Consider the following 54,707-nt stretch of genomic DNA (forward strand, 5'->3'; position numbering starts at 1 on the left):
GAAGGACGCGTTCAACGGGCGCTGACGCCGGCGGTCCGGCCGCTGCTGGGGGTCCGGGGGTCGGCCCCCGGGCAGGCACGGTCAGCCTGGGCAGCAGGGGCTGTTCTCTCGGCTGAAGGACGCGTTCAACGGGCGCTGACGCCGGCGGTCCGGCCGCTGCTGGGGGTCCGGGGGTCGGCCCCCGGGCAGGCACGGTCAGCCTGGGCAGCAAGGGATGTTCTCCCGGTTGAAGGACGCGTTCAACGGGCGCTGACGCCGGCTCCTCGGGGGGCCTGCGGGTGGCTTTTCCTCTGGTCTATGCCACACGGCAGGCCGGTTTCGGAGTAGTCCGGAGGACGTGACAACATGCGGTCATGTCCTCCGCGCTGACCGATCTCTTCCCCCACCCGATCGTGCAGGCCCCCATGGCGGGCGGCGTCTCCGTGCCGAAGCTCGCCGCCGCCGTGTGCGAGGCGGGCGGGCTCGGGTTCCTCGCCGCCGGGTACAAGACCGCCGACGGGATGTACGAGGAGATCAAGCAGCTGAGGAGCCTCACCGGCAGGCCCTTCGGCGTGAACCTCTTCATGCCGCAGCCGGAGTACGCCGACCCCGCCGCCATCGACGTCTACGCCCACCAGCTGGCCGGCGAGGCCTCCTGGTACGAGGCCGAGCTCGGCGACCCCGACAGCGGCCGCGACGACGGCTACGAGACCAAGCTCGCGGTCCTGCGCGACAACCCCGTGCCGGTGGTGTCGTTCCACTTCGGCGCGCCGAGCCGGGAGGTCGTCGACGCCCTGCACCGGGTCGGCACCTTCGTCCTGGTCACCGCCACCACCCCCGACGAGGCCCGGGCCGTCGAGCGGTCCGGCGCGGACGCGGTCATCGCGCAGGGCGTCGAGGCCGGCGGCCACCAGGGCACGCACCGGGACATCCCCGAGACGGACGGTTCGGGCATCGGACTGCTGTCGCTGGTCGCCCAGATCCGGGAGACCGTGAACATCCCGATCATCGCCGCCGGCGGCATCATGCGCGGCGGCCAGATCGCCGCGGTCCTCGCGGCGGGCGCGAGCGCGGCCCAGCTCGGCACCGCGTTCCTCGCCACCGCCGAGTCGGGTGCGAACGCCCTGCACAAGCAGGCGCTGACCAACCCCCTGTTCGTCCGTACGGAGTTGACCCGGGCCTTCTCCGGGCGCCCGGCGCGCGGCCTGGTCAACCGTTTCCTGCGCGAGCACGGCCCGTACGCGCCCGCCGCCTATCCCGAGATCCACCACCTCACCGCGCCGCTGCGCAAGGCCGCCGCCAAGGCGGGGGACGCGCAGGGCATGGCGCTGTGGGCCGGGCAGGGCCACCGGATGGCGCGGGAGCTGTCCGCCGGGCAGCTCGTGGAGGTGCTGGCCGGTGAACTCGCCTCGGCGCGGACAGCGTTGTCGGGCGTTGGCGGCATCCGATGACGGCTCCGGTGTTCGTGGTCGAGCACTTCGACACGGCCGGGGGCGGCCGTCACGTCCTCGACGGCCCGGAGGGACGGCACGCCGTCTCCGTGAAGCGGCTGCGGCCCGGTGAGGACGTCGTCCTCACCGACGGGGCAGGACGCTGGGCGGACGGTGTCGTGCTCGATACCGAGGGCAAGGACCGGCTGATCGTCCGGCTGGACCCGGTGACGGAGGAGCCGCCGGAGCAGCCCCGCCTCACCGTCGTCCAGGCGCTGCCCAAGGGCGACCGCGGGGAGCTGGCCGTCGAGACGATGACGGAGGTCGGCGTCGACGCGATCGTGCCGTGGGCGGCGGCGCGCTGCATCACGCAGTGGAAGGGCGACCGCGGACTGAAGGCGCTGGGCAAGTGGCGGGCGACGGCCCGGGAAGCGGGCAAGCAGTCCCGCCGGGTGCGTTTCCCGCAGGTCGCGGAGGCGGCGACGACCAAGCAGGTCGCCGCGCTGCTGGCCGCTGCCGACTTCGCCGCCGTGCTGCACGAGAGCGGGGACGAGGCACTGGCGACGGCCGAACTGCCGTCGTCCGGGGAGATCGTGCTCGTCGTGGGACCCGAAGGGGGCGTGGCGCCGGAGGAGTTGGCGCTGTTCGCGCAAGCGGGGGGCAAGGCGTATCGCCTCGGGCGCAGTGTGCTGCGCACATCGACTGCCGGGACGGCGGCCGCGGCCGTGCTCCTGGCTCGCACCGGCCGCTGGACCTGAACCCTCTCGGAGGCACCGTGGAACTCGCACAGGTACGACTGCTCGTGACCGACTTCGCCGCCTGTTACCACTTCTACGGCGAGGTCCTCGGCCTCAAGCCGCAGTCGGGGGCGGCGGACGGCCCGTACGAGAAGTTCAGCCCCGCGGTGGGCTCCGCGGGCATCGCGCTGCAGGACCGCTCGATGATGGCCGAGGTCCTGGACGAGCTGGGCGACACGGCGAACGGCCACCGCTCCCTGGTCGTCCTGCGCGTAGACGCCCTGGACGGGTACTGCGAGGAGATCACGATGCGCGGCGCCACGATCCTCCACGGCCCGACCCACCTGACCGACCGCCTGCGCGTCGCCCACCTCAAGGACCCCGAGGGCAACTTGGTCGAGCTGCAGGAGTGGTTGCTGCTGCGCGGCTGACGCCTTTGCGCCCTACCGCGCGGCCCCCGACGGTGGCAGGCTCCCCTCCATGGGGGCACTGAGGAGGATTTGGCGAGGGCCGCGCAACCGTACGGTGGCGGCCGCGGTGACCTGCGCGGTGGCTGCCGTCGGCGGCGCGGTGGCGTGTGAACCCGGTGGCGGGATCAGTTCCGCGACCGTCGCGTACACCACCGACGAAGCCGTCACCAAGGAGCTCAACCGGCAGAAGGCGGGCGTGCGTTGGCTGACGTGCACCGGCTCCTACGGGGATTCCGGCCAGGGCGGGAAGCCGTCGCCGTCGGCGAGTGAGAGGACCGTCGTCACCGTCGACTGCGAGGGGGAGACGGAGGACGGGAAGGACATCACCGTCGACGGCAAGGTCACCCACGCGGTGGACGGCGCCTGTGTGCGCGGGAACATCACCGCCAAGGTGGACGGCAAGGTGTGGTTCCAGGTCGACGGGCTCGGCGACTGCAACTCCACCAGCCCGCCGCCCGTCGGAGGCGGGCCCTCGAACGGGCAGCAGCCCGGTCCCACCGTCACCGTGACCGTCACGCAGACCATCTGGTGCGACCGGTACCCGGACTGCCGCCCTGTCGAGGGCAAGTGATCCGAACCCTGTCCGTACGACGGCCTCCCTGCATAGGGTGATCGGGTGACACAGTCCGCATCGCCTGCTTACCTCCGCTTCCCGCACGTGCACGGTGACCTGGTCGCCTTCACCGCCGAGGACGACGTGTGGCTCGCTCCCCTCGACGGCGGACGGGCCTGGCGGGTCAGCGCCGAGAACGTGCCGGTGACCCTGCCCCGTATCTCGCCCGACGGCACCACGGTCGCCTGGACCTCCACCCGCGACGGCGCCCCCGAGGTGCACATCGCCCCGGTCGACGGCGGCCCCGCCAAGCGCCTGACGTACTGGGGCAGTCTCAAGACCCAGGTGCGCGGCTGGACCCCGGACGGCGACGTGCTCGCGATCAGCTCCCAGGGCCAGGCGAGCCTGCGCCGCACCTGGGCGCGTGCCGTCCCGCTCGACGGCGGTCCGGCCACCACCCTGCCGTACGGGCCGGTCGGTGACATCGCCTACGGGCCGAGTGTCGTCCTGCTGTCCGCCCCGATGGGGCGCGAGGCCGCGTGGTGGAAGCGGTACCGGGGCGGTACGGCGGGGAAGTTGTGGATCGACCCGGACGGAGACGGCGAGTTCGTACGGCTCCATGAGGGGCTGGACGGGAACATCGAGTACCCGCTGTGGGTGGGGGACCGGATCGCCTTCCTGTCCGACCACGAGGGCACCGGCGCGCTGTACTCCTCCCTCGCCGACGGATCTGACCTGCGCCGGCACACGCCGCTCGACGGCTTCTACGCCCGGCACGCCGCGACCGACGGCACCCGTGTCGTCTACTCCAGCGCCGGTGAGCTGTGGGTGCTGGACGACCTGGACGGGGCCGAGCCGCGGCGGCTCGACGTGCGGCTCGGCGGACAGCGCGTCGACCTCCAGCCGTTCCCCGTGAACGCCTCCCGGTGGTTCGGCTCGGCGTCCCCGGACCACACCGCGCGCGGCAGCGCCGTGTCCGTACGCGGCTGCGTCCACTGGGTCACCCACCGCTCCGGCCCGGCCCGCGCCCTGGCCGCGACGCCCGGCGTCCGGGCCAGGCTGCCGCGGGCGTTCCGCGCGGACGGCGAGGAGTGGGTGGTGTGGGTCACGGACGCCGAGGGCGACGACGCCCTGGAGTTCGCGCCCGCCACCGGCCTCGCACCGGGGGCGACACCGCGCCGGCTCGCCGCCGGGCAGCTCGGCAGGGTGCTGGACCTCGCCATGGCACCGGACGGCAGCCGCGCGGCCGTTGCCTCCCACGACGGTCGTCTGCTGCTCGTCGAGAGGGAGACGGGCGAGGTGCGGGAGGTGGACCGCAGCGATGACGGTGACGTGTCCGGGCTCGTCTTCTCACCCGACTCCTCCTGGCTCGCCTGGTCCCACCCCGGCCCGCGCCCCCTGTCGCAGCTGAAGCTCGCCAACACCACCGACCTGTCGGTCACCGAGGCGACCCCGCTGCGCTTCCAGGACTACGCGCCGGCGTTCACGACGGACGGCAAGCACCTCGCGTTCCTGTCGACCCGCTCCTTCGACCCGGTCTACGACGAGCACGTCTTCGACCTGGCCTTCGTGGAGGGCGCCCGGCCGCATCTGATCACGCTCGCGGCCACCACGCCCTCCCCGTTCGGGCCGCAGCGGCACGGCCGGTCCTTCGAGACGCCCGACCGGGAGGAGACCCCCGACAGCGAGGGCACCCCCACCACCCGCATCGACCTCGAAGGCCTCGCCGACCGCATCGTGCCCTTCCCGGTCGAGGCCGCCCGCTACTCCAACCTGCGCGCCGCCAAGGACGGCGTCCTGTGGCTGCGCCACCCGGTCGCCGGTGTGCTCGGCGCGTCCCGGGCCACCCCGGACGACCCCGACCCCAAGTCCGAGCTGGAGCGCTACGACCTCGCCCAGCAGCGCGTCGAGCATCTCGCCGTCGACGCCGACCACTTCGAGGTCAGCGGCGACGGCAAACGGGTGCTGCTGTGGACCGACGGACGGCTGAAGGTCGTCCCCAGCGACCGGCGCGCCTCCGGCGACGACGACAGCGACACCAACATCACCGTCGACCTGGGCCGCGTACGCCAGTTCATCGACCCGGCCGCCGAGTGGCGGCAGATGTTCGACGAGAACGGCCGCATCATGCGCGACCACTTCTGGCGGCCCGACATGAGCGGCGTCGACTGGGCCGGCGTCCTCGACCGCTACCGGCCGGTCGTGGACCGGCTCGCCACCCACGACGACCTGGTCGACCTGCTGTGGGAGGTGCAGGGCGAACTCGGCACCTCGCACGCCTACGTCACCCCGCGCGGCGGCTTCGGCGGAGGCCCCCGCCAGGGTCTGCTCGGCGCGGACATCTCCCGCCACGAGGACGGCAGCTGGCGCGTCGACCGCATCCTGCCCTCCGAGACCTCCGACCCGGACGCGCGCAGCCCGCTGGCCGCACCCGGCGTCGCCGTACGCCCCGGGGACGCGATCCTCGCCATCGCCGGCCAGCCGGTCGACCCGGTGGCCGGACCCGGCCCGCTGCTGATCGGCACGGCGGGCAAGCCGGTGGAGCTGACCATCTCCCCGTCCGGCGGCGGCGACCCGCGGCACGCCGTCGTCGTCCCGGTCGCCGACGAGGAGCCGCTGCGCTACCACGCCTGGGTCGCCGACCGGCGCGCCTACGTCCACGAGAAGTCCGGCGGCCGCCTCGGCTACCTCCACGTCCCGGACATGCAGGCCCCCGGCTGGGCCCAGATCCACCGCGACCTGCGCGTCGAGGTCGCCCGCGAGGGCCTGGTCGTCGACGTCCGCGAGAACCGCGGCGGCCACACCTCCCAACTGGTCGTCGAGAAACTCGCCCGCCGCATCGTCGGCTGGGCCGTCCCGCGCGGCATGCGCCCCTACAGCTACCCCGAGGACGCCCCCCGCGGCCCCGTCGTGGCCGTCGCCAACGAGTTCTCCGGCTCCGACGGCGACATCGTCAACGCCGCGATCAAGGCCCTGGGCCTCGGCCCGGTGGTCGGCACCCGCACCTGGGGCGGCGTCATCGGCATCGACAGCCGCTACCGCCTGGTCGACGGCACCCTGGTCACCCAGCCCAAGTACGCCTTCTGGCTCGAGGGTTACGAGTGGGGTGTGGAGAACCACGGGGTGGACCCGGATGTGGAGGTCCTCCAGCGCCCCCAGGACTACGCGGCGGACAGGGACCCCCAACTGGACGAGGCGATCCGACTGGCACTGGAAGCATTGGAGGCAGTACCGGCAAAAACGCCTCCGAGCTTGCCAACCTAAGGGGCGCGGGGAACTGCGCGACCAGCCACAAAGCACCCGCACCCGACGACGATACGATGCCCGGCAAGACCGAAATTCGGCCAACCCCCGGAGGAAACATGGCAGGGGAGCCCCAGGAAGACTGCCTGTTCTGCAAGATCGTCGCCGGAACCATCCCGGCGACGATCGTCCGCCAGACGGACACCACCATCGCGTTCCGCGACATCAACCCCCAGGCCCCCACCCACGTCCTGATCATCCCCAAGGCGCACCACGAGAACGCCGCCGCCCTCGCCGCCGCCGACCCGGCCCTCACCGCGGACGTGATCCGCGAGGCCCAGGCCGTCGCCGACGAGGAGAAGCTGGACAGCTACCGCCTCGTCTTCAACACCGGCAGCGGCGCCGGCCAGACGGTCTGGCACGTGCACGGCCACGTGCTCGGCGGCCGCGGCCTCGAATGGCCCCCCGGCTAACGGGAAACGCCTTGTCCGTACGCGAACTCGTGGTGCTCGGCACCGCCAGCCAGGTCCCGACCCGCCACCGCAACCACAACGGCTACCTGCTCCGCTGGGACGGCGAGGGCATCCTGTTCGACCCCGGCGAGGGCACGCAGCGCCAGATGGTGCGGGCCGGGGTCGCCGCGCACGACCTGAACCGGATCTGCGTCACGCACTTCCACGGCGACCACGCACTCGGTCTGCCCGGGGTCATCCAGCGCATCAACCTCGACCAGGTGCCGCACGAGATCACCGCCCACTACCCGAAGTCCGGGCAGCGCTTCTACGAGCGGCTCCAGTACGCCACGCCCTACCGCGCGACCGTCTTCCTCACCGAGGCCCCGGCCGACGGGGACGGCGTGCTCGCGGTCACGCCGTCGTACACGCTGGACACCCGCAGGCTGTCGCACTCGATCGAGTCGTACGGCTACCGGATCACCGAGCACGACGGCCGGCGCATGCTGCCCGAGCGGCTCGCCGCGCACGGCATCAAGGGTCCGGACATCGGCCGGATCCAGCGCGAGGGCTCGCTCGGCGGGGTCTTGCTGGAGGACGTCAGCGAGGTGCGGCGCGGGCAGCGGTTCGCGTTCGTCATGGACACCCGGCTGTGCGAGGGGGTGTACGCGCTCGCCGAGGGCTGCGACATGCTCGTCATCGAGTCGACCTTCCTCGACGAGGACGAGCAACTCGCCGTGGAGCACGGCCACCTGACGGTGGGTCAGGCCGCGCGGGTGGCCCGGGACGGCGGTGTGCGGCACCTCGTGCTGACCCACTTCAGCCAGCGCTACACCGACCCGGACGAGTTCGAGCGGCAGGCGCGGGCGGCGGGGTACGAGGGGGAGCTGACCGTGGCGCACGACCTTCTGCGGGTGCCGGTTCCGAAGCGTCGGTGAAACGCCCGTACGATGAATTGATGTCCCTCCCCAAAGCCGAACTGCACCTTCATATCGAAGGCACCCTGGAACCGGAACTCGCCTTCGAGCTCGCCACGCGCAATGGCCTCACGCTGCCGTACGCGGACACGGACGAGCTGCGCGAGGCGTACCGGTTCGAGGACCTGCAGTCGTTCCTGAACCTGTACTACGAGCTCATGGCCGTCCTGCGCACCGAGCGGGACTTCGAGGACCTGGCGAACGAGTACCTCGCACGCGCCGCCGCCCAGGGCGTGCGGCACGCGGAGATCTTCTTCGACCCGCAGGCCCACACCAGCCGCGGGCTGGAGCTCGGCACGGTCGTCGAGGGGCTGTGGCGGGCGCTGGCCGACAGCGAGTCCCGGCACGGCGTCTCGACCCGGCTGATCCTGTGCTTCCTGCGCGACGAGCCCGCCGAGTCGGCCCTGGCGACCCTGGAGGCGGCCAAGCCGTACCTGGACCGGATCACCGGCGTCGGACTCGACTCGGCCGAGGTCGGGCATCCGCCGGCGAAGTTCCGCGAGGTGTACGAGGCCGCCGCCGCGCTCGGGCTGCGGCGGGTCGCGCACGCCGGTGAGGAGGGGCCGCCGGAGTACATCACCGAGGCCCTGGACGTCCTCGGCGTCGAGCGGGTCGACCACGGGCTGCGCTGCGTGGAGGACCCGGCGCTGGTGGAGCGGCTGGTGCGGGAGCGGGTGCCGCTGACGCTGTGCCCCCTGTCGAACGTCCGGCTGCGGACCGTCGACACCCTCGCCGACCATCCGCTGCCCGCCATGCTGGACGCCGGGCTGATGTGCACGGTGCACTCGGACGATCCGGCGTACTTCGGCGGGTACGCCGGTGACAACTTCGACGCCGTCCGCGACACCCTCGGTCTGAGCGAGGACCGGCTGCGCGAGCTGGCCCGCAACTCCTTCCTCGCCTCGTTCCTGGAGGACGACGAGGAGCTGCGGGCGCGGTATCTCGCCGAGGTGGAGGCCTACGAGTTCCGCTGAGGAACCACCCGTAGGCCTCAGAAGATCTCCGACCCCGCCTGGCCGTAGGCGCGCTGGGCCGGGACGGCCGGGGCGTCCACGGGGATCTCCACCACCTGCTGTTCGCGGGCGCCGATCTCGGGGACCGCGCCGGTGGGGGTGCCCGTGGTGGCGGCGACCAGGGCGGCCGGGTGGCCGCCGCGGCGGCGGATCGCCCCGGCGAGCAGCGGGCGTCCGCTCGTGTGCAGGGCGACGGCGGTCATCGGCAGGGCGATCACCAGCAGACCGGCGGCCAGGATCGCGCCCATGACCGGGAACCCGGCCTGCGCCGACAGCACGCTGCCGGCCAGCGGCCCGGCGGCCGTGCCCAGCGAGGACGCCGAGCCGACGAGCACCGCCCAGCGGCCGCGCGGGTCGAGCGAGGCGGCGAGCCCGATCAGGTACGACAGCACCACCGGATACAGGGTGTTCCAGGCGATCTCGCCGGTCGCGAAGCTCGTCAGGTCGGTCGCGGAGGCGCTGAGCACGATGCAGCCGGCGATCAGGACCGTGCCCGCACCGATCGGCACCGCGCGTCCCAGCCGCGCCCCGAGCGCGCCCGCCGCGAGGACGCCGGTCAGTCCGGCGCCCAGCGCCACGGCGAAGACGACACCGACGGTGGCCTCGCCGAGGTGGGCCTGGGTCAGCCCGATCTGTCCGCTCACGCCCCACAGGGAGTTCTGGGCGAGCGACCAGCACAGCATGGCGACGGCCAGCACCAGGCCCGAACGGGCGTGGGGCAGCCGGGCCTTGTGGTGCCGCGTGGGCGCGGCGGGCGTGCCGGCGGGCAGACGGCCGGTCAACGGCCACACGGCCAGGGCGGTGAGGGCGATCGCGGCCAGGGGCAGGCCGTGCCCCGGGCCGAGGTGCGGGACCGTCAGATACACGGCGCCCGCGAGGGCGGAGACGGTGAGCAGCCCGGCCGTGGAGGCCCGGTGCGGATCCCGCTGGGCGGCTATCAGGGTGGCGGCCACGGTGGTGGCCGTGCCGGATCCGAAGCCGCCGACCATCGCGCCGGCGACGACGGCCGGGACGGCGGTGGACAGTGCGGCGGCGCCGTAGCCGAGCAGGGCCAGGGCGAGCCCGAGCCGGGCGAGCGTGCGGGCTCCGAGGGTCTCGACCCGTGAGGCCAGGGCGAATCCGGCGGCAGCCGAACTCAGCAGCAGCGCACTGCCGACGGCGCCGGCCTGGGTGGCGGAGAGCGGAAGGCCCGAGTCGAGTCTGCCGACGGTGGTCGGCAGCAGGTACGGGGCGAGGTACCCGGCCGTGAAAAGGGCGACGAGGGGCCAGGAGGTGGTGCGGGGGGCGAGCACGGGCGTTCCCAGGGCATGCGAAAGGAGCGGTGGAGGTGGGGGATGGGCGACGACCGTCGACGGACAGGAACGCGCGGGCAATTTGTATCAAGCAAGTAGTCGTACGAGTTAACCCGCGGGGTGTGATGTGGCACACGTTGCGTTTGATGCGGTGAAGGCCGGGTAGACGAGGGCCTTTTACCAGGTGGCGTGGGCGTTTCCGTTAACGCCAGTGCACCGATCCGGCTCCCGGAACCGTCGCCTCCACTTTCGCCCGGATCTCCCGCATCACGGCGACGATCCGCTCCTCGTGCTCCGGCGTGAGCCGGGCCACCGGCACCGAGCAGCTGATCGCGTCCAGCGCCGGGATGTCGTAGCGCAGCGCGAACCCGAAGCCGACGATGCCCATCACGCCCTCCTCGCGGTCCACGGACCAGCCGCGGGCCCGGACCCGGGCGAGGTCGGCCGCCAGGGACTCCCGGCTGGTGTGCGTGTTCGGGGTCAGCGCCTCGTACGGCCCCTCGGGCAGGTCCGCGTCCGGGCGTTGTGCCAGCAGGGCCTTGCCCAGGGCCCCGGCGTGCGCGGGCAGGCGCCGTCCCACCCGGCTGATCGTGCGCAGGTACTCGTGCGACTCCCGCGTCGCCAGATACGCCACGTCCCGGCCGTCCAGCCGGCCCATGTGGATCGTCTCGCCGAGCGCCTCGGACGCCTCGTCGAGATACGGCCGTACGACCCTGACCCGCGGGTCGGAGTCGAGGTAGCTGGTGCCGGTGAGCAGGGCGTGGATGCCGATGCCGTACAGGGATCCGGTGACGTCCGTGCGGACCCAGCCGCGCGAGACCAGGGTCTGGAGCAGCGCGTACATCGAGCTGCGCGGCACGCCGAGTTCGTCGGCCAGCTCCTGGAGCCGGGCCGGGCGGTCGCCGCGCGCCGCGAGGAGTTCCAGCAACTCGACCGTGCGGGCCGCGGACTTCACTTCGCGGACGCCACCTGTGTCTGACATGTGCTGATCGTAATCGGGCCGCCCCGTGCGGTTGACGTTCGCCTACCCAACCCTCATTCTCATACATAAATGACGTCTACATAAGGAGATGGCGAGGGGATGACCGAGGAGACGACCGTGAGCGCGGGACCGGGTGCGGTCGCACACCGGCTGCGGAAGGGCATGGCCGGGGGCGTGCTGTCGTTCCCGCTGACCAGCTTCCGCGACGACGGCAGCCTCGACCCGGACGGCTTCCGCGCCTACGTCGCGGACCGGCTCGCCGCCTCGCCCGGAGCCGTCTTCCCCGCCTGCGGCACCGGCGAGTTCTTCTCGCTCGACGAGGACGAGTACCGGCAGGTCGTCACCATCACGGTCGAGGAGGCGGCGGGCCGCGTCCCCGTCGTCGCGGGCATCGGCTACGGCTGGGCGCAGGCCGTCCGGTTCGCCCGCATCGCCGAGGACGCCGGCGCCGACGCGCTCCTCGTGCTGCCGCACTACCTCGTCACCGCCCCGCAGGACGGACTCGTCGCACAGCTGGAACAGATCGCCGCCCGCACCCGGCTGCCGCTGATCGCCTACCAGCGCGGCCAGGTCACGTTCACCGCCGAGTCGCTCCGGCGCATCGCTGCCCTGCCCGGCGTCATCGGCCTCAAGGACGGCCACAGCGACCTCGACCGGCTCCAGCGCCTCACCCTCGCCGCCCCCGAGGACTTCCTGTTCTTCAACGGCGCCGCCACCGCCGAGATCCAGGCCCGCGCCTACGCCGCCGTCGGCGTCCCCGCCTACTCCTCCGCCGTCCACGCCTTCGCCCCCGAGATCGCCGGCGCCTTCTTCACCGCCCTGCGCGACGGCGACCACGGCACCGTCGACAAACTGCTGCGCGGCTTCTACGTCCCGCTCGTCGAACTGCGCGACCGCGTCCCCGGGTACGCCGTGTCCCTGGTGAAGGCGGCGGCCCGGCTGCGCGGCCACCCCGTGGGCCCCGTCCGCGCCCCGCTCACCGACCCCTCGCCCGCCGACCTGGCCGCCCTCACCGCCCTCCTCACCGCGGGACTCGACCTCGTAGGAGCCGCCCTGTGAACCTCGACATCACCGACGTACGGCTGACGCCGATCCTGGTCGCGGACCCGCCGCTGCTCAACACGCAGGGTGTGCACCAGCCCTACACGCCCCGGCTGATCGTCGAGGTCGTCACGGCGGACGGGGTCACCGGCGTGGGGGAGACCTACGGCGACACCAAGTACCTGGAACTGGCCCGGCCCTTCGCCGAGCGGCTGAAGGGGCGGCAGGTCAGCGACCTCAACGGGCTGTTCACGGTCGCGGACCAGGTCGCCGTCGACCGCTCCCGGGTCGAGAACGCCGTCGACGTCGGCGGGCTGCGCGGCGTCCAGACGGCCGACAAGCTGCGCCTTTCCGTCGTCTCCGCCTTCGAGGTCGCCTGCCTCGACGCCCTCGGCAAGGCCCTCGGGCTGCCCGTGCACGCGCTGCTCGGCGGCAAGGTGCGCGACGCCGTCGAGTACAGCGCCTACCTGTTCTACAAGTGGGCCGGCCACCCGGAGGGCGTCGCCTGCGAGAAGGACGACTGGGGGGCCGCCGTCGACCCGGCCGGGGTGGTGGCGCAGGCCCGCCGGTTCACCGAGCGGTACGGCTTCACCTCCTTCAAGCTCAAGGGCGGTGTCTTCCCGCCCGACGAGGAGATCGCGGCCGTCCGGGCGCTGGCCGAGGCGTTCCCCGGGCACCCGCTGCGGCTCGACCCCAACGGCGCATGGTCCCTTCAGACGTCGCTGAAGGTGGCGCAGGAACTCGGGGACGTCCTGGAGTACCTGGAGGACCCGACCCTCGGCACCCCCGCCATGGCCGAGGTCGCCGAGCGGACCGGCGTGCCGCTCGCGACCAACATGTGCGTGACGACCTTCGCCGAGATCAAGGAGGCGTTCACCAAGAGCGCCGTCCAGGTCGTGCTCTCCGACCACCACTACTGGGGCGGACTGCGCAACACCCAGCAGCTGGCGGCCATCTGCCGCACCTTCGGCGTCGGCGTGTCGATGCACTCCAACACCCACCTGGGCATCTCGCTCGCCGCGATGACCCACGTGGCGGCCACCGTCCCGAACCTCCACCACGCCTGCGACTCCCACTACCCCTGGCAGTCGGAGGACGTGCTCACCGAGCGGCTCACCTTCGAGGGCGGTGCGGTGACCGTGTCCGACGCGCCGGGGCTCGGCGTCGAGCTCGACCGTGAGCGGCTGGCCGTGCTGCACCGGCGGTGGCTGGATGACGACGGTGCGCTGCGCGACCGCGACGACGCGGCGGCCATGCGGATCGCCGACCCGGAGTGGGTGACGCCCTCGATGCCCCGCTGGTAACCCCCGCTCTCCGGTCGCTCAGGGGGCGCGCGGGGGGCCGGTGCGAGCTGACGGAACGGGTGGGTCCGGCGTGATCGGCGTCACGTTGTCAGTGATGTGGTGCAGACTGGCCTGATCCGCACCACGTCAGGGAGCGCATCGTGATCGCGTCCACCGCCCCGGCAGGAAAGGGCCCGGCCGGAAAGGGATCGCACCGCCAGAGCCAGGTCGATCCCCTCGCCCCGCTGCGCGCGCCGGACGACCCGCCCTGGGACGTCTACCTCACCGGCACCGTCTTCCTCGACATCATCTTCACCGGGCTCGACTCCGCCCCGGTGCGCGGGACCGAGTCCTGGGCGCGCGGGATGGGGTCGAGCCCCGGCGGCGTGGCCAACATGGCCACCGCCCTGGCCCGCCTCGGCCTGCGTACGTCCCTCGCGGCGGCCTTCGGCGACGACCACTACGGCGACTACTGCTGGGACGCCCTGGAGCACGGCGAGGGCATCGACCTCTCCCCGTCGCGCACGGTGCCCGGCTGGCACTCCCCGGTGACGGTCTCCATGGCCTACGAGGGCGAGCGCACGATGGTCTCCCACGGCCACGAGCCGCCCCCGGAGGAGCCCGCCCCCGAGTGCCCGCCCCGCGCGCGTGCCGCCGTCGCCTCCCTCGCCCCCGGCGTGAGCGCGCCCTGGATCGCCCAGGCCGCGGGCAAGGGCACCCGGGTCTTCGGTGACGTCGGCTGGGACGACACCGGTGCGTGGGACCTGGCGGCGCTGCCCGACCTGCGGCACTGCGAGGCCTTCCTGCCGAACGCCGAGGAGGCCATGCGGTACACGGGCGCGGACTGCCCCCGGGCGGCGGCGCACGCGCTGACCGACTACGTGCCGCTCGCGGTGGTCACGCTCGGGGCGGACGGGGCGTACGCGGTGGACCGGCGTACGGGGGAGACCGCGGAGGTGCCGGCGATCGAGGTCGAGGCGCTCGATCCCACGGGGGCGGGGGACGTGTTCGTCGCCGGGTTCGTGACCGGGACGCTGGCGGACTGGCCGCTGGCGGACCGGCTGGCCTTCGCCGGGCTGACGGCGGCGCTGTCCGTGCAGGAGTTCGGGGGGTCGTTGTCGGCGCCGGGGTGGTCGGAGATCGCGGCGTGGTGGCGGCGGGTGCAGTCGGTGGAGGGGCAGTCGGCGGTGGCATTGGAGAGGTACGGGTTCCTGGCCGGCCTGGTGTCCGAGGAGTTGGTCAGGCCCTGGCCGTTGCGGCGGGCTGTGCCTACGATCGGCTTTCGGCGCTCGGCGTGACCGTCCTGGCCGACCAGGGGGCTCCGCCCCCTGGACCCCCGGACCTATGCCCACCCACCGCCCGAATCGGTCGGTCAAGACGAACTCTCGCCTCGGTTTCCAACCCCACCCCCAAAACCCCTACGGCGTTGTCAGTCCCCCGTCGTACCCTGGGAATCGCGAGGCCGCCCTCAGCTACGCGGCCGTGAAGAGGAGGAACCGCAGGCCTTCAGCGCCGGCCCATGACTCAGACACCTACAGCTCACACCCCCGCGCAGGAGCAGGCGAGAGCGCAGTTCACCGTCCCCGCCCAGCACCCCATGGTGACGGTGCTGGGTTCCGGCGACGCCCTCCTGCGCGTGATCGAGAAGGCCTTCCCGGCGGCCGACATCCACGTCCGGGGCAACGAGATCAGCGCGGCCGGCGACCCTGTGGACGTCGCCCTCATCGCCCGCGTGTTCGACGAGATGATGCTGGTGCTCCGCACCGGACAGCCGATGACGGAGGACGCAGTGGAACGCTCGATCGCCATGCTCAAGGCGAGCGAGAACGGGGAGAGCGACGGCCAGGAGACCCCTGCCCAGGTGCTCACGCAGAACATCCTGTCCTCGCGAGGCCGCACGATCCGCCCCAAGACGCTCAACCAGAAGCGCTACGTGGACGCGATCGACAAGCACACGATCGTCTTCGGCATCGGCCCGGCGGGCACCGGCAAGACGTACCTGGCGATGGCCAAGGCGGTGCAGGCCCTGCAGTCCAAGCAGGTCAACCGCATCATCCTGACGCGCCCGGCGGTCGAGGCCGGAGAGCGGCTCGGATTCCTCCCGGGCACGCTCTACGAGAAGATCGACCCGTACCTGCGCCCGCTCTACGACGCGCTGCACGACATGCTCGACCCGGACTCGATCCCGCGGCTGATGGCGGCGGGCACGATCGAGGTCGCGCCGCTCGCCTACATGCGCGGCCGCACGCTCAACGACGCCTTCATCATCCTGGACGAGGCCCAGAACACGAGCCCCGAGCAGATGAAGATGTTCCTCACCCGCCTCGGCTTCGACTCGAAGATCGTGATCACGGGTGACGTGACGCAGGTCGACCTCCCGGACGGGACGAAGAGCGGTCTGCGGCAGGTGCAGGACATCCTGGACGGCGTCGAGGACGTCCACTTCTCCCGGCTGTCGTCCCACGATGTCGTCCGGCACAAGCTCGTGGGCCGTATCGTCGACGCGTACGAGCAGTACGACACCAAGCACGGCACCCAGAACGGCACGCACAAGGGCCGCGGCAAGTCCGGGCACAAGGGGAAGTAGACCGAGCACCAGCATGTCGATCGACGTCAACAACGAGTCCGGTACCGAGGTCGACGAGCAGGCGATCCTCGACATCGCCCGCTACGCGCTCGCGCGGATGCGCATCCACCCGCTCTCCGAGCTCTCGGTGATCGTCGTGGACGCCGCCGCCATGGAGCAGCTCCACATCCAGTGGATGGACCTGCCGGGCCCCACGGACGTCATGTCCTTCCCGATGGACGAGCTGCGCCCGCCGTCCAAGGACGACGACGAGCCGCCGCAGGGGCTGCTCGGCGACATCGTGCTCTGTCCCGAGGTCGCGGAGAAGCAGGGCAAGGAAGCGGACACGCAGCACTCCATGGACGAGGAGCTCCAGCTCCTCACCGTCCACGGGGTGCTGCACCTGCTGGGCTACGACCACGAGGAACCGGACGAGAAGGCCGAGATGTTCGGCCTCCAGGCGGCCATCGTGGACGGCTGGCGCGCGGAGCGGGGCCTGACCGGGCCCTCCCCGGCGCCGACGGTCTCGTAGCGCCGCCGATGAGTCCGCAACTCGCCCTGGGTGCGGTCGCCCTGGTCGTCGTGGCCTGGCTCTTCGCCTGCGCGGAGGCGGGCCTCGCGCGGGTCTCCAGCTTCCGCGCCGAGGAGGCCGTGCGCTCCGGCCGCCGGGGCAGCGCCAGGCTCTCCCAGGTCGCCGCCGACCCCACGCGCTACCTCAACGTGGCGCTGCTGGTCCGCGTCGCCTGTGAGATGGCCGCCGCCGCGCTGATCACGTACGGCTGCCTGATGGAGTTCGACAACACGACCGAGGCCCTCCTGATCGCCATCGCGGTCATGGTCCTCGTGTCGTACGTCGCCGTCGGCGTCTCCCCGCGCACCATCGGCCGCCAGCACCCGCTGAACACGGCGACGGTCTCGGCGTACGTCCTGGTGCCGCTGGCCCGGATCATGGGCCCGATCCCGTCGCTGCTCATCCTCATCGGCAACGCGCTCACCCCCGGCAAGGGCTTCCGCCGGGGCCCGTTCGCCTCCGAGGCGGAGCTGCGGGCGCTGGTCGACCTCGCCGAAAAGGAGTCGCTCATCGAGGACGAGGAGCGCCGCATGGTGCACTCGGTCTTCGAACTGGGCGACACCCTCGTCCGGGAGGTCATGGTGCCGCGCACGGACCTGGTGGTCATCGAGCGCTACAAGACCATCCGCCAGGCCCTCACCCTCGCCCTGCGCTCCGGCTTCTCCCGGATCCCGGTGACCGGCGAGAGCGAGGACGACATCGTCGGGATCGTCTATCTGAAGGACCTGGTCCGCAAGACGCACATCAGCCGCGACGCCGAGTCCGAGCAGGTGTCCACGGCGATGCGCCCGGCGTTCTTCGTGCCCGACACCAAGAACGCCGGCGACCTGCTGCGCGAGATGCAGAAGGAACGCAACCACGTCGCCGTCGCCGTCGACGAGTACGGCGGCACCGCCGGCATCGTCACCATCGAGGACATCCTCGAGGAGATCGTCGGCGAGATCACCGACGAGTACGACCGCGAACTGCCGCCGGTGGAGGACCTCGGCAAGGACCGCTACCGGGTCACCGCCCGCCTGGACATCGGAGACCTGGGCGAGCTGTACGGCCTGGAGGCGTTCGACGACGAGGACGTCGAGACGGTCGGCGGCCTGCTGGCGAAGGCGCTGGGCCGGGTTCCCATCGCCGGCGCGTCGTCCGTCGTCGCCCTCCCGGACGGCCGGGAACTGCGCCTGACCGCGGAGGCCGCGGCCGGCCGCCGGAACAAGATCGTGACGGTGCTGGTGGAGCCGGTGGACTCGACGGACCCTCCACGCGACGAGGAGGAGAAGCCGGAATGACTCCGCAGGAGCTGCGCGCGTTCTGCCTGTCGTTCAACGCCGCGGTCGAGGACTTCCCGTTCAGCCCGGAGATCTCGGTCTTCAAGGTCCAGGGCAAGCTCTTCGCCCTGTCACACCTCGACGCGCGTCCCCTGAAGGTCAACCTCAAGTGCGACCCGGACGACGCGATCCGGCTGCGCCGCGAGCACGAGGGCCTGATCGTCCCCGGCTGGCACATGAACAAGCGGCACTGGAACACGGTCACGTGCGACGGGGGACTCCCGGACCGGCTGGTCCGGGAGCTGATCGAGGACTCGTACGACCTCGTCGTCGCGGGCCTGCCGCGAGCGGACCGCCTCCGCCTCGACCGGTCCTGACGCTTCCGTATGCTCGGATCATGACCGACAGCAGCGCGCTCGACCCCGAGGACCGCAAGATCGTCACCCTGGCCCGTTCCGCGCGGGCCCGCAACGGTGTGCCCGAGGGGGCGGCCGTACGGGACGAGACCGGACGTACGTATGTCGCGGGGACCGTGGCCCTCGACTCCCTGAAGCTCAGTGCCCTCCAGGCGGCGGTGGCGATGGCGGTGGCCTCGGGTGCGCGGTCGCTGGAGGCCGCGGCCGTGGTGACCGAGGGTGGGACCGCGTCCGACCAGGACCGGGCGGCCGTGCGGGACCTCGGCAGCGCGCAGACGCCGGTGCTGGTGGCCGGGCCCGACGGGACCGTGCACACCACGATCACGGCCGGCTGAGGCCTGGCCGGACTTCGCTGTAACCGGCGGTAATTAGGCGAGATTTCAACCTTGTCGCCGTCTGCCCCGGCCGCATCAATGGAACCGACAGTTCCGACGGACCGTCAGGTCCGGCTCTCGGCAGTGTGTCCGCATCCACGTGCCGAGCGGTCCCCCCACACGGAAAGGGAACCGTAATTCCATGAGATGCAAGCGAATCGGAGCAGGCGCGGCCCTGGCGGCCGGCGTCCTCGCGGTCACCGGGCTCGCCTTCGCCCCCGCCGCACTCGCCGTCACCCCACAGGCGGCGACGATCAGCGCCGACTGCGGCACCTTCGGCAGTGGCGAGGCCACGCTCACGGCCACGCAGGACGGCACCGCCGCCACCGTCACCGTCAAGTCCTCGGCGATCACGGCGCCGATCGCCCTCGGCGAGGACTCGATCGCGTCCACCCTCACCCTGGTGAAGGCCGGCGGCGGCACCGTCGACTTCACCGGTACTGAGAACCCGGCGATGGCCGCCGGCGCCCCCGTCGAGGTCGGACCCCTAGGCGGCACCGTGGCCTCCGGCGACAGCCTGGAGGCCTTCGGCGGCTCGCTGAAGATGACCGTCTTCGGCATCACCATCACCTGCACGGCGTCCGGGCCGCAGTCGCCGGGCCCGTTCGTGTTCGACTGATCCCGGCCGGGCCGGGCGCGAGCTACAGCGCGTCCGGCCCGCGCTCGCCCGTCCGCACCCGCACGATCGTGTCCACGGGCAGCGCCCACACCTTGCCGTCGCCGATCTTGCCGGTGTGCGCGGCCTTCACGACCGCGTCGATGACGGCCTCGGCGTCCGCGTCCTCGACGACGACCTCGATGCGGATCTTCGGCACCAGGTCGACCTGGTACTCGGCGCCGCGGTACACCTCGGTGTGGCCGCGCTGCCGGCCGTAGCCGCTGGCCTCGCTCACGGTCAGGCCCTGCACGCCGAGCTCCTGCAAGGCGTTCTTGATCTCGTCGAGGCGGTACGGCTTGACGATCGCGGTGATGAGCTTCATGCCTGGGGACCTTCTGCGCGGGGGAGACGACGGAGGGGGGAGACCGGGGCGCCGTGGCCCAGGATGCCGTGATCGTAGGCCGTCTCGGAGTGCACCGTAAGGTCCGGGCCGGACTGCGGCCGGAGGCATGGGGCGGGCGGTTCGGGCGCCTGTGCGGCAGGGCTCCGTGAATCAGGGAGAATGGGCGCCATGAGCGTTCGTACCCAGTCATCCGAAGAGCCGGCCGAGGCTGTCCACAGGGCCGGCTTCGCCTGCTTCGTGGGCCGTCCCAACGCGGGCAAGTCCACCCTCACGAATGCTCTGGTCGGCCAGAAGGTGGCGATCACGGCGAACCAGCCGCAGACGACACGGCACACCGTGCGGGGCATCGTGCACCGCCCGGACGCCCAGCTGATCCTGGTCGACACCCCGGGGCTGCACAAGCCGCGCACGCTGCTGGGCGAGCGGCTGAACGACGTCGTGCGCACGACGTGGGCCGAGGTGGACGTGATCGGCTTCTGCCTGCCGGCGAACGAGAAGCTGGGCCCCGGCGACCGCTTCATCGCGAAGGAACTGGCGTCCATCAAGAAGACGCCGAAGATCGCCATCGTCACCAAGACCGACCTGGTGGACAGCAAGACGCTCGCCGAGCAGCTCATCGCGATCGACCAGCTCGGCAAGGAGCTGGGCTTCGAGTGGGCGGAGATCGTGCCGGTGTCGGCGGTCGGCGGACAGCAGGTGGAGCTGCTGGCCGACCTGCTCGTCCCGCTCCTGCCGGAGGGCCCCGCGCTCTACCCCGAGGGCGACCTCACCGACGAGCCCGAGCAGGTCATGATCGCGGAGCTGATCCGGGAGGCCGCGCTGGAGGGCGTCCGCGACGAGCTCCCGCACTCCATCGCCGTGGTCGTCGAGGAGATGCTCCCCCGCGAGGACCGCCCCGCCGACAAGCCCCTGCTCGACATCCACGCCTTCGTCTACATCGAGCGCCCCAGCCAGAAGGGCATCATCATCGGCCCCAAGGGCAAGCGCCTGAAGGAGGTCGGCATCAAGTCCCGCAAGCAGATCGAGGCGCTGCTGGGGACCCCGGTCTTCTTGGACTTGCACGTGAAGGTCGCGAAGGACTGGCAGCGGGATCCGCGGCAGTTGCGGAAGCTGGGGTTCTGAGGGTCCGGGGCCCGCTATAACGCCGTCGCCAGGCTTGCCCAGACCGCGTTGCCGCCCGTGAGGGGCGAGCGCGTGACTCCCCAGCTGGCGGCTATCTCGCGGACGAGCAGCAGGCCGCGGCCGCCCTCGTCGTCGAGGCCGGGGCAGTGGTCCGGGATGCCCCGGCCCGTGAGGTCGCCGTCGTGCACCTCCAGCCGGAAACGCCCCTCCGTCCTGCGGCCGACGCCGCACAGGACCCACGCGCCGGGCGTGTGCAGAACGGCGTTGGTCACCAGCTCGGACACCAGCAGGACCGCGTTCGCGCACACGTCGTCGGGTACCCGCCACGAGGCCAGCCGCGCCTGCGTGGCATGACGGGCGACTCGGACGCTGGTCCGGTGGGACGGCAGTTCCAGCCAGTGCGTGCGGCCCGGGCGCACCGCGTCCAGGAACCGGGGAGTGGAAGTCGTGTGGGGGGACACGGCGTTCGCCTTCCGTGGGGGGTGGGCGCAGTCAAGGAAGGGGCGAGGCGCGAATCGGACCGTCCGGAAAGAGGAGTTGGGGGTTCCGGTGCCCCGTTCGCACAAGTAACTATGCTCGCAGAGCAGTTCACGCTGCAACCATCTGCCTGATAATTTCAGGAGGAAGGTATCGCTGCTCCGGGCCGCTTGGCGGAACGATCAACTCCCTGCGAGGCTTGCGCCGGTGACGACCCCTCGGGAGGCACGGCGTGAGCGACGCGCGATCAGGCACCGGCGCCGGCGCGCCCACCGTTCTCCGCATGATCCTCGGGCGCCGTCTCCAGGAGGCCCGGCAGACCGCGGGCCTCTCCCTGGACGACGCCGCCAAGGCCCTGCGCGTCACACCGCTGACCATCCGCCGCCTGGAGAAGGCCGAGGTCGGCCTGAAGATCCTCTACGTCGAGAAGCTGCTCCAGACCTACGGGGCGGAGCAGCAGGAGATCGACGAGTTCGTCACCCTGGCCGAGCGGGCCAACGAGCCCGGCTGGTGGCACCCGTACCGCGATGTGATGCCGTCCTGGTTCACCGCCTACGTGAGTCTGGAGACCGGCGCGAGAACCCTGCGCACCTATGAGCCGCACTACGTCACGGGCCTGCTCCAGACACCCGGGTACGCGCGCGCCGTGCTGCGCGGAGGCTTCCCGAATGACAACGACGAGGACCTCCAGCGGCGCGTGGAGCTGCGGCTGCGCCGCCAGAGCCTGCTCACCAAGCCGGACGCGCCCACGCTGTGGGTGGTGATGGAGGAGGCCGTGCTGCACCGGGTGGTGGGCGGCCCCGAGGTGATGCGCGAGCAGATCGACCGGCTCCTGGAGGCCGCCGAGCTGGAGCACGTCAGCGTCGACATCGTGCCGTTCGACGCGGGCGCCCACGTCGGGGCGTGCGCGCCCTTCACCTACTTCCGGTTCGAGGAACGGGAGCTGCCCGACATCGTCTACAGCGAGATCCTCTCCGCGTCCGTCTACCTCGACCAGCGCGCCGACGTCGTGGCCCATCTGGAGGCGCACAACCGGCTGTCGCTGAAGACCTCGTCCGCGGACAGCAAGGCGCTGTTGAACCGCATGCGGAAGGAGTACTCATGACCATCGCCGAGGGCACCGTCTACAACGGCATGCCCGCGTCGGCTCTCGGGGAACAGGGCTGGGAACGTCCGTGGAGCGGCCCCAACGGGGGCCAGTGCGTGGAGACCAAGCAACTGGCCGACGGCCGCGTGGCGGTCCGGCAGTCGGCCGATCCCGCCGGTCCCGCGCTGATCTACACGCCCGAGGAGATCACCGCGTTCGTCGCGGGGGTCAAGCGGGGCCTCGCCGACCATCTCACGGCCCGCTGAAACCCACGTTCAGGGCCCACTGAAACCCCACGTTCAGGGCCCGCTGAAACCCCACCGAGCCGGACTCGCACCACCACCCCCCCACGAGAGGCACCCCCCATGAGCAACTCGCAGGCCGCGCGGGACATCGACACCAGCAGGCCGCACTCCGCCCGCATGTACGACTACTACCTCGGCGGCAAGGACCACTTCGAGGTCGACAAGCAGGCGGCCGAGCGGGTCGCCGAGGCCTACCCCGCCATCTTCGTCTGCGCCCGCGAGAACCGGGCCTTCATGCACCGCGCCACCCGCGTCCTCGCCCGCGAGCACGGCATCCGCCAGTGGCTGGACATCGGCACCGGCATCCCCACCGAGCCCAACCTGCACCAGGTGGCCCAGTCCGTGGTCCCCGACGCCCGCGTGGTCTACGCCGACAACGACCCGCTCGTCCTCAAGTACGCCGAGCGCCTGATGCGCAGCACGTCCGAGGGCCGGACGACGTACATAGAGGCGGACGTCAACGACCCCCGGACGCTGCTGACCGCACCCGAACTGGACGAGGTGCTGGACCTGAGCCGCCCGGTCGCGCTGTCCCTCAACGCCCTGATGCACTTCGTCACCGACGCCCAGGACCCGTACGGCATCGTGCGCCGCCTGCTGGACGTCCTGCCCTCCGGCAGCGCCCTGGCGCTGAGCCACTGCACGCCCGACTTCGACCCGGCCACCTGGCAGAAGGTCACCGACATCTACACCTCGGCCGGGACGCCCGTGCAGTTCCGCTCCCGGGCGGACGTCGCCCGCTTCTTCGACGGCCTGGACCTGCTCGACCCCGGCGTCACCGTCGGCCACCGCTGGCGGCCCGACGCCACCGACGGCGACGCCCCGACGGACGCCGAGGTCAGTCTGTGGACCGCGGTGGGCATCAAGCCGTAGTCCCCGCCCCTTGGGCCCGCAGCACCTCCCGGTACCAGCCGTACGACGACTTCGGGGTCCGCTGAAGGGTCTCGAAGTCGACGTGGACCAGGCCGAAGCGGCGTGCGTAGCCCTCCGCCCACTCGAAGTTGTCGAGCAGGGACCACACGAAGTAGCCGCGCACGTCGACACCCGCCTCCAGCGCCCGGTGCAGGGCCCGGAGGTGGCCGTCCAGGTAGGTGATGCGGTCCTGGTCGTCGATCTCCGGGTAGGAGCAGCCGTTCTCGGTGATGACGACGGGCGGGAGCCGGTCGCCGTAGCGGTCGCGGAAGGCGGTGAGGAGTTCGGTCAGGCCCTCGGGCACCACCGGCCAGCCGAAGTCGGTGACCGGGTGGCCCGTGATCTCCCGGACCGCGAAGGGGAGTTCGGCGGGCATGGCGACGCCGCCGAACGTGATGTCGGTGCCCTGCGGGGCGCCCACCCGCGTCGGCGCGTAGTAGTTGACGCCGTACCAGTCGAGCGGTTCGGTGATCACCTTCAGGTCGGCCTCGACGTCCCCGGGCATCAGCTCGCCGATGCCGTCCGGGTACCGGCCCAGCAGCAGTGGGTCCGCGAACAGTCGGTTCAGCAGCACGTCGTAGAACTCGGCCGCCTCCACGTCCTCCGCCTCCGTCGACGCCGCCCAGGTCGGGCCGTGCGAGTTGGCGATGCCGATGTCCGTGGCGCCCGAGGCGCGCAGGGCGCGTACGGCCAGGCCGTGGGCCAGCAGCTGGTGGTGGGCGGCCGGGAGCGCGTCGAACAGCAGCTGCCTGCCCGGCGCGTGCACGCCCAGGGCGTGGCCCAGCAGGGTGTGCTCGGCGGGCTCGTTCAGGGTGATCCACTTCGTCACCCGGTCCCCGAGGCGATCGGTGACCTGCGCGACGTACTCGGCGAAGCGCGCGGCCGTGTCCCGCTCCAGCCAGTCGAGGTCCGCCGGCAGGTCCCAGTGGAACAGGGTCGGCACCGGGCGGACGCCCGCCGCGCACAGGTCGTCCACGAGCCGGTCGTAGAAGTCCAGGCCCTTCTCGGAGCGCACCCGCGGCCAGGAGACCGAGAAGCGGTAGGCGTTCACGCCGAGGCCGGCCAGCAGGGCCACGTCCTCGCGGTGGCGGTGGTAGTGGTCGCAGGCCACCGCCGCCGTCGAGCCGTCCTTCACCCGGCCCGGCTCGGCGGTGAAGGCGTCCCACACGGACGGCTCGCGCTCGTCCGCGGCCCCCTCGATCTGGTGCGCCGAGGTCGACACGCCCCAGAGGAAGCCGGCCGGGAAGCGGGGGATCGGATTGCCTGCGTCAGTCGCCATGCGCTGGATCATCCGTACCGCCGGTAACGGAAGTCAACAGGCCGCTGCGGAAGACCTGTCAAGCACCTTCCTTCAGCACCCGCGAGATCAGCTTCCGCTGTTCGTCCGTCAGTCGCGGATCGGCCGCGTACACCGTCTCCCCGTCCACGGTGATCTGGTAGCTGAACCCGTCCGGGACCCCGATCGGCGGCGTGTGCCGGCCGGCGGCGAGCGCCTGCTCGGCCAGCGCGTGCCATTCGGGGGCATCGGGGCGGCCGGAGGTGTCCACCTCGGCATGCCGCTCGATGCCCGCGAACCCGCCCGTGCGCCTCACCTGAATACGCATGGCACCTGTCTAGTACGGAACTACAGGGTCCGCACCCCGACCTGCTCCCAGGCCTTCGACACGGCGTCCAGCTCCTCCCCGTCGCCGAACCGCTCGCGCGCGGCCTTGACGGTGAGCGTGGCGAAGTCGGCGAACATGGCCTGCTGCTTCAGCTCGCCGCCGGTCAGCACGTCGTACCAGATCAGCCCCGCGCGCTCCCAGGCGTGGCCGCCGAGGGCCGTGGCCGCCAGGTAGAAGGCGTGGTTCGGGATGCCCGAGTTGATGTGGACACCGCCGTTGTCGCGGCCGGTGCGCACGAAGTCGTCCATCGTCGCCGGCTGCGGGTCCTTGCCCAGGACGTCGTCGTCGTAGGCCGTGCCCGGCTCCTTCATGGAGCGCAGCGCCTTGCCCGTCACCCGCGGGGCGAGCAGGCCCGCGCCGATCAGCCAGTCGGCCTCGGCGGCGGTCTGGCCGAGCGTGTACTGCTTGATCAGCGAGCCGAAGACGTCCGACACGGACTCGTTCAGCGCGCCGGGCTGGCCGAAGTAGGTGAGGTTGGCGGTGTACTGCGTGACGCCGTGGACGAGTTCGTGGCCGATGACGTCGATCGGGATGGTGAAGTCGAGGAAGATCTCGCCGTCCCCATCGCCGAAGACCATCTGCTCGCCGTTCCAGAAGGCGTTGTTGTACTCGCGGTCGTAGTGCACGGTCGCGTTCAGCGGAAGGCCGTTGCCGTCGATCGAGTCGCGCTGGTACGCCTTCAGCAGCAGCTCGAAGGTGGCGCCGAGGCCGGCGTAGGCACGGTTGACCGTGGCGTCCTTGCCGGGCTTGTCGCCCTCGCCCCGCACCTTGGGTCCGGGCAGGTCCGTGCCGTGCCGGGCGTCGTGGACCGTGCGGTGCGGCTTGGCGGGCTCGGCCCCGGCGGGCGGGGCTGAGCCCGCCGGGGCCGGGGCGCCGACGACCGTGGTCAGCCGGCGGTGGGTGCGCTCCAGGGCGTCGCGCTCCAGGGTCCGGCGGGCGGGTCCGGCGAGCGCGGGGTCCTCGGCCTGGGAGAGCTTGTCGAGGACGTGGGGTGGGACGATGGTGCAGAAGACGGGCTCGAAGCCCCCGTGAGTCGTCATGCCCGGCACCCTTGCACTGCGTGACGGTACTGTCACTAGTCGCCACCATGATTGGTGAAATACCGGGACAAGAGTCTTCACTCTCCGTGGCGAAGTGGTATAGCGCACTTTTTGTCCCGTATGCGTGCCCGGTCCCGCATACTGATACGGACCCGCGCACCCCGGAGGGCCTCGGCTAGCATGCTGCGCATCATGCGTTTCGGGCTGCTTCTCCTTAGCTGCCGCGGCGAGGGCCTGTAGTCGAGGCCGACTCCCTCCCCGCGGAGCTTGGTGCTGCGTCGTCGGCCGTCCTTCCGGACACCCTCTGAGGAGCCCCCGCATCATGGCGAACCGCCAGCAGCCCAGTTCCATGCCGATCCACAAGTACGGCCGCTACGAGCAGGTCGACATCCCGGACCGCACCTGGCCGGACCAGCGCATCACCACCGCCCCCCGCTGGCTCTCCACGGACCTGCGCGACGGCAACCAGGCCCTGATCGACCCCATGTCGCCCGCCCGCAAGCGCGCGATGTTCGACCTGCTGGTCAAGATGGGCTACAAGGAGATCGAGGTCGGCTTCCCGGCCTCGGGCCAGACGGACTTCGACTTCGTACGGTCGATCATCGAGGAGCCGGGGGCCATCCCCGACGACGTCACCATCTCCGTACTGACCCAGGCCCGCGAGGACCTGATCGAGCGCACGGTGGAGTCGCTGAAGGGCGCCAAGCGCGCCACCGTCCACCTCTACAACGCCACCGCCCCCGTCTTCCGCCGGGTCGTCTTCCGGGGCTCCAAGGACGACATCAAGCAGATCGCCGTCGACGGCACGCGGCTGGTCATGGAGTACGCGGAGAAGCTGCTGGGCCCGGAGACGGAGTTCGGCTACCAGTACTCGCCGGAGATCTTCACCGACACCGAGCTGGACTTCGCGCTGGAGGTCTGCGAGGCGGTCATGGACGTCTGGCAGCCCGGCCCGGGCCGCGAGATCATCCTCAACCTGCCCGCCACGGTGGAGCGTTCGACCCCGTCGACCCACGCGGACCGCTTCGAGTGGATGGGCCGCAACCTCTCCCGCCGCGAGCACGTCTGCCTGTCGATCCACCCGCACAACGACCGCGGCACGGCCGTCGCCGCCGCCGAGCTGGCCCTGATGGCCGGCGCCGACCGCGTCGAGGGCTGCCTGTTCGGGCAGGGCGAGCGCACCGGCAACGTCGACCTGGTCACCCTGGGCATGAACCTGTTCTCCCAAGGCGTCGACCCGCAGATCGACTTCTCCGACATCGACGAGATCCGTCGCACGTGGGAGTACTGCAACCAGATGGAGGTCCACCCGCGCCACCCGTACGTGGGCGACCTGGTCTACACGTCCTTCTCCGGCTCCCACCAGGACGCCATCAAGAAGGGCTTCGACGCCATGGAGGCCGACGCGGCCGCCAAGGGCGTCACCGTCGACGACATCGAGTGGGCGGTCCCGTACCTGCCGATCGACCCCAAGGACGTCGGCCGCTCCTACGAGGCCGTCATCCGGGTCAACTCGCAGTCCGGCAAGGGCGGTATCGCGTACGTCCTGAAGAACGACCACAAGCTGGAACTGCCCCGCCGGATGCAGATCGAGTTCTCCAAGCTCATCCAGGCGAAGACCGACGCCGAGGGCGGCGAGGTCACGCCGAAGGACATCTGGGCGGCCTTCCGGGACGAGTACCTGCCCAACCCCGAGAACCCGTGGGGCCGGATCCAGGTCAAGAACAACCAGTCGACGACCGACACCGACGGCGTGGACACGCTGACGGTGGAGGCCACGGTCGACGGCCAGGACACCGTCCTGACCGGCTCGGGCAACGGCCCGATCTCGGCCTTCTTCGACGCGCTCCAGTCCGTCGGCATCGACGTACGCCTGCTGGACTACCAGGAGCACACGATGAGCGAGGGCGCCTCCGCGCAGGCCGCCTCCTACATCGAATGCGCGATCGACGACAAGGTCCTGTGGGGGATCGGAATCGACGCGAACACCACGCGGGCCTCGCTGAAGGCGGTCGTCTCGGCCGTCAACCGCGCGACGCGCTGACCAGCCCTGTAGGCGGTTTGAGGGCTCCGTCCGCTGATGTCCGGCGGTCGGAGCCCCGTCGTATACCGGCCAATCCCTGTGAGGGTCACGGAAAGGTCTCCTCCGGGGTACTGACTCCTCCTCATGGATGTGGCTAACATCACGCAAGCGCGGCGACGCTGCCGTGCGGCGTGACGGAGGTGCGACGTGCTGCCAGGACGGGTACGAAACGGCCGTGCCGCCAGGTTTTCGAGCATCCTGGGCACCCGTACCGCGTGGACGCCCGCCGGTGACGGGGAGTTCTTCTGCCCCGGCTGCGGCGGCGACCGCAACTACCAGCGGCTGACCGGACAACGCCGCTTCACCCTGCTCGGCCTGCCCGTGCTGCCGCGCGGCGAGACCGGCCCGGTCGTGGAGTGCGCCGCCTGCCGCCGCCACTTCGGCATGGACGTCCTCGACCACCCGACCACCACCCGCTTCTCCGCGATGCTCCGCGACGCCGTGCACACCGTCGCCCTCGCCGTGCTGGCCGCGGGCGGCGCCGGTTCCCGTACGGCGCTGGAGTCCGCGGTGCTCGCCGTGCGCGCGGCCGGCTTCGACGACTGCACGGAGGAGCAACTGGCCGCCCTCGTGGAGGCGCTGGAGGCGGACACCGGCCGGATCACCGGGGAGCCCTGCGGTGCCGGTCTGGCCATAGAGCTGCATGAGGCGCTCGACCCGCTCGCACCGCACCTCGCCACGGTCGGCCGCGAATCGATCCTGCTGCAGGGGGCGCGCATCGCCCTGGCGGACGGGCCCTACACACCGGCCGAGCGGGACGTGCTCGCGACGGTGGGGGCCGCGCTCACCATCTGCTCGGACGACGTGACACGGGTGATGGCGGCGGCGGCGCGTACGCCGTCGTAGGGCGGAGTCCCTTCCCCGGCCGCCCGGGGGCCGTTACTCCCCGGGGAGTAATCCGCAGCCCGTACCGCCCTGCGCAGTAACCCCCGACTCGGCCTCGAGCCCGACGAATCCGCCCCCGTGCGCCGGGAGTCTGGAGACCGTTCCAGACACCCGGACCGGAGGGAGCCCGAACAGTGGGGGACACAAGGACAGCAGGGGATACAAGGACAGCGGGGGACACAAGGAAAACCGCACGGCGGCGAGCCGTGCCCTGGGCGGTGGTCGGGCTGTGGCTCGCCGCCCTCGTACTGGTCGGGCCGCTCGCCGGGAAGTTCGCCGGCATCCAGCAGAACCGCGCGGTCGACTACCTGCCCGACAGCGCCGACTCCACGCAGGTCGCGCGGATCCAGGACCGGCTCCCGGGAGGCGAGTCCACCGACCTGGTGCTCGTGTACCACCGGGACGGCGGCCTGACCGACGCCGACCGGCGCACGGCCGCCGAGCAGGTCGCCGAGGTGCGCGGCGCCTACGACCTGACCGGCGAACCGCGGGGCGTGCCGTCCGAGGACGGCTCCACCCTGATGTACCCGGTGTCCAGCACCCAGCCGGGCCAGGACGAGGAGGCCCGGAACGCCTTCGTGGGCGGCGTGCGCGAGGTCGCCGAGGGCGGCGGCGGACTGAGCGTCGAGGTCGGCGGGCCCGGGGCGCTCAACACCGACATGGGCAAGGTGTTCGAGACGATCGACGGCACCCTGCTGCTGGCCACACTCGCCGTCGTCACGGTCCTGCTGATCCTGATCTACCGCAGCCCGTTCCTGTGGCTGGTGCCGCTCGCCGTCGCGGGTGTCGCCGCCGCCGTGTCGATGGCCGCCGGGTACGGACTCCACGAACTGTTCGACGTCACCGTCACCGGCCAGAGCGGCGGCGTGATGACCGTGCTCGTCCTCGGCGCCGGCACCGACTACGCACTGCTGCTCATCGCCCGCTACCGCGAGGAACTGCGGCGCCACGAGCGGCCGTACGACGCCATGCGCACCGCTCTGCGCGGCTGCGGGCCCGCGATCCTCGCCTCCTCCGGCACCGTCGCGGCCGGGCTGCTGTGCCTGCTCGCCGCCGACCTCAACAGCAGCAGCGGCATGGGCCCGGTCGGCATGGTCGGGGTGCTCGCGGCGCTGGTCGCCATGACGACCCTGCTGCCGGCCGTGCTGGTGCTGCTCGGGCGGCGGGTCTTCTGGCCGTTGATCCCCGCGTTCGGCAGCGAGCCGAAGGCCCGCCGGTCGCTGTTCGCCGCGATGGGGACCTCGGCGACGCGCCGGCCCGTGACCGTGCTCGTGGGTGGGGGCGTACTGCTCGGTGCGCTCGCCCTCGGCACGCTGAACCTGTCCGGCAGCATCAAGCAGGAGGACTCCTTCACGGAACGGCCCGAGTCGATCAGCGCGATGCGGACGCTGGCGCGGGAGTATCCGGAGCGCAGCAGCCGGCCCGTGACGGTCATCGCCCCCGACGCGCGGTCCGCCGTGGTTGCCGACCGGGCCCGGGCGACCGACGGAGTCGCCGAGGTGGTTCCCGGGCGCAGCGGCTCGGGGTGGACCGAGATCGCGGTCTTCACGACCGCCTCGCCCGAGACCGCGGCCGAGACCCGGACCATCGAGGCCCTGCGCGCCGGGCTCGACCCCACGGGTGCCTACGTCGGCGGGCCCAGCGCTCAGCAGATCGACCTGGTCGACAGCGAGTCCCGGGACCGGAAGGTGATCGTGCCGCTGGTGCTGGCTGCCGTGTTCGTCATCCTGGTCGGGCTGTTGCGGAGTCTCGTCGCGCCGTTGCTGCTGCTGGCGGCGGTGGTCGCGGTGTGGGGTGCGGCGCTGGGCATCGGGGGGCTGGTGTTCGAGCCGGTGTTCGGCTTCGGTGGTACGGATCCCGGGCTCGGGTTGCTGTCGTTCGTGTTCCTGGTCGCACTCGGGGTCGACTACGGCATCTTCCTGATGCACCGGATGCGGGAGGAGTCCGTGAAGGGGGTGGAGCCGGAGGCTGCGGCGCTGACCGCTCTGCGGACGACCGGTGGGGTCATCGCGTCTGCGGGTGTCGTGCTCGCGGCGACGTTCGCTGTGCTGACGACGCTGCCGATGGTGGGGCTTGTCGAGCTCGGGTTCGTCATCGCGGTCGGGGTGCTTCTGGACACCTTCCTCGTACGTACGTACCTGGTGACTACGGCAAGCGTGCTGTTGCGGCGGCGGGTTTGGTGGCCGGGGAGGCTCTCTCGGGCTCCGGAACTGCCCGCTGTTGCTGAGCCGGGGCGGGTGCGCAGCCCGGCGTAGCGGGGTGCCGCTCTCGGTGGGACGGGTGCCGCCCCAGCGGCACGAATGCCCGCAGCTGAGTGGGTCCCCTCCCGGAGGGGGCCCCTCCTGGCCGAGGATGATGCCCGTGCAGCTACCCACGACAGGTAATCGGATCATGGCGGTGATCAACCGTGATCCGCTGACCGCTCCGCACGCCGTGCGCAACGACGCGCTGCTCGCTGCCGTCGCCGCCGTACTCGCGGTCGGGCTCGCGCTGTTCGTCGACGACGGCCGCCGGCCCGACGCGCTCGGGTGGATGCTGCTGATCGCGAGTCATGTGCCGCTGGCGTGGCGGCGCCGCCGTCCGTTGCTCGTGCTGCTCGCGATCGTGGCCTGCGTCGCGCCCTACCACGCCCTCGACAACACCCACACGGCGCCGACCCCGGCCACCTACATCGCCCTCTACACCGTCGCCGTCACCGGCCGCCCGCTGCGTACCGTGCTGGTCGGTGTCGGCGTCATCGCTCTGTCGACGAGCGTGATGCTCACCGTGAGCATGCACGAGGCGCTGAAGGTGCTCCAGATCTCCGGGTGGGTCGTCGCCGTGCTGTTCCTCGGTGCCGATGTGCGCTTCTACCGCCAGTACGTCGCCGCGATCGTGGAACGCGCCGAACGTGCCGAGCGCACCCGCGAGGAGGAGGCCCGGCGGCGGGTCGCCGAGGAGCGGCTGCGGATCGCCCGGGACCTGCACGACCTGCTCGCGCACAGCATCACCCTCATCGGCGTGCAGACCTCGGTCGCCGCCCACGTGCTGTCCGCCGACCCCGAGCGGCTCGACCGGGAGACGGTGGCCAAGGCGCTGGACGACATCGCCGAGACCTGCCGCAGCGCGCCCGCGGGGAACTCCGTACGACACTGGAGGTGCTGCGCGAGCACGATTCCCCGGACGCCCGCGGCCCGCTGCCCGGCCTCGACGGTCTGACCGACCTGGCGGAGGCCGCGCGGCTCGCCGGTGCCCGGGTCGAGCAGAGCGTACGGGTATGGCAGGCACCGCCCGCCGTCGGTGCCGCCGCCTACCGCATCGTGCAGGAGGCCCTGACCAACGCCGTACGGCACGCCGGGCCCGAACCGGCCGTCCGGGTCGACCTGGTGGAGCGGGAGGGCGCCCTGCACCTGTCGGTCAGCGACGACGGCACGGGACCGGCCCCGGGCGGTACCCCGGGCTTCGGACTCGTCGGAATGCGCGAGCGGGCGCGGACCGTGGGTGGCACACTCGACGCCGGTCCGCGTGCGGAGGGCGGCTTCGCGGTGACCGCCGTACTGCCGCTGACGAAGACGAAGACGGGGACGGGGACGGGGATGGAGACGGGGACGATGGGGACGGCGACCGTGGGGGAGGGGACCGGATGACCATCAGAGTGCTGCTCGCGGACGACCAGACCCTGGTACGGGAGGCGTTCGCGATGCTCGTGGAGTCGGCCCGGGACATGGAGGTCGTCGGCCAGGCCGCCACCGGTCGGCAGGCCGTGCGGCTGGCCCGCAGCGAGCGCGCCGACCTCGTGGTGATGGACATCCGCATGCCCGACCTGGACGGCATCGAGGCGACCCGGCTCATCGCGGCCGACGAGGACCTCGCGGGCGTCCGGGTCCTGGTCCTCACCACGTACGACACCGACGAGAACATCGTGGACGCCCTGCGCGCCGGTGCCTCCGGGTTCCTGGTGAAGGACACCAGGCCGGCCGAACTCCTCGACGCCATCCGTACGGTCGCGGCCGGGGAGTCCCTGCTGTCGCCCGGGCCCACGGCACGGCTGATCGAGCGGTTCCTGCGCAGCCCCTCGGCACCGGAGACCGGCGGCCCGGAGTGCCTGTCCGGCCGTGAGCGGGAGGTGCTGGCGCTGGTCGCGCGGGGCCTCAACAACACCGAGATAGCCGAGGCGCTGGGCCTGAGCCCGCTGACCGCGAAGACCCACGTCAGCCGCATCATGGGCAAGCTGGCGGCCCGGGACCGGGCGCAACTGGTCATCGTCGCGTACGAGTCGGGGCTGGTGACTCCGAGGAGCGTCTGACGGGGCAGACAAGGAAGACAAGGCAGACAAGGCAGGCAAGGCGGACACGGGTCCGGCCGACGGCTCAGAGCAGCCCCGCCGCCGTCAGGTACGTCCCGACCCGCTCCACCTCGTCCTGCGACAACGGCACCTGCGGCTCCGCCGTGACCGGGCAGTCGATCACGCCCCGCAGGTGCAGCGCGGCCTTGAAGGCACCGATCGCCGAGGAGCCCGGGCCCATGCGGGCCGGGTCGCCGACGCCGACCAGGCCGAACAGGGCGCACAGCCGCTCCTGTTCGGTACGGGCCTCCTTCCACTCCCCGGCGCGGCACAGGCGGTCCAGGCGGGCGTAGCCGTGCGGGTCGACGTTGCCGAGGCCGGGCACGGTGCCGTCCGCGCCGACCGCGAGTGCCGCGTCGACGATCAGCTCGGAGCCGGTCAGCACGCTGAAGCCGCTGATGTCCGGGTGGGCCCTGGCCCCGGTCACGACCTGGCGGAAGGCGGCCAGGTCGCCGCTGGAGTCCTTGAGCGCGGCCAGGACACCGTCGGCGGCCAGCTCCAGGACCACCTCCGCCGGCAGTTTCGTGTGGACGGCGACGGGGATGTCGTAGGCGACCACCGGGACCGGGCTCGCGGCGGCGACCGCGCGGTAGTGGCGGGCGATCTCCGCCGGGTGGGTGCGGGCGTAGAACGGGGCGGTGACGACGACCGCGTCCGCGCCTGCCGCCGTCACCGCCGCGACATGGTCCACCACCCTGGCCGTCGTCATGTCGATCGCCCCGGCCAGCACCGGGAGTTGCCCGCCCGCGTGAGCCGTGACCGACTCGACCACCAGCCTGCGCTGCGCGTCCGTCAGATACGCCGCCTCCGAGGTCGAGCCGAGCACGAACAGGCCGTGCACCCCGCCGTCCACCAGATGGTCCACCAGCCTGAGCAGCGAGGGGACGTCCACCTCGCGGTCCGGTGTCAGGGGCGTGCAGACGGGCGGGATGACACCGGTCAGCGGGGTGAGGGTCATGAAGCCTCCATCGGGTCGCTCCGGCGGACGAGGTCGCGGGTCGACTCGTCCTCCTGGACAGGATGGTGGCAGCGGAAGCGGTGTGCGGGGGCCGACGCGGCCGAGAAGTCCGGCATCACCTCGGCGCACGTCCCGTCCGCCTTCCAGCAGCGTGTGCGGAACGGGCAGCCGCTCGGCGGGCGCGTCGCCGACGGGACCGGACCGGCCAGCGGGATCGGCTCGATGGGGTCGAGCAGGCCGGGCGTGGCGGAGAACAGGGCGCGGGTGTACGGGTGCCGGGCCCGGTCGGTGACCAGGGCGGCCGGGGACTCCTCGACGATCCGGCCCAGGTACATGGTGATCACGCGGTCGCTCATCCGCCGTACGGTCTGGATGTCGTGCGAGACGAACACCAGGGCCAGGCCCAGGCGTTCCTTCAGGTCCAGCAGCAGATTGAGGATCTGGGCGCGGACCGACACGTCCAGGGCACTGGTCGGCTCGTCCGCCACGACCAGGTCCGGGTCGAGCGCCAGCGCCCGGGCGATCGCGACGCGCTGCCGCTGCCCGCCCGACAACTGGCCGGGCAGGGCGTCGGCGAGGGCCCGGGGGAGGCCGACCAGGGACATCAACTCCCGTACGCGATCGTCGCGTTGCTGCCTCGTGCCCCGGTCGTGCACGTCCAGCGGGTCCCGCAGGATCTGCCGTACGGTCAGACGGCGGTTCAGGGCGGTCGACGGGTCCTGGAAGATCATGCCGGTGCTGCCGCCGACGGCCCGGCGGCGTTCGGCGGGCGGCATCGCCCACAGGTCGCGGCCCCGGAACGACACGGTCCCGCGTGTCGGCCGCTCCACGCCCACCAGCACCTTCGCCAGCGTCGACTTCCCGCAGCCCGACTCGCCCACCACACCGACGGTCTCGCCGGGCGCGATGACCAGGTCGGCGCCGGTCAGGGCGTACACCCGGTCGCGGGTGAACAGGCCGCCGCTGCGGGCCTTGTGCACCACATGTGCGTCGGACAGCTCCACGAGAGCGGGCTGTGCGTTCATGACACCGCCTCGGTCTCGGTGGTCGCCAGCTCTATGGCCGGGTGATGGCAGGCCGCCGTGTGCGCCGGCGTACCGGTCAGAAGGGGGGCCGTCGTCCGGCAGACCCCGCTCGCCCGCGGGCACCGGTCGGCGAACCGGCACCCGGCCGGGAAGTCGGCGGGGGAGGGCACGACCCCCTTGATCTGCGTCATCCGCTCCTGCGCCGACTCCAGCGACAGCACGCTGCCGAGCAGGCCCCGCGTGTAGTGGTGGGCCGGGGCCTCCACCAGGTCGGCGGTCACCCCGATCTCGACGATCTGCCCGCCGTACATCACCGCCACCCGGTCGGTGACGTCCGCGACCAGCGCCAGGTCGTGCGAGACGAGGATCAGCGCGAAGCCCAGCTCCTCGCGCAACCGCAGCAGCAGCTCGATGACCTGGGCCTGCACAGTCACGTCCAGGGCGGTCGTCGGCTCGTCGGCGACGATCAGTTTCGGGTCGCGGGACAGGGCCATGGCGATCAGGACGCGCTGCCGCTGCCCGCCGGACAGTTCGTGCGGATAGCTGCGCAGGGTGCGCTCGGGGTCGAGGCCGACCATCGTCAGCAACTCGGCGGGTTCGTGCCGCCCGCCGCGCCGGACGACCTGCTTGAGCTGGGCGCGGATCGTCATGGCCGGGTTCAGCGACGACAGCGCGTCCTGGTAGATCATCGCCATCTCGTGGCCGAGGAGCCTGCGGCGTACGCGCATCGGCTCGGCGAGCAGGTCGCGCCCGCCGAACCGGACCTGGCCGCCGACGCGCGCCCCCTTCGGCTGGAGGCCCATGACCGCGAGGGCCGTCAGCGACTTGCCGCAGCCCGACTCGCCGACCAGGCCCAGGACTTCACCGGGATGCACCTCGAAGCCGATGCCGTCCACGATGTCGACGCCGCCGTGCCGCTCGTCGAAACCGATGGTGAGGTTCTCCACCGCCAGCACCGGCTGTCCGTCCCGGGGCAGCTGACGGGCCCGGGCCCGCAGTCGCCGGGCCGCTTCCGTCAGGCCGGGCAGTTGGACGATCTCCCCGCTGCCGGGCTCCGGCGCCTCGAGGCGGTCGTCGTCCTCGGGGACCTCCACCTCGCGCGCCGACGGGGCCGCCCACGCGTCGGACACCCCCTCGGACAGGATGTTCAGCGACAGCACGGTGACCAGCATCAGCAGGCCGGGGAACACGGTCGCCCACCAGCCGCCGGTCAGCACCATGTTCTTGCCGTCCGCGATGACACTGCCCCAGGACGGGTCGGGCGGCCGTACGCCCGCTCCGATGAAGGACAGCGACGCCTCGAAGACGATCGCCTCGGCGACCTGCACCGTGCAGAACACCAGCACGGGCGCGGCGCAGTTGATCGCCACGTGCTTCAGCACGATGTGCGGAGTCCGGGCGCCGATCACCCGTTCCGCCGTCACGTAGTCCTCGCCGTACTGGTCAAGGACGTTCGCCCGGACGACCCGCGCCACCGGCGGTGTGAACAGGAACGCGATCGCGCAGATCAGCACCGTGATGCCACCGCCGAACACCGCCACCAGCACGGCGGCGAGCGCGATGCCCGGGAACGCCATGACGACGTCCAGGCAGCGCATCAGCGTCTCGTCCACCGCCTTGCGGGAGGTCGCGGCGATCGCCCCGAGCAGCGCGCCCGCCACCAGCGCCAGACCGGTGGCACCGAGCCCGATCGCCAGCGACCAGCGCGCCCCGTACATCAGCCGGCTGAGGATGTCCCGGCCGAGGCTGTCCTGGCCCATCCAGTGCCCGGCGGACGGATGCCCGGTGCCGGCGACGGGCGGCTGCTGGTCGAGCGGGTCGTGCGGGGCGAGCAGCGGGGCGAGCAGCGCCAGCAGGACGACGACCGCCAGGAAGCAGACGGCGGCCTTCGACAGCAACGGCAGCCGGCGCCAGCCGCGCAGCCGGAGGCCGGGCCGGGACAGCGCCTCGGTGAGGCTCTTGCGGGTCAGCATGCGGGTCATCACGTGGTCGCATCCCTCAGTCGCGGGTTGACCAGCAGGTAGAGGACGTCGATGACGAGGTTCACGACGACGAACCCGGCCGCCGTGGTCAGGACGACGCCCTGGACGACGGCCGGATCGCCGTTCTTCACCGCGTCGATCATCAGCTTCCCCATGCCGGGCAGCGAGAAGATCGTCTCGATCACTACCGCGCCGCCCAGCAGATAGCCGACGCGCAGCCCGAGCACGGTGAGCGGGTTGATGAGCGCGTTCCGCAGCACGTTCCGCCCCACGACCACGCGCGGCGGCAGCCCGCTCCCGATCGCCGTCCGCACGTAGTCCTTGTCCAGTTCCTCCACCACCGCCGTCCGCACGATCCGGGTCAGCTGTGCCGCCACCGGAAGGGAGAGGGCGAGGGCGGGGAGGGTCATGGTCTTCAGCCAGCCGGTGAAGGAGTCGGCCGGGTTGATGTAGCCGCCGGTCGGGAACCAGCCCAGGTCGACCGCCAGGTACTGGATCATCAGCAGCGCCAGCCAGAAGCCGGGCGCCGCGACACCGGTCAGCGACACGACCCGGATGATCTGGTCGGGCAGCCGGTCCCGGTAGATCGCCGCGGTCACGCCGCCCACGAGGGACAGCACGACCGCGACGCCCAGGCCCAGGAAGGTCAGCTGGAGGGTGAGCGGCAGGGCGGTGGTGACCTGGTCGATCACCGGCGCCCGGGTCAGCGCGCTGGTGCCCAGGTCGCCGTGCAGCAGGTCGGCGACGAAGTCGGCGTAGCGCACGGGCAGCGGGTCGAGCAGGCCGTGTTCCTCGCGGAAGTCGTGCAACTGCTCCGGAGTCGGGTTGGCGCCCTGGAAGAACGCGGACGCCGGGTCGACGTCCGAGAACCGCATCACCAGGAACACGAACAGCACGATGCCGAGCATCAGCGGCACGAGCAGGGCGACGCGGCGCAGCAGGATCCGCAGGACTGCCGTCATGCCGCTAGGCCCACTTGGCCTGGAGGAGGTTGATGCCGGGGTAGGGCTGTGCCCTTATGCCGCTGAGCCGCTTCGGGTCCCAGGCCGTCATCAGCTCGTTGTGGACGACCGGGTAGAGCACGGCCTGTTCGGCGACGACGTCGATGTAGTCCTGGACCATCGCCTTCTTCTTCTCGGGATCCGGCTCCCGGGTGGCCCGGTCCATGTCCCTGAAGAGCGCCTTGGCGACGGGGTTGCCCGCCCACCGCGTGTACTGCATCCACAGGTTCTCGGGCCCGTAGTTGTAGTGCATGATCAGGTCGGCGTCGAGGCCGAACTGGTTGGGGTTCGAGGCGGCGGCGACGACCTGGTAGTCCTGCTTCTGGTCCATCTTCGTGAACACGGCCGTGGTCTCCTGCGGGGACAGGGTCGTCTTCACACCGATCGCGTCCCAGGACGCCTTGATGGTGGGCAGGCAGTCGACGATCCAGCTCACGTTCACCGCGAGGATGTCGATGCTCAGCCCCTTGACGCCGGCCTGCTTCAGCAGCGCCTTCGCCTTGTCCGGGTCGTAGTCGTACACGGTCTTCGCCCGGCGGTAGGACGGGTTGCTCTCGTCGAGGAAGGAACTCGACGGCTTCCCGTGGCCCTTGAGCGCGACCTCCACCATCTTCCCGGTGTCGATGGCGTAGTGCAGGGCCTGGCGTACGCGCACGTCGTCGAAGGGCTTGTGCTTGGTGTTGAACATCAGGAACAGGTTGTTCATCCCGGCCCCGCCGGCGACGGTCAGCCCGCTGCTCTCCAACTGCGCGATGTTGGCGTACGGGATGTTGTCCGCGATCTGCGCGCCGGCGCTCGACCCCGAGATCTTCGCGACGCGGGGTGCCGCGTCCACGATCGTCAGCCAGTTCATCTTCCGGAAGGCCGGCTTGCGCGGGCCGTTGTAGCCGTCGAACGCCTCGAAGGTCGTGTTCGACTTAGGGTGGTGCGCGGTCTGCCGGTACGGCCCCGAGCCGATCGCCTTGCCCTTGATGGCCTCGTCCCAGGCGCCGGGTTTCGAGAACACGTGCTTCGGCATGACCTTGGCGAGGGTCAGCCGTGAAAGCCCGTCCGGGAACGGGAACTTGAGCACCAGCTCCACGGTCCGCCCGTCGATCTTGCGGACCTCCTTCAGCCAGCTCGCGAAGAAGCCCTTGGCGAGGGTCTGGGTGTCCGGGTCGAGGATCCGCTCGAAGACGAAGACCACGTCGTCGGCGGTGACGGGCTTGCCGTCGTGGAACTTCGCGCCCGCCCGCAGCGTGAACCTCCAGGACGTACTGCCCGGGTCCTTCGGCACCTCGGTCGCCAGGGCCGCGTACGGCTCGCGGGAGATCGGGTCGGTGTCGAGCAGGCCCTCGTAGATGTGGTTGTTGGCGGCCATGCAGAACGCGGACGCCGTCTGGGTGGGATCCCAGCTGCCGTCGTTGCCGTAGCCGATCACCGCCGTCAGCGTCCGGTTCGCCCCGCTGCCGCCGCCACCGGTGTCGTTGGTGGACTCCGGCCCCGACGAACAGGCCGACAGCGACGCGGAGACGGCGGCGGCCGCGCCCAGCGCGCCCGTGTACTTCAGGAAGGTCCGGCGGTGCGGCGCCGGCACATCAGGGGTCACGTCGCGCACGGGTCCTCCAGCGAGAGGTCTGGGGGGGAAGGGACTGGCAGAGGAGATACGACGTCCTACGTCCTGCGGTCAGCGCGACCATAGGAGGGGCCGTGGGGGCGGTCAAGGGATCGCACACGAATGGCGTATCTGCCACAGGTCGGACCAATGACACTGCGGACGGCACGAGTTGACGAGCTATCAGGACAGGTCCGTGCCGGGTACCGCCGGAAGTGGGACGTGGGATGTCCGGGGCGCGTACGATGCGGCGCATGTCCGAGGAGCCCAGGACCAGCCGGATACAACGCCAGGTCGTGCAGCTCATCCTCGACCGCAGACTCACCGCCGGTGCGCCGCTGCCCACCGAGGCCGAACTCATGGCGGGCCTCGGCGTCAGCCGCAACTCCGTCCGCGAGGCCCTCAAAGCCCTCCAGGCCCTCGACATCGTCGAGATCAGACACGGCTACGGCACCTACGTCGGCCAGGCCTCCCTCACCCCCCTCGTCGACGGGCTGACCTTCCGCACCCTGGCCCGGCACGACGACGACCCCGGCGCCCTCGCCGAGATCCTCCAGGTCCGCGAGGTACTGGAGGAGGGCCTGATCCGCCGGGTCGCCGCGACGGTCACGGAGGCCGAACTGGACCGGCTGGAGGGCGTGGTGACCCGCATGGAGCGCGCGGGCGGCACGGGGCGCTCCTTCCCGGAGCTGGACCGCGAGTTCCACGAGATCCTGTACGCCTCCCTCGGCAACGCGCTGGTGCCGCAGCTCCTCGGCGCGTTCTGGACGGTCTTCCGCCGGGTCTCCGGCGCCCGCGGCTGGACCGACGACCCGTCTCCCGAGGTCACGGTCCGCCGCCACCGCGACATCGTCACCGCCCTGCGCGCCCGCGACGCCGAGGGCGCGCAGCGGGCGATGGCGGTGCACTTCCGGGGGATCGAGGCGCGGGCGGCGCAGGAGTCGCGGGGAGTGGGCTGATTCCGCTCCCGGGCCGGCGAGTTGCGGAGCATGATGAGGGGCGTGAGCGAGCTGTGGAGTGAGCGTGGCGCCGGCATCCTGAGACTGCCTTCCGGGCGACTGGTACGGGGACGAGGTCTCCGCCACCCCATGGACCCCGGCGCGCCCCACCCCTCCTACGGTGTCTACCTGCTCGGCCGGCAGCCGCCCGAGGTTCCCTGGGAGGCGTGCTGGATCCGCTGGCCCGACTTCCGCCTCCCGTCGGACCGGGCAGCCGCCCGCGAGGTACTGGCCGCCGCCTGGGAACGGGCCGCCGGGGAGCGCGTGGAGATCGCCTGCGGCGGAGGACGCGGCCGCACGGGCACGGCCCTGGCCTGCCTCGCGGTCCTGGACGGCGTACCCGCCGAGGAGGCGGTGGCGTACGTGCGCCGGCACTACGACCGGCATGCGGTGGAAACGCCCTGGCAGCGGCGGTACGTACGCCGGTTCGGTGAGGGATGAGCCGAGGGGGGAGCCCTTCCTTCGGCGTACCGCCTCATACCTTGGTCGCGCCGCCGTAGACCGACGGCCGACAGCGGGGCCGGGTGCCTGCTCGGCACAGTGAACGGCATGGAAGAGACCAAGGGGACCAAACAGACCAAGAGGATCAGCCGGGCACAGTTCCTGGCCGGAGCGGCGGCGGTGGGGGCCGCCGGGGCACTGGGACCGGCCGGACAGGCCCGGGCGACGGAGCCCCGGCACGGCAGGGGACTGCGCCGGCGGGGCGTCGTCTACACGGTCGGGGAGGGCGAGACGCCGGGGACCGCGTGGAGCGCTCGCCGGATGCGGGCCGATGTCCGGGCCATCCGGGACGACCTGCACGCCGACACCATCGATGTCACCGGGGACGGCGTCGAGCGGCTCACCGCCACCGCCGCCGAGGCCGCCGAACGCGGGCTGCACGTCTGGTTGCAGCCGACGCTCGGAGACGCCCCGCAGCGGGACATCCTGGATCACCTGGCCGAAACCGGCCGGTTCGCGGAGCGGCTCCGCCGGCAGGGAGCGAGCGTCGACCTCAGCGTCGGCTGCGAGTTCTGGCTGTTCGTCCCCGGCATCCTGCCGGGCGAGACGGCCCTGGAACGCATCAGGCACCTGCAGAACGGCACCGTCGACTGGCCCCGGACGCTGCGCCGCCTCGCCGACTTCACGGCGAAGGCCGCGAAGACCGGCCGCTCCGTGTTCAAGGGCAACCTCAGCTACGCCGCCGCCCAGTCCATCGACGACCCGGACTGGAACCTCTTCGACATCGTCGGCATCGACTACTACTCGTACTTCCCGAAGCGGTCCGAGTACGTCCGGGAGCTGAAGCAGTACCTGCGGTGGGGAAAGCCGCTCGCCATCACCGAGTTCGGCACGTGCGCCTACGTCGGCGCGCCCGATGCCGGCGGCATGGGCTGGGACGTCGTCGACTACGACAAGGAGCCGCCGGAGATCAAGGGCGACCTGGTCCGCAGCGAGCGCGTCCAGGCCGACTACGTGGGCGACCTGCTGGACGTCTTCGAGTCGATGGGCCTGTACGCGGCGATGACCTTCGAGTTCCTCAGCGCGGACGCCCCGCACCGCCCGGACGAACCCCGCCTCGACCTCGACATCGCGGCGTACTCCATCACGAAGGCGATCAAGGACCGCCCGGACGACCCCGCCTCCGGCTGGCACTGGGAGCCGAAGGAGGCGTTCCACGCGGTGGCCCGCCGATACGGGGCGGCGGGCCACCGCGCCGGGCAGCCGGGGTAGGCACCGGCCGCCACGGTGAACGTCCGATCAGGCCCGGACGCCCGACCCGGCCCGGACGCCCGACCCGGCCCGGACACCCGACCTGGGCCGGATGCCCAGGAGGCCGTCCCCGAGACCGTCTGCACGCCGCCGCCCAGGCCCGGCCGGGCCTGGGCGGCCGCTTCACACCCCTGCGGGGCCGGAGCCCGGCAGCCGCAGCATGAAGACGTCGACCGGGTCCTGGGATGCGACCGTGAAGCCGTGGCGCTCGTAGAGACGCCGGGCCGGACTGCCCTGCAGGACGTTCAGGCGGACGAGCGCGCCGTCCGCGTCGGTCCGGGTCAGCAGCATGCGCAGGACCGCCGCTCCCAGACCCCGGCCCTGGAGAGCCGGGGCGATATAGAAGTGCTCCAGCCAGCGGCCGTTCTCGTCGGTCCCGGACGGGCGCAGGGCGACGCTGCCCGCGAAGGAGCCGTCGGCCTCGATGACCGAGGTGTGCCGGGCGGAGAAACCGTCGCGCAGGCGCTGTCTGACCCGGTGTTCGTCATAGCGGCCCAGGCGCTCCAGGTCCGGGCGCATCACCACCGCCCGCAGTTCCGCTATCGGCTCGACATCCGCCGGCCCGGCCGGGCGCATGGTCCACGTCTGTTCCATGCAGCGGGATCGTAGGCGCGAAGTAATCCGCATGCCGCTTTTCACCGATCAGCTTTTCGTCTTTGCCGAACCCCTTTGTGCTGCGCCGCAGTTGTAGGGCACAGACCCCTCCCGAGTGTAGGCGCGGAGAGTCACCGAAGGGATGCGAAGAGTGAAACTCCGAAAGGAGGGGGAGCACGGTGGAGGCACGACACTCGGCGCTCTGCGCCGAAGAAGCGGAGGATGCGGTGAAAGAATTGCGGGCAGAACTCGCCGAGGCCGGAATTGTCCTGACGTCACCGGGGCTTCACCCGGTGAATCTTGTGCGGGAAGTCCCCTGTCCGCTCGTGGAATTGGGCCGGTGTTCTGCTCGGACCGCCCGGCGGCTCGCGGCGGTGCCGCGATGAAGCCTCCGGTCGGCGCGTACGTCGTGGACACCCGCAGCGGCCGCATCGGCATCGTCATGGGGCATGAGGGGCCCTATGTACAGCTGAGGCCGTACGGCGGCGGGAAGGAGTGGGACGCCGACCCCGGTGCCGTCCGGCACGCCACCCCGGCCGAGCGGCTGCGCGCGGCGACGGCGTACGCCAACGCCCGCAGCAGGGGCGAGGTCCCTTGACGCGATGACCCTGCGAGAATGGCGCCATGAGTCTGTTCCGCGACGACGGCATCGTGCTGCGCACCCAGAAGCTGGGTGAGGCGGACCGGATCATCACGCTGCTCACCCGCGGTCACGGACGGGTACGGGCGGTGGCCAGGGGCGTGCGCCGGACGAAATCGAAGTTCGGTGCGCGCCTCGAACCCTTCTCCCACGTCGACGTGCAGTTCTTCTCCAAGGGCAGCGAGCTGGTCGGACGCGGGCTGCCGCTGTGCACGCAGAGCGAGACCATCGCCCCCTACGGCGGCGGGATCGTCACCGACTACGCGCGGTACACCGCGGGCACGGCCATGCTGGAGACCGCCGAGCGGTTCACCGACCACGAGGGCGAGCCGGCCGTACAGCAGTACCTGCTGCTCGTCGGCGGGCTGCGGACCCTCGCCCGCGGGGAGCACGCGCCGCATCTGGTGCTGGACGCGTTCCTGCTCCGCTCCCTCGCCGTCAACGGCTACGCCCCGAGCTTCACCGACTGCGCGAAATGCGGTATGCCCGGGCCCAACCGGTTCTTCTCCGTCGCCTCGGGCGGTTCTGTCTGCGTCGACTGCCGGGTGCCCGGCAGCGTCGTACCCTCGCCCCAGGCCCTGGAACTCCTCGGTGCGCTGCTTACGGGAGACTGGGAGACGGCGGACGCCTGCGAGGCGCGCTACGTCCGGGAGGGCAGCGGGCTGGTGTCCGCGTATCTGCACTGGCACATGGAGCGCGGGCTGCGCTCCCTGCGCTACGTGGAGAAGTAAGCGAAGCAAGCAAGCACGAGGAGACGAGAAACACATGGCCGTACGCGGGATCCTGGGGCGGCAGCGCCGGGAGTACAGGACGCCGGAGCCCCACCCGTCCGGCGCGCGGCCGCCGAAGCTCGGAGAGCTCGTACCACAGCATGTGGCGATCGTCATGGACGGCAACGGGCGGTGGGCGAAGGAGCGGGGCCTGCCGCGCACCGAGGGGCACAAGGTCGGCGCCGAGCGGGTGCTCGACGTGCTCCAGGGCGCCATCGAGATGGGCGTGGGCGCCATCTCCCTGTACGCCTTCTCCACCGAGAACTGGAAGCGGTCACCGGAAGAGGTGCGCTTCCTGATGAACTTCAACCGGGACTTCATCCGCAAGACCCGCGACCAGCTGGACGAGCTGGGCATCCGGGTGCGCTGGGTGGGCCGTATGCCCAAGCTGTGGCGCTCGGTCGCCAAGGAACTCCAGATCGCCCAGGAACAGACCAAGGGCAACGACAAGCTCACGCTGTACTTCTGCATGAACTACGGCGGGCGCGCCGAGATCGCCGACGCGGCGCAGGCGCTCGCGGCCGATGTGAAGGCCGGGAAGCTCGACCCGTCGAAGGTCAACGAGAAGACCTTCGCGAAGTACATGTACTACCCGGACATGCCGGACGTGGACCTGTTCCTGCGTCCGAGCGGTGAGCAGCGCACTTCCAACTACCTGATCTGGCAGAGCGCGTACGCCGAGATGGTCTTCCAGGACGTGCTGTGGCCGGACTTCGACCGCCGCGACCTGTGGCGGGCCTGCCTGGAGTTCGCCTCGCGGGACCGCCGCTTCGGCGGCGCCATCCCGAACGAGGAACTGCTGGCCATGGAGGGCAAGCAGCAGTAGAAGCATTCGGGGGCGCTGTGCGCCCCCGAACCCCTTAAGCCGTCTTTGCCGCGCAGTCCGCGCACGTCCCGAAGATCTCCACCGTGTGGGCCACGTTCACGAAGCCGTGCTCCGCGGCGATGGCCTCCGCCCACTTCTCCACGGCCGGGCCCTCCACCTCGACGGCCTTGCCGCAGCCGCGGCACACCAGGTGGTGGTGATGGTCGTCGGTGGAGCAGCGGCGGTAGACGGACTCGCCGTCGGCGGTGCGCAGGACGTCGACCTCGCCGGCGTCGGCGAGGGACTGCAGGGTGCGGTAGACCGTGGTGAGCCCGACCGAGTCGCCCTTGTGCTTGAGCATGTCGTGCAGTTCCTGCGCGCTGCGGAACTCGTCGACCTCGTCCAGGGCCGCCGCCACGGCGGCACGCTGCCTGGTGGCGCGGCCCTTCACGGACGGTCCAGCGGTCGTCACCGTTGCCTCCTCACGTCTGCCTTGCCCGGGCCATTGTGCCAGTCCGGGGTGGGGGCGGTCAGACGCCGACTTCGTCGGTCGTCTTCCGGGTGCCCGGAATCGCGCACTCGGCAGGGTCGTGGGCGGGGTCGGCGGCGCTCCGGGCGCGGGCGCGGCGGCGGGCCAGCGGGGTCGCGAGCGCCGTCAGCACGACGAAGGCGCCGATGGTGAGCAGCACGATCGTCGCGCCGGGCGGGACGTCCTGGTAGTACGAGGTGACCGTGCCGCCGATCGTCACGCTCACGCCGATGGCCACGGCGATCACGAAGGTCGCGGCGAAGCTGCGGCCGATCTGCTGGGCGGCCGCGACGGGCACCACCATCAGCGCGCTGACCAGGAGCAGGCCGACCACGCGCATCGCCACCGTCACCGTGACGGCCGCGGTGATCGCCGTCAGCAGGTTCAGGGCGCGCACCGGCAGGCCCGTCACCCGGGCGAACTCCTCGTCCTGGCTGACCGCGAACAGCTGCCGGCGCAGGCCGAGGGTGACCAGGACGACGAAGGCGGCCAGAATGCAGATCGCCGTGACGTCCGACTCGGACACCGTCGACAGGGAGCCGAAGAGGTACGACGTCAGGTTGGCGTTGGAGCCCGTCGGCGCGAGGTTGATGAACATCACACCGCCGGCCATGCCGCCGTAGAACAGCATCGCGAGGGCGATGTCGCCGCGGGTCCTGCCGTACCAGCGGATCAGCTCCATGAGGACCGCGCCGATGACGGAGACGAGGGTCGCCATCCACACCGGGGACCAGGTCAGCAGGAAGCCGAGGCCGACGCCGGTCATCGCCACGTGGCCGATGCCGTCGCCCATCAGGGCCTGGCGGCGCTGGACCAGGTAGATCCCCACCGCGGGGGCCGTGATGCCGACCAGGACGGCGGCGAGCAGCGCCCGCTGCATGAAGGCGTAGTCGAGGATCTCCATCAGCTCAGCAGTCCCGTGCGGATCGGTTCGTGGCCCGCGGGTGCGTGCGGGTGTACGTGGTCGTGGCCGGGCAGGGCGTGCTGCCCGACCGCCTTCGGGGGCGGTCCGTCGTGCACGACGCAGCCGTCGCGCAGGACGACCGCCCGGTCGATGAGGGGCTCCAGGGGGCCCAGTTCGTGCAGCACGAGCAGCACGGTCGTGCCCTGGGAGACCTGCTCGCGCAGCGTGTGCGCGAGGACCTCCTGGCTGGCCAGGTCGACGCCTGCCATCGGCTCGTCCATGATCAGCAGTTCGGGCTCGGAGGCGAGCGCGCGGGCGATCAGGACGCGCTGGTGCTGGCCGCCCGAGAGGGCGTTGACCGAGTCCTTGGCCCGGTCCGCCATGCCGACGAGCTCCAGGGTCGCGCGCACGGCCGCGTGGTCCGCCTTGCGCAGCACGCCGAAGCGGGCCCGGGACAGGCGGCCCGAGGAGACCACCTCGGTCACCGTGGCGGGCACGCCCCCGGCGGCCGTGGTGCGCTGCGGGACGTAGCCCACGCGGTGCCAGTCGCGGAACCGCCTGCGGTCCGTGCCGAACAGCTCGATCTCGCCGGCGCCGGTCTGCACCTGGCCGATGATGCTGCGCACGGCCGTGGACTTGCCGGAGCCGTTCGCGCCGAGCAGCGCGACGACCTCACCGTGGTGCACGGTGAGGTCGATGCCGCGCAGGACGGGGCGCGAGCCCAGGTCCGCGCGGACGCCGCGCAGGGATACGACGGGCTCGGTCATGCCGTCCTCCGATGGGTCGATCACTTCGCTCCCAGGGCCGCCTGAAGGGCCTTGAGGTTGGCTTCCATGACCTGGAAGTAGTCGTCGCCGCGGGACTTGTCGGTGATGCCCTCGAGCGGGTCGAGGACGTCCGTCTTGAGCTTCGCGTCCTTGGCGAGGGTCTTCGCGGTCTTGTCGGAGACCAGTGTCTCGTAGAAGACGGTGGTGACGCCGTCGGCCTTGGCCTCCTGCTGGAGCTCCCTGACCCGGGCGCCGCTGGGCTCGCTCTCGGGGTCGAGGCCGGAGATGGCCTCCTGGGTGAGGCCGTAGCGCTCGGCGAGGTAGCCGAAGGCGGCGTGGTTGGTGAAGAAGACCTTGGTCTTGGTGTTCTTCAGGCCGTTCTCGAACTCGCCGTTGAGGCCGTTCAGCTTCTTGACCAGGGCCGCGGTGTTCTTCTTGTAGTCGGCGGCGTGGTCCGGGTCGGCCTTCTCGAAGGCCTTGCCCACGCCCTCGGCGACCTCGGCGTACTTCACCGGGTCCAGCCAGATGTGCGGGTCGCGGGCGTGCTCCTCCTCCTCGGCGTGGCCCTTCTCCTCGGCGTGGCCCTCCTCGCCCGCGTGCTCGTGCTCGGTGCTGCCGTGGTCCTCGAGGGTGGTCAGCGTGGCCGCGTCGATCTTCGTCTTGATGCCGGTCTGCGAGACCGCCTCGTCGACGGCGGGCTGGAGGCCCTTGAGGAAGAGCGCCGCGTCCGCCTCTTCCAGCTGCGCCCGCTGCTTGGTGCTGATCTCCAGGTCGTGCGGCTCCTGGCCGGGCTCGGTCAGGCTGGTGACGTTCGCGTGGTCGCCGCCGATCTGCTCGGCGAGGAACGCCATCGGGTAGAACGACGCGACGACGTCGAACTTGTCCGTGTTGCCCGTCGCCGCGCTGTCGCTGGAGCAGGCGGAGAGAGCACCGAGGCCGAGAGCGGTGGCCGCGGTGACCGCGGTGGCGGATATGAGGCGTCGTCGTACGTTCATGACACTCATTTTCAACAAATATGGAAACCGTTGTCAACAAACCAGCTGAGCGGGTTCCGTGGAGGGGGTCTGGCGGTCGCGGGAGGGGGAGCGATTTGATTGAGGGGGCGCCCCCGCCGGTAACCTGAAGCATTCGCTGGAAGCAACTCGCTTCGTCGCCCGTCGTCGTAATGAAGAGAGCACCGTGGCCGCCGACAAGATCGACACCATCGTCAGCCTGAGCAAGCGCCGTGGCTTCGTATTCCCCTGTAGTGAGATCTACGGCGGTCAGCGCGCCGCTTGGGACTACGGCCCCCTGGGTGTCGAGCTCAAGGAGAACCTCAAGCGCCAGTGGTGGCGCTACATGGTGACGTCGCGCGAGGACGTCGTCGGTATCGACTCGTCCGTGATCCTGGCCCCCGAGGTCTGGGTCGCCTCCGGCCACGTCGCCACCTTCACGGACCCGCTGACCGAGTGCACCTCCTGCCACAAGCGGTTCCGCGCGGACCACCTGGAGGAGGCCTACGAGGCCAAGCACAAGCGCCTGCCGGAGAACGGCCTGGCCGACGTCAACTGCCCGAACTGCGGCAACAAGGGCCAGTTCACCGAGCCCAAGCAGTTCTCGGGCCTGCTGTCCACCCATCTCGGCCCGACCCAGGACTCCGGCTCCGTCGCCTACCTCCGGCCCGAGACCGCGCAGGGTATCTTCACCAACTTCTCCCAGGTGCAGACCACCTCGCGCCGCAAGCCGCCGTTCGGCATCGCCCAGATGGGCAAGTCCTTCCGCAACGAGATCACGCCCGGCAACTTCATCTTCCGCACCCGCGAGTTCGAGCAGATGGAGATGGAGTTCTTCGTCAAGCCGGGCGAGGACGAGAAGTGGCAGGAGTACTGGATGGAGCAGCGCTGGAACTGGTACACCGGTCTCGGCCTGCGCGAGGAGAACATGCGGTGGTACGAGCACCCGAAGGAGAAGCTCTCCCACTACTCCAAGCGCACCGCCGACATCGAGTACCGCTTCCAGTTCGGCGGCAGTGAGTGGGGTGAGCTGGAGGGCGTCGCCAACCGCACCGACTACGACCTCGGCGCCCACTCCAAGGCCTCCGGCCAGGACCTCACCTACTTCGACCAGGAGGCCGGCGAGCGCTGGACGCCGTACGTCATCGAGCCCGCGGCCGGTGTCGGCCGCGCGATGCTGGCGTTCCTCCTGGACGCCTACATCGAGGACGAGGCGCCCAACGCCAAGGGCAAGATGGAGAAGCGCACGGTGCTGCGCCTCGACCCGCGCCTGTCCCCGGTGAAGGTCGCGGTGCTGCCGCTGTCCCGGAACCCGGAGCTGTCCCCGAAGGCCAAGGGCCTCGCCCAGGCGCTGCGCCAGCACTGGAACATCGACTTCGACGACGCCGGCGCGATCGGCCGCCGCTACCGCCGCCAGGACGAGATCGGCACGCCGTTCTGCGTGACCGTCGACTTCGACACGCTGGAGGACAACGCGGTCACCGTCCGCGAGCGTGACTCGATGAAGCAGGAGCGCGTCTCCCTCGACCAGATCGAGGGCTACCTGGCGGCCCGCCTGGTCGGCTGCTGATCGCTTTTCGTCCACACACCGGTGCCGGGTTCCTCCACGGAGGGGCCCGGCACCGCTGCGTCTGCGGCGAGGTCGCGAAGGGGCTGACAAGTATCGAATGACAGATATTGAAATCTGTCAGCTGTCATGGCACAGTGGACGCCATGACGATGCGAACCCGAACCCTCGGAACCACCGGACCCCAGGTCTCCGCCCTCGGTCTCGGCTGCATGGGCATGTCCGCGCTGTACGGCGAGGCGGACCGGGCCGAGTCCGTCGCGACCATCCACGCGGCGCTCGAAGCGGGCGTCACCCTGCTGGACACCGGCGATTTCTACGGCATGGGCCACAACGAGATGCTGATCGGCGAGGCCCTGCGCGCGGCCCCCGCCGCCCGGCGCGAACAGGCCCTGGTCAGCGTGAAGTTCGGCGCCCTGCGCGACCCGGACGGCGGCTGGTCCGGCTACGACGGCCGGCCGGCCGCCGTGAAGAACTTCGCCGCGTACTCCCTCCAGCGGCTCGGCGTCGACCACATCGACGTCTACCGCATCGCCCGCCTCGACCCCGACGTGCCGATCGAGGAGACGGTCGGCGCGATCGCGGAACTGGTCGAGAAGGGGTACGTGCGGCACATCGGCCTCAGTGAGGTCGGCGCCGAGACGATCCGGCGGGCCGCCGCCACCGCGCCGGTCTCCGACCTCCAGATCGAGTACTCCCTGATCTCGCGCGGCATCGAGGAGGAGATCCTCCCCACCACGCGCGAGCTGGGCATCGGCATCACGGCGTACGGCGTGCTCTCCCGGGGCCTGATCTCCGGCCACTTCACCGCCGACCGGCAGCTCGGGGCCGGCGACTTCCGGGCGATGTCCCCGCGCTTCCAGGGGGACAACCTCCGGCACAACCTGGACCTCGTCGAGGCGCTGCGGAAGATCGCCGAGCAGAAGGGCGTCAGCGTCGCGCAGATCGCCATCGCCTGGGTGCTCTCCCGCGGCGAGGACATCGTGCCCCTTGTCGGCGCCCGCCGCCGCGACCGGCTCACGGAGGCGCTGGGCGCGCTGGAGGTGACGCTGGACGCGGCCGACCTGACCGCGATCGAGGAGGCCGTACCGCCCGGCGCCGCCGCCGGCGATCGCTACCCGGCGGCCCAGATGGCACACCTCGAGAGCTGAAGCGGGCTCCAGGTACGGTCAGGGGCATGGCACCGACCAGCGAGATCCTGACCGCCGAGCGCATCCTCGAGGCGACCGAGGAGGTGCTGCGCCGCCACGGCCCGGCCAAGGCCACCGTGGTGGACGTGGCCCGCGCGCTCGGCGTCAGCCACGGCAGCGTCTACCGTCACTTCCGCACCAAGGCGGCGCTGCGCGAGGCCGTCACCAAACGCTGGCTGGACCGCACGTCCGGGGAGCTGTCCGGGATCGCCGCCGCGGACCGCGCCCCGGAGACCCGGCTGCGGGACTGGCTCGCCACCCTGTTCGCCGCGAAGCGCCGCAAGGCGGGCGGTGACCCGGAGCTGTTCGCCACCTACACGGTCCTCACGGACGAGAACGGCACGGCGGTGGGCGAGCACATCGCCGACCTGACGTCCCAGCTGACCCGCATCATCCAGGCCGGAGTCGAGACCGGCGACTTCACCGCCACCGACCCGGAGGCCACGGCCCGCGCGGTCTTCCAGGCGACGGGGCGCTTCCACGACCCCTGCTACGCGCGGGAGTGGGAAGAGCCCGGGGCCGAGGCCGACTTCGCCTCGCTCGTCGACCTGCTGGTGCGAGGCCTGCGGCCCTAGGCGATCACCGTGGGGATGCGCTTCGCCGCCGGGCTCGGACGGATCAGCGGTCACCTGGACGATGCGACCGCCGACCGCCACCACGTGAGTGATCTGTCACTCCTCGACGGGCGTCGGCGCCTTCGCGGGCAGCGCGCGCCCCGTGGTGAACGCGAACTCGGTGAAGCCGTCGCGCCCGCACACGCCGGTGATCGTCGTCTCGACGGCGCCCGGACCGCGCACCGCCGCGAGCTCGAACTCGATGCCGGTCTCGGAGCGCGTTCCAGAACCGACGTACCGGGCCGGCCCACTCGGGTGGTGCACCGCGATGTGGAGGCCCGAGGCGCCGTCGGGGTGGCACAGCACGATCATGCTCGTGTGATACGACCCGTCGACGGGCGCCCTGCTCGCGACCAGCCCGGCGACCGCAGGACGTTCCAGCCTGGAGTACGGTGCGAAGACGTCGGCGTTCACGATCACCGCGTAGGTCCGCGCCCCGCACCGGACCGTGGTGACCGGGCTGCTGTCGAGCGGTAGCCCGTAATTGTCGGACGCCACGTCCGCCGCCACCTTCGAAGCGGTGCCGACCGGGGCGGGATCGGCCTGCCCCACCTCGGCGGGCTGCGGTGGGGCCGGCGCGGGGAGGACGTCCTCCGGGCGGACGCCCGGCAGCTCGAACCCCGTGTGGCCGAGCCGGTACGCCACGACCGACCTGGCGAAGGCGACGTGATCGTGCAGGTCCGCCGGTGCGTCGTCGAGCATGTCGGTGAGCGCGGGAACGGCCTGCTCGGCTCCGATCCGTGCCAGCCCGGCCACGATCTTGTGCCGGACGACCGCGGACGGCTCGTCCGGCAGGGCCGCCAGCAGATCGGTTTCGGCGGTGCCGTCCGTCCTGGACAGCAGTGTCGCGCCAGCGGCGCGGACGGTGTCGTCGGCGTCGCGGTCCTCCAGCGCCGCACGGAACAGCTCCCCGCCCTCCGCGGTGCCGGTGAAGCACGAAAGGGCCTTCACGCGCAGCGCGGCACGCGACTCGCCGCGCGCGATAGCGGCCAGCTGGGCGCTGTCGTCCGGCGGGAGCTGTGCGACCGAGGCCGGGTCGGGGGTGTGCTCGCCGCGCAGGATCTGAGCCACCGGTGGAGACAGTTCGCTTGACATGTCCGCTCCTACTTCATATGTGGACGACCATGCAGTGCTTCTTCATCAGGTCGCCCTGCCAGGCGAGGATCCTCGTGTTGCTGTTGGAGGAACCGTTGTTCCCGATGAAGTTGTCCGCGTCCGCGATGTGGTCCAGGCCGAGATAGTGGCCGAGTTCGTGCGCGAACGTGTTCCCGCTGTTGCCGAGATCGCCGTTGAGCGAGACCACGGTTCCGGTCATCACACTGCCACCGGCGTTCTTGTCGCACGGTCCGCCGACCGCCGACCAGCCGTCGGCGCCGTTCATCGAACGCACCACGAACACATCCAGCGCGGCGTTCGGTACGGTCCACTCGTCCGTCAACTGCTCGGCTTCCGCCGCACTGTCGATGATCTCCAGCGCGCCCGCGTCCGCCGCGGAGATGACGTAGCGGCGCACGGTGCCGACATTGAAGTCGGCCTGGCAGTAGATCTGCCCCGTGGCGGTGAGCGAGTTCAGCATCTGTTCGATGTTCGCCGCGGTGAAATTGTCCAGCCCGACCGAGATGAGGTTGACGTCGATCGTCGGGATCCGTGGCACCCACCACCGCTGCCATACGTTCGCGTCCAGTCCGCGCGCGAAGACCTGTTCACGCTGCGCGCTCGTCGACGCCAGCGCGACCTCCGCGCTGATCGCGCCGTCGGCGTGCCGGCCCCAGGGGTGCCAGCTGTTGTCGTACCAGGCGAGCTGCCACAGGCCGTCGTCGTTTCCGCGCACATAGACGTTGGCCACCTGGGGATTGCGCGAAATGGTGCTCGGACCACCGCGGAAACCCCCGGAGGGGGCACCGAGATTGAAATACCCCGACCAGCCGGGCCCCGCCTGCCAGAACTTGTGGTGCACGTTGCCGTCGGTGCCTCGGACGAAGACGTGCTCGTGGTTGGGGCCCATCGATCCGGCGGTCGGATCGGAGGCGAGCACCATACCGTCGTTGTGCCGGGCCCACGGGTGCCAAGTGCTGTTGAACCAGGGGAGCTGCCACAGCGCGTCGTCGTTTCCGCGCACGTAGACGTTGGCCACCTGGGAGTTCCGCGAGACCGTCGCCGGACTGCCCTTGAATCCCCCGGGCGGCGCGCCGAGGTCGAAGTAGGGCGACCAGCCCGAGGCGGCTTTCCAGAACTTGTGGTGCAGATGTCCGTCGGCTCCACGGACGAACACGTGCTCATGGTCGATTCCCATGGACGCGACGGCGGGCGACGAGGTCAGCTGCATGCCATCGCCGTGCCGCCCCCAGCCATGCCACTGCACCCCGAAATAGGCACGCTGCCACAGCGCGTTGTCGGTGCCGCGCACGTAGATGTTGATGATGCCGTCGCTCCTTGCGACCGAAGCGGGGCGGCCGACGATTCCTCCGGACGGTGCGGACATCGGGA

Annotated in this window: 53 protein-coding genes and 1 pseudogene (1 of these 54 cut by a window edge); 35 read left to right on the top strand and 19 right to left on the bottom strand. The window is 71.3% G+C overall.

What is annotated here, in order from left to right; genetic code table 11:
* Nucleotides 1–353: 353 nt before the first annotated feature.
* From ACZ3I3_RS10435 to ACZ3I3_RS10470, 8 genes are all read left to right on the top strand, one after another.
* Nucleotides 354–1,430 (top strand): nitronate monooxygenase, encoded by a 1,077-nt coding sequence (locus tag ACZ3I3_RS10435; RefSeq protein ID WP_467364086.1) that lies wholly within the window; start codon nt 354–356, stop codon nt 1,428–1,430.
* Nucleotides 1,427–2,167 carry a 16S rRNA (uracil(1498)-N(3))-methyltransferase gene (locus tag ACZ3I3_RS10440; RefSeq protein ID WP_467364087.1) on the top strand — a complete coding sequence of 247 codons (741 nt, stop codon included), beginning with the start codon at nt 1,427–1,429 and terminating at the stop codon, nt 2,165–2,167. The genes ACZ3I3_RS10435 and ACZ3I3_RS10440 overlap by 4 nt, the downstream gene beginning before the upstream one ends.
* A 17-nt stretch (nt 2,168–2,184) precedes the next feature.
* Nucleotides 2,185–2,577 carry a VOC family protein gene (locus ACZ3I3_RS10445; RefSeq protein WP_467364088.1) on the top strand — a complete coding sequence of 131 codons (393 nt, stop codon included), beginning with the start codon at nt 2,185–2,187 and terminating at the stop codon, nt 2,575–2,577.
* Between the two features lie 49 nt (nt 2,578–2,626).
* A complete protein-coding gene (locus ACZ3I3_RS10450; protein WP_467364089.1) occupies nt 2,627–3,187 on the top strand; it encodes a hypothetical protein in 561 nt (186 codons plus the stop codon).
* A gap of 45 nt (nt 3,188–3,232) precedes the next feature.
* The gene (locus tag ACZ3I3_RS10455) at nt 3,233–6,433 is read left to right on the top strand and encodes a S41 family peptidase (protein WP_467364090.1); all 3,201 of its coding nucleotides are present in this window, start codon (nt 3,233–3,235) and stop codon (nt 6,431–6,433) included.
* 98 nt (nt 6,434–6,531) lie between these two features.
* Nucleotides 6,532–6,885 (top strand): histidine triad nucleotide-binding protein, encoded by a 354-nt coding sequence (locus ACZ3I3_RS10460; RefSeq protein WP_467364091.1) that lies wholly within the window; start codon nt 6,532–6,534, stop codon nt 6,883–6,885.
* Nucleotides 6,886–6,896: 11 nt separating this feature from the next.
* A complete protein-coding gene (locus tag ACZ3I3_RS10465) occupies nt 6,897–7,802 on the top strand; it encodes a ribonuclease Z (protein ID WP_467364092.1) in 906 nt (301 codons plus the stop codon).
* A 20-nt stretch (nt 7,803–7,822) separates the two neighbouring features.
* Complete coding sequence (locus ACZ3I3_RS10470) at nt 7,823–8,815, top strand: adenosine deaminase (RefSeq protein WP_467364093.1); 993 nt, start codon at nt 7,823–7,825, stop codon at nt 8,813–8,815.
* A gap of 17 nt (nt 8,816–8,832) precedes the next feature.
* Here ACZ3I3_RS10470 and ACZ3I3_RS10475 read toward each other — a convergent pair whose 3' ends face one another.
* Together ACZ3I3_RS10475 and ACZ3I3_RS10480 are read right to left on the bottom strand one after the other, a co-directional pair.
* Nucleotides 8,833–10,146: an MFS transporter gene (locus ACZ3I3_RS10475; RefSeq protein ID WP_467364094.1), complete on the bottom strand. Its 1,314-nt coding sequence runs from the start codon at nt 10,144–10,146 to the stop codon at nt 8,833–8,835.
* A 202-nt stretch (nt 10,147–10,348) separates the two neighbouring features.
* On the bottom strand, nt 10,349–11,128 hold the full coding sequence (locus ACZ3I3_RS10480; protein ID WP_467364095.1) for an IclR family transcriptional regulator: 780 nt from the start codon (nt 11,126–11,128) through the stop codon (nt 10,349–10,351).
* A gap of 99 nt (nt 11,129–11,227) precedes the next feature.
* On the opposite strand from ACZ3I3_RS10480, the gene ACZ3I3_RS10485 reads away from it, so the two are divergent.
* From ACZ3I3_RS10485 to ACZ3I3_RS10525, 9 genes are all read left to right on the top strand, one after another.
* Nucleotides 11,228–12,187: a 5-dehydro-4-deoxyglucarate dehydratase gene (locus ACZ3I3_RS10485; RefSeq protein ID WP_467364096.1), complete on the top strand. Its 960-nt coding sequence runs from the start codon at nt 11,228–11,230 to the stop codon at nt 12,185–12,187.
* The gene (locus ACZ3I3_RS10490) at nt 12,184–13,473 is read left to right on the top strand and encodes a glucarate dehydratase family protein (RefSeq protein ID WP_467364097.1); all 1,290 of its coding nucleotides are present in this window, start codon (nt 12,184–12,186) and stop codon (nt 13,471–13,473) included. Before ACZ3I3_RS10485 ends, ACZ3I3_RS10490 begins: the two co-directional genes overlap by 4 nt.
* Before the next feature lie 140 nt (nt 13,474–13,613).
* Nucleotides 13,614–14,750, top strand: a complete 1,137-nt coding sequence (locus tag ACZ3I3_RS10495) for a carbohydrate kinase family protein (RefSeq protein WP_467364098.1) — start codon at nt 13,614–13,616, stop codon at nt 14,748–14,750.
* A 221-nt stretch (nt 14,751–14,971) separates the two neighbouring features.
* The gene (locus ACZ3I3_RS10500) at nt 14,972–16,039 is read left to right on the top strand and encodes a PhoH family protein (protein ID WP_356924143.1); all 1,068 of its coding nucleotides are present in this window, start codon (nt 14,972–14,974) and stop codon (nt 16,037–16,039) included.
* A 13-nt stretch (nt 16,040–16,052) separates the two neighbouring features.
* Nucleotides 16,053–16,550: an rRNA maturation RNase YbeY gene (gene ybeY / locus ACZ3I3_RS10505; RefSeq protein ID WP_059414063.1), complete on the top strand. Its 498-nt coding sequence runs from the start codon at nt 16,053–16,055 to the stop codon at nt 16,548–16,550.
* An 8-nt stretch (nt 16,551–16,558) separates the two neighbouring features.
* Nucleotides 16,559–17,869 (top strand): hemolysin family protein, encoded by a 1,311-nt coding sequence (locus ACZ3I3_RS10510; RefSeq protein WP_467364099.1) that lies wholly within the window; start codon nt 16,559–16,561, stop codon nt 17,867–17,869.
* Nucleotides 17,866–18,225, top strand: a complete 360-nt coding sequence (locus ACZ3I3_RS10515; RefSeq protein WP_467364100.1) for an MmcQ/YjbR family DNA-binding protein — start codon at nt 17,866–17,868, stop codon at nt 18,223–18,225. The genes ACZ3I3_RS10510 and ACZ3I3_RS10515 overlap by 4 nt, the downstream gene beginning before the upstream one ends.
* A gap of 20 nt (nt 18,226–18,245) precedes the next feature.
* Nucleotides 18,246–18,599 (top strand): cytidine deaminase, encoded by a 354-nt coding sequence (locus tag ACZ3I3_RS10520; protein WP_467364101.1) that lies wholly within the window; start codon nt 18,246–18,248, stop codon nt 18,597–18,599.
* A gap of 181 nt (nt 18,600–18,780) precedes the next feature.
* Entirely contained in the window at nt 18,781–19,257 is a 477-nt protein-coding gene (locus tag ACZ3I3_RS10525; protein WP_467364102.1) for a hypothetical protein, read from the top strand.
* Nucleotides 19,258–19,279: 22 nt separating this feature from the next.
* Here the strand turns inward: ACZ3I3_RS10525 and ACZ3I3_RS10530 are convergent, their stop codons facing one another.
* Nucleotides 19,280–19,618 (bottom strand): P-II family nitrogen regulator, encoded by a 339-nt coding sequence (locus ACZ3I3_RS10530; protein ID WP_399409345.1) that lies wholly within the window; start codon nt 19,616–19,618, stop codon nt 19,280–19,282.
* A 180-nt stretch (nt 19,619–19,798) separates the two neighbouring features.
* On the opposite strand from ACZ3I3_RS10530, the gene era reads away from it, so the two are divergent.
* On the top strand, nt 19,799–20,761 hold the full coding sequence (gene era, locus ACZ3I3_RS10535; protein ID WP_467364103.1) for a GTPase Era: 963 nt from the start codon (nt 19,799–19,801) through the stop codon (nt 20,759–20,761).
* Nucleotides 20,762–20,775: 14 nt separating this feature from the next.
* Here era and ACZ3I3_RS10540 read toward each other — a convergent pair whose 3' ends face one another.
* Nucleotides 20,776–21,222 (bottom strand): ATP-binding protein, encoded by a 447-nt coding sequence (locus ACZ3I3_RS10540; protein WP_467364104.1) that lies wholly within the window; start codon nt 21,220–21,222, stop codon nt 20,776–20,778.
* 248 nt (nt 21,223–21,470) lie between these two features.
* Between ACZ3I3_RS10540 and ACZ3I3_RS10545 the strand changes: the two genes are divergently transcribed.
* The 3 genes from ACZ3I3_RS10545 to ACZ3I3_RS10555 all read left to right on the top strand — a co-directional run bounded on the left by ACZ3I3_RS10545 (nt 21,471) and on the right by ACZ3I3_RS10555 (nt 23,503).
* On the top strand, nt 21,471–22,343 hold the full coding sequence (locus ACZ3I3_RS10545; protein ID WP_467364105.1) for a helix-turn-helix domain-containing protein: 873 nt from the start codon (nt 21,471–21,473) through the stop codon (nt 22,341–22,343).
* Nucleotides 22,340–22,591: a DUF397 domain-containing protein gene (locus ACZ3I3_RS10550; protein WP_467364106.1), complete on the top strand. Its 252-nt coding sequence runs from the start codon at nt 22,340–22,342 to the stop codon at nt 22,589–22,591. Before ACZ3I3_RS10545 ends, ACZ3I3_RS10550 begins: the two co-directional genes overlap by 4 nt.
* Nucleotides 22,592–22,690: 99 nt before the next feature.
* A complete protein-coding gene (locus tag ACZ3I3_RS10555; protein ID WP_467364107.1) occupies nt 22,691–23,503 on the top strand; it encodes an SAM-dependent methyltransferase in 813 nt (270 codons plus the stop codon).
* On the opposite strand, the gene ACZ3I3_RS10560 is transcribed toward ACZ3I3_RS10555, so the two are convergent.
* The 3 genes from ACZ3I3_RS10560 to ACZ3I3_RS10570 are packed head-to-tail and all read right to left on the bottom strand — an operon-like array spanning nt 23,493 to nt 26,246.
* The gene (locus ACZ3I3_RS10560; protein WP_467364108.1) at nt 23,493–24,833 is read right to left on the bottom strand and encodes a GH1 family beta-glucosidase; all 1,341 of its coding nucleotides are present in this window, start codon (nt 24,831–24,833) and stop codon (nt 23,493–23,495) included. The genes ACZ3I3_RS10555 and ACZ3I3_RS10560 overlap by 11 nt on opposite strands.
* A gap of 46 nt (nt 24,834–24,879) precedes the next feature.
* A complete protein-coding gene (locus tag ACZ3I3_RS10565) occupies nt 24,880–25,146 on the bottom strand; it encodes a protealysin inhibitor emfourin (RefSeq protein ID WP_467364109.1) in 267 nt (88 codons plus the stop codon).
* A gap of 20 nt (nt 25,147–25,166) precedes the next feature.
* Nucleotides 25,167–26,246 (bottom strand): M4 family metallopeptidase, encoded by a 1,080-nt coding sequence (locus tag ACZ3I3_RS10570; protein ID WP_467364110.1) that lies wholly within the window; start codon nt 26,244–26,246, stop codon nt 25,167–25,169.
* A 322-nt stretch (nt 26,247–26,568) separates the two neighbouring features.
* Here ACZ3I3_RS10570 and leuA point away from each other — a divergent pair, with 322 nt between their 5' ends.
* The 5 genes and pseudogenes from leuA to ACZ3I3_RS10595 all read left to right on the top strand — a co-directional run bounded on the left by leuA (nt 26,569) and on the right by ACZ3I3_RS10595 (nt 33,499).
* Complete coding sequence (gene leuA, locus ACZ3I3_RS10575) at nt 26,569–28,290, top strand: 2-isopropylmalate synthase (protein ID WP_467364111.1); 1,722 nt, start codon at nt 26,569–26,571, stop codon at nt 28,288–28,290.
* A gap of 186 nt (nt 28,291–28,476) precedes the next feature.
* Entirely contained in the window at nt 28,477–29,175 is a 699-nt protein-coding gene (locus ACZ3I3_RS10580; RefSeq protein WP_467364112.1) for a tellurite resistance TerB family protein, read from the top strand.
* A 245-nt stretch (nt 29,176–29,420) separates the two neighbouring features.
* Entirely contained in the window at nt 29,421–31,469 is a 2,049-nt protein-coding gene (locus ACZ3I3_RS10585) for an MMPL family transporter (RefSeq protein WP_467364113.1), read from the top strand.
* A gap of 97 nt (nt 31,470–31,566) precedes the next feature.
* Nucleotides 31,567–32,840 (top strand): annotated as a pseudogene (locus tag ACZ3I3_RS10590) (sensor histidine kinase).
* Nucleotides 32,837–33,499, top strand: a complete 663-nt coding sequence (locus tag ACZ3I3_RS10595) for a response regulator transcription factor (RefSeq protein ID WP_467364114.1) — start codon at nt 32,837–32,839, stop codon at nt 33,497–33,499. Before ACZ3I3_RS10590 ends, ACZ3I3_RS10595 begins: the two are co-directional and overlap by 4 nt.
* Before the next feature lie 64 nt (nt 33,500–33,563).
* On the opposite strand, the gene ACZ3I3_RS10600 is transcribed toward ACZ3I3_RS10595, so the two are convergent.
* The 5 genes from ACZ3I3_RS10600 to ACZ3I3_RS10620 are packed head-to-tail and all read right to left on the bottom strand — an operon-like array spanning nt 33,564 to nt 40,101.
* Nucleotides 33,564–34,496 carry a dihydrodipicolinate synthase family protein gene (locus ACZ3I3_RS10600; RefSeq protein WP_467364115.1) on the bottom strand — a complete coding sequence of 311 codons (933 nt, stop codon included), beginning with the start codon at nt 34,494–34,496 and terminating at the stop codon, nt 33,564–33,566.
* On the bottom strand, nt 34,493–35,521 hold the full coding sequence (locus ACZ3I3_RS10605) for an oligopeptide/dipeptide ABC transporter ATP-binding protein (RefSeq protein ID WP_467364116.1): 1,029 nt from the start codon (nt 35,519–35,521) through the stop codon (nt 34,493–34,495). The genes ACZ3I3_RS10600 and ACZ3I3_RS10605 overlap by 4 nt, the downstream gene beginning before the upstream one ends.
* On the bottom strand, nt 35,518–37,494 hold the full coding sequence (locus tag ACZ3I3_RS10610; RefSeq protein ID WP_467364282.1) for a dipeptide/oligopeptide/nickel ABC transporter permease/ATP-binding protein: 1,977 nt from the start codon (nt 37,492–37,494) through the stop codon (nt 35,518–35,520). The genes ACZ3I3_RS10605 and ACZ3I3_RS10610 overlap by 4 nt, the downstream gene beginning before the upstream one ends.
* A gap of 8 nt (nt 37,495–37,502) precedes the next feature.
* Nucleotides 37,503–38,465 (bottom strand): ABC transporter permease, encoded by a 963-nt coding sequence (locus ACZ3I3_RS10615; protein ID WP_467364117.1) that lies wholly within the window; start codon nt 38,463–38,465, stop codon nt 37,503–37,505.
* Nucleotides 38,466–38,469: 4 nt separating this feature from the next.
* A complete protein-coding gene (locus ACZ3I3_RS10620; RefSeq protein WP_467364118.1) occupies nt 38,470–40,101 on the bottom strand; it encodes an ABC transporter substrate-binding protein in 1,632 nt (543 codons plus the stop codon).
* A gap of 242 nt (nt 40,102–40,343) precedes the next feature.
* Between ACZ3I3_RS10620 and ACZ3I3_RS10625 the strand changes: the two genes are divergently transcribed.
* From ACZ3I3_RS10625 to ACZ3I3_RS10635, 3 genes are all read left to right on the top strand, one after another.
* Nucleotides 40,344–41,057: a FadR/GntR family transcriptional regulator gene (locus ACZ3I3_RS10625; RefSeq protein ID WP_467364283.1), complete on the top strand. Its 714-nt coding sequence runs from the start codon at nt 40,344–40,346 to the stop codon at nt 41,055–41,057.
* A 33-nt stretch (nt 41,058–41,090) separates the two neighbouring features.
* The gene (locus ACZ3I3_RS10630) at nt 41,091–41,537 is read left to right on the top strand and encodes a protein-tyrosine phosphatase family protein (RefSeq protein ID WP_467364284.1); all 447 of its coding nucleotides are present in this window, start codon (nt 41,091–41,093) and stop codon (nt 41,535–41,537) included.
* Nucleotides 41,538–41,645: 108 nt separating this feature from the next.
* Nucleotides 41,646–42,809 (top strand): abortive phage infection protein, encoded by a 1,164-nt coding sequence (locus ACZ3I3_RS10635; protein WP_467364119.1) that lies wholly within the window; start codon nt 41,646–41,648, stop codon nt 42,807–42,809.
* A 162-nt stretch (nt 42,810–42,971) separates the two neighbouring features.
* Here ACZ3I3_RS10635 and ACZ3I3_RS10640 read toward each other — a convergent pair whose 3' ends face one another.
* Nucleotides 42,972–43,442, bottom strand: coding sequence for a GNAT family N-acetyltransferase (locus ACZ3I3_RS10640; protein ID WP_467364120.1), 471 nt, complete (start codon nt 43,440–43,442; stop codon nt 42,972–42,974).
* A gap of 382 nt (nt 43,443–43,824) precedes the next feature.
* On the opposite strand from ACZ3I3_RS10640, the gene ACZ3I3_RS10645 reads away from it, so the two are divergent.
* The 3 genes from ACZ3I3_RS10645 to ACZ3I3_RS10655 are packed head-to-tail and all read left to right on the top strand — an operon-like array spanning nt 43,825 to nt 45,678.
* Nucleotides 43,825–44,040 carry a hypothetical protein gene (locus ACZ3I3_RS10645; protein ID WP_086599578.1) on the top strand — a complete coding sequence of 72 codons (216 nt, stop codon included), beginning with the start codon at nt 43,825–43,827 and terminating at the stop codon, nt 44,038–44,040.
* A gap of 26 nt (nt 44,041–44,066) precedes the next feature.
* Nucleotides 44,067–44,813 carry a DNA repair protein RecO gene (recO, locus tag ACZ3I3_RS10650; RefSeq protein WP_467364121.1) on the top strand — a complete coding sequence of 249 codons (747 nt, stop codon included), beginning with the start codon at nt 44,067–44,069 and terminating at the stop codon, nt 44,811–44,813.
* Nucleotides 44,814–44,847: 34 nt separating this feature from the next.
* Nucleotides 44,848–45,678: an isoprenyl transferase gene (locus ACZ3I3_RS10655; protein WP_467364122.1), complete on the top strand. Its 831-nt coding sequence runs from the start codon at nt 44,848–44,850 to the stop codon at nt 45,676–45,678.
* Between the two features lie 34 nt (nt 45,679–45,712).
* Here ACZ3I3_RS10655 and ACZ3I3_RS10660 read toward each other — a convergent pair whose 3' ends face one another.
* Genes ACZ3I3_RS10660 through ACZ3I3_RS10675 form a run of 4 tightly spaced genes read right to left on the bottom strand, consistent with a single transcriptional unit; the run spans nt 45,713 to nt 48,852 of the window.
* A complete protein-coding gene (locus ACZ3I3_RS10660; protein ID WP_467364123.1) occupies nt 45,713–46,129 on the bottom strand; it encodes a Fur family transcriptional regulator in 417 nt (138 codons plus the stop codon).
* Between the two features lie 58 nt (nt 46,130–46,187).
* A complete protein-coding gene (locus ACZ3I3_RS10665; RefSeq protein WP_397695019.1) occupies nt 46,188–47,090 on the bottom strand; it encodes a metal ABC transporter permease in 903 nt (300 codons plus the stop codon).
* Nucleotides 47,090–47,857, bottom strand: a complete 768-nt coding sequence (locus ACZ3I3_RS10670) for a metal ABC transporter ATP-binding protein (RefSeq protein WP_467364124.1) — start codon at nt 47,855–47,857, stop codon at nt 47,090–47,092. Before ACZ3I3_RS10670 ends, ACZ3I3_RS10665 begins: the two co-directional genes overlap by 1 nt.
* A 20-nt stretch (nt 47,858–47,877) precedes the next feature.
* A complete protein-coding gene (locus tag ACZ3I3_RS10675; RefSeq protein WP_467364125.1) occupies nt 47,878–48,852 on the bottom strand; it encodes a metal ABC transporter substrate-binding protein in 975 nt (324 codons plus the stop codon).
* 184 nt (nt 48,853–49,036) lie between these two features.
* Here ACZ3I3_RS10675 and ACZ3I3_RS10680 point away from each other — a divergent pair, with 184 nt between their 5' ends.
* The 3 genes from ACZ3I3_RS10680 to ACZ3I3_RS10690 all read left to right on the top strand — a co-directional run bounded on the left by ACZ3I3_RS10680 (nt 49,037) and on the right by ACZ3I3_RS10690 (nt 52,181).
* Nucleotides 49,037–50,419, top strand: a complete 1,383-nt coding sequence (locus tag ACZ3I3_RS10680; protein ID WP_467364126.1) for a glycine--tRNA ligase — start codon at nt 49,037–49,039, stop codon at nt 50,417–50,419.
* A 143-nt stretch (nt 50,420–50,562) separates the two neighbouring features.
* Entirely contained in the window at nt 50,563–51,567 is a 1,005-nt protein-coding gene (locus ACZ3I3_RS10685) for an aldo/keto reductase (RefSeq protein ID WP_467364127.1), read from the top strand.
* Nucleotides 51,568–51,593: 26 nt separating this feature from the next.
* On the top strand, nt 51,594–52,181 hold the full coding sequence (locus ACZ3I3_RS10690; RefSeq protein WP_467364128.1) for a TetR/AcrR family transcriptional regulator: 588 nt from the start codon (nt 51,594–51,596) through the stop codon (nt 52,179–52,181).
* A 96-nt stretch (nt 52,182–52,277) separates the two neighbouring features.
* On the opposite strand, the gene ACZ3I3_RS10695 is transcribed toward ACZ3I3_RS10690, so the two are convergent.
* Nucleotides 52,278–53,315, bottom strand: coding sequence for a HEAT repeat domain-containing protein (locus ACZ3I3_RS10695; protein WP_467364129.1), 1,038 nt, complete (start codon nt 53,313–53,315; stop codon nt 52,278–52,280).
* Between the two features lie 13 nt (nt 53,316–53,328).
* Nucleotides 53,329–54,707: the 3' portion of a DUF8189 domain-containing protein gene (locus tag ACZ3I3_RS10700; RefSeq protein WP_467364130.1), read on the bottom strand. 19 nt of this gene lie beyond the right edge of the window; the window shows 1,379 of its 1,398 coding nt (coding positions 20–1,398); its start codon lies beyond the right edge, outside the window; the stop codon is at nt 53,329–53,331.

This window comes from Streptomyces sp. NPDC016851 (genome assembly GCF_055562795.1).

What these genes read in the sequence shown, in the direction of transcription:
- ACZ3I3_RS10435 (WP_467364086.1), top strand. Translation starts at nt 354, where the DNA reads ATGTCCTCCGCGCTGACCGATCTCTTCCCCCACCCGATCGTGCAGGCC.
- ACZ3I3_RS10440 (WP_467364087.1), top strand. Translation starts at nt 1,427, where the DNA reads ATGACGGCTCCGGTGTTCGTGGTCGAGCACTTCGACACGGCCGGGGGC.
- ACZ3I3_RS10450 (WP_467364089.1), top strand. Translation starts at nt 2,627, where the DNA reads ATGGGGGCACTGAGGAGGATTTGGCGAGGGCCGCGCAACCGTACGGTG.
- ACZ3I3_RS10460 (WP_467364091.1), top strand. Translation starts at nt 6,532, where the DNA reads ATGGCAGGGGAGCCCCAGGAAGACTGCCTGTTCTGCAAGATCGTCGCC.
- ACZ3I3_RS10470 (WP_467364093.1), top strand. Translation starts at nt 7,823, where the DNA reads ATGTCCCTCCCCAAAGCCGAACTGCACCTTCATATCGAAGGCACCCTG.
- ACZ3I3_RS10480 (WP_467364095.1), bottom strand. Translation starts at nt 11,128, where the DNA reads ATGTCAGACACAGGTGGCGTCCGCGAAGTGAAGTCCGCGGCCCGCACG.
- ACZ3I3_RS10485 (WP_467364096.1), top strand. Translation starts at nt 11,228, where the DNA reads ATGACCGAGGAGACGACCGTGAGCGCGGGACCGGGTGCGGTCGCACAC.
- ACZ3I3_RS10500 (WP_356924143.1), top strand. Translation starts at nt 14,972, where the DNA reads ATGACTCAGACACCTACAGCTCACACCCCCGCGCAGGAGCAGGCGAGA.
- ybeY (WP_059414063.1), top strand. Translation starts at nt 16,053, where the DNA reads ATGTCGATCGACGTCAACAACGAGTCCGGTACCGAGGTCGACGAGCAG.
- ACZ3I3_RS10510 (WP_467364099.1), top strand. Translation starts at nt 16,559, where the DNA reads ATGAGTCCGCAACTCGCCCTGGGTGCGGTCGCCCTGGTCGTCGTGGCC.
- ACZ3I3_RS10515 (WP_467364100.1), top strand. Translation starts at nt 17,866, where the DNA reads ATGACTCCGCAGGAGCTGCGCGCGTTCTGCCTGTCGTTCAACGCCGCG.
- ACZ3I3_RS10520 (WP_467364101.1), top strand. Translation starts at nt 18,246, where the DNA reads ATGACCGACAGCAGCGCGCTCGACCCCGAGGACCGCAAGATCGTCACC.
- ACZ3I3_RS10525 (WP_467364102.1), top strand. Translation starts at nt 18,781, where the DNA reads ATGAGATGCAAGCGAATCGGAGCAGGCGCGGCCCTGGCGGCCGGCGTC.
- ACZ3I3_RS10530 (WP_399409345.1), bottom strand. Translation starts at nt 19,618, where the DNA reads ATGAAGCTCATCACCGCGATCGTCAAGCCGTACCGCCTCGACGAGATC.
- era (WP_467364103.1), top strand. Translation starts at nt 19,799, where the DNA reads ATGGGCGCCATGAGCGTTCGTACCCAGTCATCCGAAGAGCCGGCCGAG.
- ACZ3I3_RS10550 (WP_467364106.1), top strand. Translation starts at nt 22,340, where the DNA reads ATGACCATCGCCGAGGGCACCGTCTACAACGGCATGCCCGCGTCGGCT.
- ACZ3I3_RS10555 (WP_467364107.1), top strand. Translation starts at nt 22,691, where the DNA reads ATGAGCAACTCGCAGGCCGCGCGGGACATCGACACCAGCAGGCCGCAC.
- ACZ3I3_RS10560 (WP_467364108.1), bottom strand. Translation starts at nt 24,833, where the DNA reads ATGATCCAGCGCATGGCGACTGACGCAGGCAATCCGATCCCCCGCTTC.
- ACZ3I3_RS10565 (WP_467364109.1), bottom strand. Translation starts at nt 25,146, where the DNA reads ATGCGTATTCAGGTGAGGCGCACGGGCGGGTTCGCGGGCATCGAGCGG.
- ACZ3I3_RS10570 (WP_467364110.1), bottom strand. Translation starts at nt 26,246, where the DNA reads ATGACGACTCACGGGGGCTTCGAGCCCGTCTTCTGCACCATCGTCCCA.
- leuA (WP_467364111.1), top strand. Translation starts at nt 26,569, where the DNA reads ATGGCGAACCGCCAGCAGCCCAGTTCCATGCCGATCCACAAGTACGGC.
- ACZ3I3_RS10595 (WP_467364114.1), top strand. Translation starts at nt 32,837, where the DNA reads ATGACCATCAGAGTGCTGCTCGCGGACGACCAGACCCTGGTACGGGAG.
- ACZ3I3_RS10600 (WP_467364115.1), bottom strand. Translation starts at nt 34,496, where the DNA reads ATGACCCTCACCCCGCTGACCGGTGTCATCCCGCCCGTCTGCACGCCC.
- ACZ3I3_RS10605 (WP_467364116.1), bottom strand. Translation starts at nt 35,521, where the DNA reads ATGAACGCACAGCCCGCTCTCGTGGAGCTGTCCGACGCACATGTGGTG.
- ACZ3I3_RS10610 (WP_467364282.1), bottom strand. Translation starts at nt 37,494, where the DNA reads ATGCTGACCCGCAAGAGCCTCACCGAGGCGCTGTCCCGGCCCGGCCTC.
- ACZ3I3_RS10615 (WP_467364117.1), bottom strand. Translation starts at nt 38,465, where the DNA reads ATGACGGCAGTCCTGCGGATCCTGCTGCGCCGCGTCGCCCTGCTCGTG.
- ACZ3I3_RS10625 (WP_467364283.1), top strand. Translation starts at nt 40,344, where the DNA reads ATGCGGCGCATGTCCGAGGAGCCCAGGACCAGCCGGATACAACGCCAG.
- ACZ3I3_RS10630 (WP_467364284.1), top strand. Translation starts at nt 41,091, where the DNA reads ATGAGGGGCGTGAGCGAGCTGTGGAGTGAGCGTGGCGCCGGCATCCTG.
- ACZ3I3_RS10635 (WP_467364119.1), top strand. Translation starts at nt 41,646, where the DNA reads ATGGAAGAGACCAAGGGGACCAAACAGACCAAGAGGATCAGCCGGGCA.
- ACZ3I3_RS10640 (WP_467364120.1), bottom strand. Translation starts at nt 43,442, where the DNA reads ATGGAACAGACGTGGACCATGCGCCCGGCCGGGCCGGCGGATGTCGAG.
- ACZ3I3_RS10645 (WP_086599578.1), top strand. Translation starts at nt 43,825, where the DNA reads ATGAAGCCTCCGGTCGGCGCGTACGTCGTGGACACCCGCAGCGGCCGC.
- recO (WP_467364121.1), top strand. Translation starts at nt 44,067, where the DNA reads ATGAGTCTGTTCCGCGACGACGGCATCGTGCTGCGCACCCAGAAGCTG.
- ACZ3I3_RS10655 (WP_467364122.1), top strand. Translation starts at nt 44,848, where the DNA reads ATGGCCGTACGCGGGATCCTGGGGCGGCAGCGCCGGGAGTACAGGACG.
- ACZ3I3_RS10665 (WP_397695019.1), bottom strand. Translation starts at nt 47,090, where the DNA reads ATGGAGATCCTCGACTACGCCTTCATGCAGCGGGCGCTGCTCGCCGCC.
- ACZ3I3_RS10670 (WP_467364124.1), bottom strand. Translation starts at nt 47,857, where the DNA reads ATGACCGAGCCCGTCGTATCCCTGCGCGGCGTCCGCGCGGACCTGGGC.
- ACZ3I3_RS10675 (WP_467364125.1), bottom strand. Translation starts at nt 48,852, where the DNA reads ATGAACGTACGACGACGCCTCATATCCGCCACCGCGGTCACCGCGGCC.
- ACZ3I3_RS10685 (WP_467364127.1), top strand. Translation starts at nt 50,563, where the DNA reads ATGACGATGCGAACCCGAACCCTCGGAACCACCGGACCCCAGGTCTCC.
- ACZ3I3_RS10690 (WP_467364128.1), top strand. Translation starts at nt 51,594, where the DNA reads ATGGCACCGACCAGCGAGATCCTGACCGCCGAGCGCATCCTCGAGGCG.
- ACZ3I3_RS10695 (WP_467364129.1), bottom strand. Translation starts at nt 53,315, where the DNA reads ATGTCAAGCGAACTGTCTCCACCGGTGGCTCAGATCCTGCGCGGCGAG.